This is a genomic window from Rouxiella sp. T17 (assembly GCF_036663475.1).
Taxonomy (GTDB): Bacteria; Pseudomonadota; Gammaproteobacteria; order Enterobacterales; family Enterobacteriaceae; genus Rouxiella.
In genome coordinates this window covers 230,687-287,619 of sequence record NZ_JAWUEA010000028.1, presented here as the reverse complement: position 1 = coordinate 287,619, position 56,933 = coordinate 230,687, and the positions used below count along the sequence as shown (strand labels likewise).

At 51.3% G+C, this 56,933-nt stretch carries 45 protein-coding genes and 1 pseudogene (1 of these 46 cut by a window edge); 25 read left to right on the top strand and 21 right to left on the bottom strand.

Annotated elements, in window-relative coordinates:
- Positions 1-468 precede the first annotated feature (468 nt).
- The 12 genes from gabT (at position 469) to SC206_RS10255 (ending at position 17,308) form a co-directional block, all read left to right on the top strand.
- Positions 469-1,788, top strand: coding sequence for a 4-aminobutyrate--2-oxoglutarate transaminase (gene gabT, locus SC206_RS10310; RefSeq protein ID WP_332736817.1), 1,320 nt, complete (start codon positions 469-471; stop codon positions 1,786-1,788).
- A gap of 200 nt (positions 1,789-1,988) precedes the next feature.
- Positions 1,989-2,495, top strand: coding sequence for an Lrp/AsnC family transcriptional regulator (locus SC206_RS10305; protein ID WP_332736816.1), 507 nt, complete (start codon positions 1,989-1,991; stop codon positions 2,493-2,495).
- 314 nt (positions 2,496-2,809) lie between these two features.
- Positions 2,810-3,502, top strand: a complete 693-nt coding sequence (locus tag SC206_RS10300; protein WP_332736847.1) for a gamma-glutamylcyclotransferase — start codon at positions 2,810-2,812, stop codon at positions 3,500-3,502.
- Between the two features lie 180 nt (positions 3,503-3,682).
- Complete coding sequence (locus SC206_RS10295; RefSeq protein ID WP_332736814.1) at positions 3,683-5,929, top strand: TonB-dependent receptor; 2,247 nt, start codon at positions 3,683-3,685, stop codon at positions 5,927-5,929.
- Between the two features lie 351 nt (positions 5,930-6,280).
- A complete protein-coding gene (locus SC206_RS10290; RefSeq protein ID WP_332736812.1) occupies positions 6,281-8,002 on the top strand; it encodes a hypothetical protein in 1,722 nt (573 codons plus the stop codon).
- A gap of 81 nt (positions 8,003-8,083) precedes the next feature.
- Positions 8,084-9,181 carry a hypothetical protein gene (locus tag SC206_RS10285; protein WP_332736810.1) on the top strand — a complete coding sequence of 366 codons (1,098 nt, stop codon included), beginning with the start codon at positions 8,084-8,086 and terminating at the stop codon, positions 9,179-9,181.
- A gap of 89 nt (positions 9,182-9,270) precedes the next feature.
- Positions 9,271-11,973, top strand: a complete 2,703-nt coding sequence (locus SC206_RS10280; protein WP_332736807.1) for an SET domain-containing protein — start codon at positions 9,271-9,273, stop codon at positions 11,971-11,973.
- A 236-nt stretch (positions 11,974-12,209) separates the two neighbouring features.
- Positions 12,210-13,778, top strand: a complete 1,569-nt coding sequence (locus tag SC206_RS10275) for an ABC transporter substrate-binding protein (RefSeq protein ID WP_332736805.1) — start codon at positions 12,210-12,212, stop codon at positions 13,776-13,778.
- Positions 13,778-14,830 carry an ABC transporter permease gene (locus tag SC206_RS10270; RefSeq protein WP_332736803.1) on the top strand — a complete coding sequence of 351 codons (1,053 nt, stop codon included), beginning with the start codon at positions 13,778-13,780 and terminating at the stop codon, positions 14,828-14,830. The genes SC206_RS10275 and SC206_RS10270 overlap by 1 nt, the downstream gene beginning before the upstream one ends.
- Positions 14,831-14,836: 6 nt before the next feature.
- On the top strand, positions 14,837-15,703 hold the full coding sequence (locus SC206_RS10265) for an ABC transporter permease (RefSeq protein ID WP_332736801.1): 867 nt from the start codon (positions 14,837-14,839) through the stop codon (positions 15,701-15,703).
- The gene (locus tag SC206_RS10260) at positions 15,663-16,631 is read left to right on the top strand and encodes an ABC transporter ATP-binding protein (protein WP_442976062.1); all 969 of its coding nucleotides are present in this window, start codon (positions 15,663-15,665) and stop codon (positions 16,629-16,631) included. Before SC206_RS10265 ends, SC206_RS10260 begins: the two co-directional genes overlap by 41 nt.
- Entirely contained in the window at positions 16,628-17,308 is a 681-nt protein-coding gene (locus SC206_RS10255) for an ABC transporter ATP-binding protein (RefSeq protein ID WP_332736797.1), read from the top strand. Before SC206_RS10260 ends, SC206_RS10255 begins: the two co-directional genes overlap by 4 nt.
- Positions 17,309-17,379: 71 nt before the next feature.
- Here the strand turns inward: SC206_RS10255 and SC206_RS10250 are convergent, their stop codons facing one another.
- From SC206_RS10250 to SC206_RS10200, 11 genes are all read right to left on the bottom strand, one after another.
- Entirely contained in the window at positions 17,380-18,108 is a 729-nt protein-coding gene (locus SC206_RS10250) for a retron system putative HNH endonuclease (RefSeq protein ID WP_332736795.1), read from the bottom strand.
- A gap of 10 nt (positions 18,109-18,118) precedes the next feature.
- Positions 18,119-19,483, bottom strand: a complete 1,365-nt coding sequence (locus tag SC206_RS10245; protein WP_332736793.1) for an AAA family ATPase — start codon at positions 19,481-19,483, stop codon at positions 18,119-18,121.
- Between the two features lie 244 nt (positions 19,484-19,727).
- The gene (gene iolG, locus SC206_RS10240; protein ID WP_332736791.1) at positions 19,728-20,723 is read right to left on the bottom strand and encodes an inositol 2-dehydrogenase; all 996 of its coding nucleotides are present in this window, start codon (positions 20,721-20,723) and stop codon (positions 19,728-19,730) included.
- A 684-nt stretch (positions 20,724-21,407) separates the two neighbouring features.
- Positions 21,408-22,766: a cytochrome c gene (locus SC206_RS10235; RefSeq protein WP_332736789.1), complete on the bottom strand. Its 1,359-nt coding sequence runs from the start codon at positions 22,764-22,766 to the stop codon at positions 21,408-21,410.
- Between the two features lie 54 nt (positions 22,767-22,820).
- Positions 22,821-24,425, bottom strand: coding sequence for a GMC family oxidoreductase (locus SC206_RS10230; RefSeq protein WP_332736787.1), 1,605 nt, complete (start codon positions 24,423-24,425; stop codon positions 22,821-22,823).
- Positions 24,418-24,957, bottom strand: a complete 540-nt coding sequence (locus tag SC206_RS10225) for a sugar dehydrogenase complex small subunit (RefSeq protein ID WP_332736784.1) — start codon at positions 24,955-24,957, stop codon at positions 24,418-24,420. The genes SC206_RS10230 and SC206_RS10225 overlap by 8 nt, the downstream gene beginning before the upstream one ends.
- 521 nt (positions 24,958-25,478) lie before the next feature.
- On the bottom strand, positions 25,479-26,606 hold the full coding sequence (locus SC206_RS10220; RefSeq protein WP_332736782.1) for a M20 family metallopeptidase: 1,128 nt from the start codon (positions 26,604-26,606) through the stop codon (positions 25,479-25,481).
- Between the two features lie 127 nt (positions 26,607-26,733).
- Positions 26,734-27,819: a phosphotriesterase family protein gene (locus SC206_RS10215; protein WP_332736780.1), complete on the bottom strand. Its 1,086-nt coding sequence runs from the start codon at positions 27,817-27,819 to the stop codon at positions 26,734-26,736.
- 4 nt (positions 27,820-27,823) lie between these two features.
- Positions 27,824-28,822: an ABC transporter permease gene (locus SC206_RS10210; RefSeq protein WP_332736845.1), complete on the bottom strand. Its 999-nt coding sequence runs from the start codon at positions 28,820-28,822 to the stop codon at positions 27,824-27,826.
- Positions 28,823-28,850: 28 nt separating this feature from the next.
- Positions 28,851-29,606 (bottom strand): ATP-binding cassette domain-containing protein, encoded by a 756-nt coding sequence (locus tag SC206_RS10205; protein WP_332736843.1) that lies wholly within the window; start codon positions 29,604-29,606, stop codon positions 28,851-28,853.
- Positions 29,607-30,074: 468 nt separating this feature from the next.
- Positions 30,075-31,100 carry a LacI family DNA-binding transcriptional regulator gene (locus SC206_RS10200; protein ID WP_332736778.1) on the bottom strand — a complete coding sequence of 342 codons (1,026 nt, stop codon included), beginning with the start codon at positions 31,098-31,100 and terminating at the stop codon, positions 30,075-30,077.
- A gap of 400 nt (positions 31,101-31,500) precedes the next feature.
- Between SC206_RS10200 and SC206_RS10195 the strand changes: the two genes are divergently transcribed.
- Positions 31,501-32,484 (top strand): ABC transporter substrate-binding protein, encoded by a 984-nt coding sequence (locus SC206_RS10195; protein ID WP_442976061.1) that lies wholly within the window; start codon positions 31,501-31,503, stop codon positions 32,482-32,484.
- Between the two features lie 59 nt (positions 32,485-32,543).
- Here the strand turns inward: SC206_RS10195 and SC206_RS10190 are convergent, their stop codons facing one another.
- Positions 32,544-33,446, bottom strand: a complete 903-nt coding sequence (locus tag SC206_RS10190; protein ID WP_332736776.1) for a ribokinase — start codon at positions 33,444-33,446, stop codon at positions 32,544-32,546.
- Between the two features lie 27 nt (positions 33,447-33,473).
- Here SC206_RS10190 and SC206_RS10185 point away from each other — a divergent pair, with 27 nt between their 5' ends.
- Together SC206_RS10185 and SC206_RS10180 are read left to right on the top strand one after the other, a co-directional pair.
- Positions 33,474-34,316 carry a BtpA/SgcQ family protein gene (locus tag SC206_RS10185; RefSeq protein WP_332736774.1) on the top strand — a complete coding sequence of 281 codons (843 nt, stop codon included), beginning with the start codon at positions 33,474-33,476 and terminating at the stop codon, positions 34,314-34,316.
- Between the two features lie 2 nt (positions 34,317-34,318).
- Positions 34,319-35,002: a TenA family protein gene (locus SC206_RS10180; RefSeq protein ID WP_332736772.1), complete on the top strand. Its 684-nt coding sequence runs from the start codon at positions 34,319-34,321 to the stop codon at positions 35,000-35,002.
- A 103-nt stretch (positions 35,003-35,105) separates the two neighbouring features.
- On the opposite strand, the gene SC206_RS10175 is transcribed toward SC206_RS10180, so the two are convergent.
- From SC206_RS10175 to SC206_RS10150, 6 genes are all read right to left on the bottom strand, one after another.
- Complete coding sequence (locus SC206_RS10175) at positions 35,106-36,644, bottom strand: serine hydrolase domain-containing protein (RefSeq protein WP_332736770.1); 1,539 nt, start codon at positions 36,642-36,644, stop codon at positions 35,106-35,108.
- Positions 36,645-36,718: 74 nt separating this feature from the next.
- A complete protein-coding gene (locus tag SC206_RS10170; protein ID WP_332736768.1) occupies positions 36,719-37,465 on the bottom strand; it encodes an ABC transporter ATP-binding protein in 747 nt (248 codons plus the stop codon).
- Entirely contained in the window at positions 37,462-38,292 is an 831-nt protein-coding gene (locus SC206_RS10165; RefSeq protein ID WP_332736766.1) for an ABC transporter ATP-binding protein, read from the bottom strand. Before SC206_RS10165 ends, SC206_RS10170 begins: the two co-directional genes overlap by 4 nt.
- Positions 38,292-39,206, bottom strand: coding sequence for an ABC transporter permease (locus SC206_RS10160; RefSeq protein WP_332736764.1), 915 nt, complete (start codon positions 39,204-39,206; stop codon positions 38,292-38,294). Before SC206_RS10160 ends, SC206_RS10165 begins: the two co-directional genes overlap by 1 nt.
- On the bottom strand, positions 39,203-40,216 hold the full coding sequence (locus SC206_RS10155) for an ABC transporter permease (RefSeq protein WP_332736762.1): 1,014 nt from the start codon (positions 40,214-40,216) through the stop codon (positions 39,203-39,205). The genes SC206_RS10160 and SC206_RS10155 overlap by 4 nt, the downstream gene beginning before the upstream one ends.
- Entirely contained in the window at positions 40,213-41,808 is a 1,596-nt protein-coding gene (locus SC206_RS10150; RefSeq protein ID WP_332736759.1) for an ABC transporter substrate-binding protein, read from the bottom strand. The genes SC206_RS10155 and SC206_RS10150 overlap by 4 nt, the downstream gene beginning before the upstream one ends.
- 280 nt (positions 41,809-42,088) lie before the next feature.
- On the opposite strand from SC206_RS10150, the gene SC206_RS10145 reads away from it, so the two are divergent.
- The 3 genes from SC206_RS10145 to SC206_RS10135 all read left to right on the top strand — a co-directional run bounded on the left by SC206_RS10145 (position 42,089) and on the right by SC206_RS10135 (position 45,117).
- Positions 42,089-43,213 (top strand): dipeptidase, encoded by a 1,125-nt coding sequence (locus tag SC206_RS10145; protein ID WP_332736757.1) that lies wholly within the window; start codon positions 42,089-42,091, stop codon positions 43,211-43,213.
- Positions 43,214-43,829: 616 nt separating this feature from the next.
- Positions 43,830-44,204, top strand: a complete 375-nt coding sequence (locus SC206_RS10140) for a VOC family protein (protein ID WP_332736755.1) — start codon at positions 43,830-43,832, stop codon at positions 44,202-44,204.
- 670 nt (positions 44,205-44,874) lie between these two features.
- Positions 44,875-45,117 (top strand): type II toxin-antitoxin system ParD family antitoxin, encoded by a 243-nt coding sequence (locus SC206_RS10135; RefSeq protein ID WP_332736753.1) that lies wholly within the window; start codon positions 44,875-44,877, stop codon positions 45,115-45,117.
- 668 nt (positions 45,118-45,785) lie between these two features.
- Here SC206_RS10135 and hutG read toward each other — a convergent pair.
- Genes hutG through hutC form a run of 3 tightly spaced genes read right to left on the bottom strand, consistent with a single transcriptional unit; the run spans position 45,786 to position 48,642 of the window.
- A complete protein-coding gene (hutG, locus tag SC206_RS10130; RefSeq protein WP_332736751.1) occupies positions 45,786-46,586 on the bottom strand; it encodes an N-formylglutamate deformylase in 801 nt (266 codons plus the stop codon).
- Positions 46,583-47,833: an imidazolonepropionase gene (hutI, locus tag SC206_RS10125; protein ID WP_332736749.1), complete on the bottom strand. Its 1,251-nt coding sequence runs from the start codon at positions 47,831-47,833 to the stop codon at positions 46,583-46,585. Before hutI ends, hutG begins: the two co-directional genes overlap by 4 nt.
- 8 nt (positions 47,834-47,841) lie before the next feature.
- Positions 47,842-48,642, bottom strand: a complete 801-nt coding sequence (hutC, locus tag SC206_RS10120; protein ID WP_332736747.1) for a histidine utilization repressor — start codon at positions 48,640-48,642, stop codon at positions 47,842-47,844.
- A gap of 177 nt (positions 48,643-48,819) precedes the next feature.
- On the opposite strand from hutC, the gene SC206_RS10115 reads away from it, so the two are divergent.
- From SC206_RS10115 to hutU, 7 genes and pseudogenes are all read left to right on the top strand, one after another.
- The gene (locus SC206_RS10115) at positions 48,820-50,187 is read left to right on the top strand and encodes a formimidoylglutamate deiminase (RefSeq protein ID WP_332736745.1); all 1,368 of its coding nucleotides are present in this window, start codon (positions 48,820-48,822) and stop codon (positions 50,185-50,187) included.
- Positions 50,188-50,195: 8 nt separating this feature from the next.
- The gene (locus tag SC206_RS10110; RefSeq protein ID WP_332736743.1) at positions 50,196-50,822 is read left to right on the top strand and encodes a HutD/Ves family protein; all 627 of its coding nucleotides are present in this window, start codon (positions 50,196-50,198) and stop codon (positions 50,820-50,822) included.
- 280 nt (positions 50,823-51,102) lie between these two features.
- A complete protein-coding gene (locus tag SC206_RS10105; protein WP_332736741.1) occupies positions 51,103-52,113 on the top strand; it encodes an ABC transporter substrate-binding protein in 1,011 nt (336 codons plus the stop codon).
- 122 nt (positions 52,114-52,235) lie between these two features.
- Positions 52,236-53,007, top strand: a pseudogene (locus SC206_RS10100) (ABC transporter permease).
- Positions 53,004-53,804, top strand: a complete 801-nt coding sequence (locus SC206_RS10095) for an ABC transporter ATP-binding protein (RefSeq protein WP_332736739.1) — start codon at positions 53,004-53,006, stop codon at positions 53,802-53,804. Before SC206_RS10100 ends, SC206_RS10095 begins: the two are co-directional and overlap by 4 nt.
- Before the next feature lie 101 nt (positions 53,805-53,905).
- Entirely contained in the window at positions 53,906-55,453 is a 1,548-nt protein-coding gene (gene hutH / locus SC206_RS10090; protein WP_332736737.1) for a histidine ammonia-lyase, read from the top strand.
- Positions 55,454-55,475: 22 nt separating this feature from the next.
- On the top strand, positions 55,476-56,933 hold the 5' portion of the coding sequence (gene hutU, locus SC206_RS10085; RefSeq protein WP_332736735.1) for a urocanate hydratase. 228 nt of this gene lie beyond the right edge of the window; the window shows 1,458 of its 1,686 coding nt (coding positions 1-1,458); the start codon lies at positions 55,476-55,478; the stop codon falls past the right edge of the window.

Sequence of the window (56,933 nt, the reverse complement as noted above, 5' to 3'; positions counted from 1 at the left end):
ATGAGCCCGGTGGAATACCGGGTTCATAGTGAAAAGTTGTAATAAAAACAGGTGTCCAAGTTTTGGGGTTCAGTGCAGACTGCGCCTCTTTGGGCGGTCTGCGCCGCCGCGCAGTAAGCGAAGCGCATGAACTTGAATTTGAATTTAAGGAAATTGCCTTAGATTCTAAATCTAAACCCGACTGCGCCTCTTAGGGCGGTCTGCGCCGCCGCGCAGTAAGCGAAGCGAATGCAGTTGAACTTGAACTTGAACTTGAACTTGAACTTGAACTTGAATTTAAAAAAACTAGATTTTGAATTTAAAACTTAATTGCCATTAGATTTTGAATCTAAAAAATTCCTGCGTTCCAAACGCCCAAAACCGCATGATATTTTTTTCAAACCCCCATTACGGCACGAAATAAATCCGGCTATTGAGATACTAATTCAAATTCTGATAGCGCCCGAATTAACCGGATGAGGTAATGCCATGCACAACGTTTTGAATACACAATTTGCTAATGACGATGATACCGACTGGCTCGCACTGCGTGAACAACACATTCCGCGCGGTATTGTCACTGCCCACAATGAATTGGTTATTACCAAAGCCAAAGGCTCGGAAGTGTGGAGCAGTGAAGGGCGTCGCTACCTCGATTTCGTCGGCGGCATCGGCGTATTAAACGTCGGTCACAACCATCCAGAAGTAGTGAAAGCCGTTCAGGCACAGCTCGAAAACGTCTCCCATGCCTGCTTCCAGGTCGTTGCTTACCCTCCGTATATCGAATTAGCCAAACGCCTGAATAAAGTCGTAGGTAAAGGCGAACATTATAAATCCGTGCTGTTTACCTCCGGCGCGGAAGCCGTAGAAAATGCGGTTAAAATTGCTCGCTCATATACCAAACGCTCGGGTGTGATCGTATTTGACGGCGCATTCCATGGCCGTACTTTATTAGGCTGTGCATTAACCGGCATGAGCCAGCCTTATAAGCAAAACTTCGGGCCTTTCCCGGGCGATATATACCGCATTCCGTATCCAAATGCCTTCCACGGAATAACGCCGGAAGATTCATTAAAAGCATTGGAGACGCTATTTGCTACCCAAACGCTGCCGGATCGCGTTGCGGCGATTCTGATTGAACCCGTGCAGGGCGACGGCGGTTTCTTACCTGCGCCAAAAGCCTTTATGCAGGCATTGCGCGATTTGACGACTCGTCACGGCATTTTACTGGTCTGCGATGAAGTGCAAACCGGCTTTGGTCGTACTGGCAAAATGTTTGGTTTCCAGCATTCAGATATCACACCAGACCTGATTACCGTGGCGAAAAGCCTCGGCGGCGGTCTGCCAATTTCGGGCGTAGTGGGTAAAGCTGAAATCATGGATTCCCCAACGCCGGGCGGTCTGGGCGGCACCTATGGCGGTAATGCGCTGGCCTGTGCAGCGGCTCTGGCCGTGCTTGACGTGCTGGAAAACGAGCGTTTGCTCGAGCGTTCGGTGAAACTGGGTCAGCAGCTTGAGGCGCATCTGCGTCAGTTGGCTGAGAAGTATGCCTGTATCGGCGAAGTGCGTGGCGTAGGCTTTATGCAAGCCGTCGAGATTGTTGATTATGACACCGGCAAACCTGATGCAGCCCTGACCGAAAAAATTCTGCACAGCGCCTGCGATGCTGGCCTGTTATTGATTAAATGCGGACTGTATCGCAATACCATTCGTTTCCTGGCGCCGCTGGTGACTACCGACGCGCAGCTGGAAGAGGCGATGCACATATTTGATATCGCGCTGGCGCGTGGAACAGGCCGTCTGGATTAAATTTTATCCAGTTATTTCAATGGGTTTTGTAACAATTAAATCTTAGGCACTCTCTGCGTCTGGCACTGGTGTTTATAGGTAATATCGTGATATACCGTAGTGTACTATTCACGGATTATATGTAAATTCAGGGTCGAATCAGGCGCAGAGAACTGCTGCTCTTTATTCCGGGTCGACGCTCAAGAAGAGAGTGAGGTGCTATGAACGGCTTTTTAAAACTTGATCGCATCGACATCAATATACTGGTTCAACTGCAGAAAGATGGGCGCATCAGCAATGTCAATCTGGCGGACGCGGTCGGTCTGTCGCCAAGCCCGTGTTTGCAACGGGTAAAACGTCTTGAAAGCGCGGGATATATCACGGGCTACGAGGCGCACGTCAACCTGCCGAAAATTACCGATTCCGTGACGGTATTTACCGAGGTCACCCTGCAAGGGCATCGTCGAGAGGAGTTTTCGAAATTTGAAAACTGTATCCGCGAGTACGACGAACTGATTGAATGCCACCTAATTACCGGCGGTTATGACTATTTACTGCGTTTTATTACCCGCAGCATCGAGCATTATCAGGAAGTTATTGAATCTTTACTCGATAAGAATATTGGTATCGATAAGTATTTTAGCTATATCGTCATTAAATCCCCGATTATTAAAAGCAGCGTGCCATTACGTACGTTGCTGACCCAGCAGATGCAAAACATCAATTAATCAGCATCCTACTCTCAGGACTTTCGACTTTTATTTCGCGTCGAAAGTCTCTATTTCCGTGCGATGACGCTTTTTTGACACTTTTTTGCTTTATTTTCGTTTTGTGATCCATCTCTATACTTGATTGCGGCGTAATAAACGCATAAGGTTTGTCCTATCGGCCTGTTTATTCTGTGGGCTTAATCAAATTCCGTCATTAACTAATAAGATAATTCGATAACGTCTGTTTTGATAATGAAAGTTGATGATGACCGTGGCGAGGGAGAAAACGCTTACAAAGTTATGGCTAGGTTATTAGGGGGAGGTAGTGAATGGTGTTAACACGAGATTTTCTGCGTAACGCAGACTGCAAAACAGCATTCGGCAGCATTGACGAAACCATGCTTTTGTCCTCGGAACAACGCCTGGCCTCGCTCGACTGTACGTTGGCGAAAAGACCGGATAAAAGCCCCGTGTGGATTTTTGGCTACGGCTCGTTGATGTGGAACCCTATCTTTGAGTCGGAAGAAGCCTGTCCGGCCACGCTAAACGGCTACCATCGCGCTTTCTGTTTACGGTTGATTGCCGGACGAGGCACTCAGGCGCAACCCGGCCGCATGCTGGCATTGAAAGAGGGCGGGAGAACTACCGGCCTGGCATTTAGACTGCCCGAAGAGAAGCTGCGCGAAGACCTCGAACTATTATGGAAACGCGAGATGCTGACGGGTTGCTACAATCCGACCTGGTGTGACCTCGAACTTTCCGATGGCCGCACGGTGACTGCGCTGGTGTTTATCATGAATCCGCTGCATCCGCTGTTTGAAGCCGATACCAGTTATAAAGTGATTGCACCGCTGATTGCCAAAGCTTCCGGCCCCTTGGGCACCAACGCGCAGTATCTGTTTTCGCTGGAAGAAGAGCTGAAAAACTACGGCATGCGCGATGACTGCATGAGCGAGCTGGTTAATCAGGTTCGTTTCCTGTTGGGTATCACCCCGAATCCAGCGCCCGATATTCTGCTCTCGTAAACGTCGCTTTCTCCAATAAAAGCCTAACTCTTATGTGTTAGGCTTTTTTTTTTGCAATTCGCGGGAACTTTTACAATAAACCCTCATATCTCACGAATCCTAAGGTTGCAATCTCCTTTTCCCTGCGCATAATGTGAACCGTTTTAATAACTATTATCATTATCATTTTCAGGGAAACTTATGCACGCGCAAAAACAGGCTATCAGAGCGATCAAATCGCCACGTAAGCTGTTGTCCGTTTCAATTTCTACCGCCTTAACCTTGTTCAGCCTGCCTTTGCTGGCCGCGACGCCGCAAACCGCGACCCCCGTCAGCAGCACCAAGGCGAACAATGGCGATACCATTACCGTGACGGCAGCGCCCGACAAGTTTAGCGCTGGCGGGGATGAGTTGGTTCCAGCCTACCTCGACGGCGGCTTTGCCAACGGCGGTCGTTTAGGTTTCCTTGGCGAGCAGAGCGCCCTAAATACTCCTTTCAGCGTGGTGAGTTACACCGCCAAACTGATGCAGGACCAGCAAAGCCGCACGCTGGCGGACGTGTTGAGTAATGACTCCTCCGTGCAGAGCGGCTACGGCTACGGCAACTATGCCCAAACCTTTGTGATTCGCGGCTTCTCGCTCGACGGTGAAGATGTCTCTTACGGCGGCCTTTACGGCATTATGCCGCGTCAAATCGTGCCTGTTGAGTTGGCGGAGCGCGTTGAATTACTTAAGGGTTCCAGCGCCTTCCTGAACGGCGTGCCTCCGGGCGGAACAGGCGTGGGCGGCACGGTAAATATCGAGCCAAAACATGCCACCGACGCGCCAATTAATCATCTGTCGGTCGACTACGGCGCGAAATCTCAGGTCGGTGGCGCTGTCGATCTTGGCCGTCGCTTTGGTGACAACAATCAGTTTGGCGTGCGCGTCAACATGGTGCACCGCGAAGGTGACACGGCTATCGACAATGAGAAAAAGCGTCTGACCATGGGATCGATTGGGCTTGATTACCGTGGCGATCGCCTGCGCACCTCGCTTGACATGGGCGTGACCAAGCAGACCATTCACGGCGGGCGTCCGGTGGTCTATCTTGGCAGCGCGACGGAGATTCCTTCCGCGCCAAAAGCCAGCAGCAACTACGGTCAAAAGTGGGCTTACACGGACATGACCAACGAATTCGCGCTGATGAAAGCCGAATACGATCTGAGCGACAGCTGGACCGTTTACGGCGCGCTGGGCGGCAATCACGACCACGAAGATGGCATCTACAGTTCGCCAACGCTGACCGATAACGACGGCGACACCACCGCGAGTCGCATGACCGTGCCTTACCGCGCCGACAGCTTCTCGGGGCAAACCGGCATTCGCGGCAAGTTCGACACCGGCTTCGTCAGCCATAGCGTTAATCTTGGCGTCAGCTCGCTCTATCGCAAAACCCGCAGCGCCTACACCCTTAGCGGCAGCTCGATTACCAGCAATATCTATGACCCAGTTTCCGTCGACGCTCAGCCGGGCACGCTCTACACCGGTGGCAGTCTGTCGGGCCCGGGCGTGACCAACCGCACGCGTTCTGAAGGCGTGATGCTTTCCGATACGCTGTCTGTTCTCGACGATCGCCTACAGCTGATCGCCGGTTTACGCCGTCAAAATGTGATGGTGATGAACTACGATTACACGGGCGCGGTCAGCTCCAGCTTTGACCAAACCAAGGTCACGCCAGCGTTTGGTTTAGTGGTCAAGCCTTGGGAGCACGTCTCCTTCTATGCGAATCATATTGAAGCGCTGCAGCCGGGTGAAACCTCCTCAACGACCTATAACGACGGGGTGGTAACCAACGGCGGACAGGTTTCCGGCGTCGAAACCTCGAAGCAGAATGAAGTAGGCGTTAAAGCCGACTTTGGCCGCGTGATGACCTCACTGGCGTTCTTCGAAATTAAAAAGCCGGTGGGGATGTACACCAATAACGGCGACAGCACTTACACCTACGGCAACTATGGCGAAGTGCGCAATCGCGGCGTCGAGCTGAACATGTTTGGCGAACCGGTATTGGGCGTGCGCATCAACGGCAGCGCGACCTTTATGGACCCTGAAACCACCAAAACGCAGGGTGGGGCGTACGACGGCAATGACGCCGTGGGCGTGCCGCGCTATCAGTGGGTGGTTGGCGGCGAATGGGACCTGCCCGGCCTGAGTAATGTCACCGCGACGGGTAAAGTGATACGCACCGGTTCGCAGTATGCCAATGAAGAAAATACCCTGAAAGTGGATGCCTGGACGCGTCTCGACCTCGGTCTACGTTACACCATGCCGTTGAAAGACAGCACGCTGACGTGGCGCGCGACCATGGAAAACGTCACTAACGAGAAATATTGGGCTTCGGCGACGGGCGGTTACCTGACGCAGGGCGATCCGCGTGAGTTCACACTCTCGGCGAGCTACGATTTCTAAACCTGTTAACTATATTCGCCTGCGGGAACGCTTCCGCAGGCTTTTAATTAAATTTTTATAACTTATCGACTCTTAACCTAGTATTTTTAACATCTCAACGAGAAGTTTTTACCTCACAGACTTTATTTAAAATAATGGGCTTACCATAATATGCTCGCCATTAACCTGCGCAATATCTCTATTTTCCACTATTAATAACGCCCCCTCCTAATTATTAATATTCGCTCAAAACAGGCTTTTGACCCCTGTCGTTATAACGCCATTATATAAAAAGATGCTAAATTCCTGCTTCGATAAAAAGTCACTTAAATAAGTAGCAGTGATTAAAGGTGTTTTTTATATAAGGAGATAATGATGAGCGATATGTCTGTGCTTCCGGCCATGAGTCCGCGCCCTATAAATTTGGATCAAAATTCAAGCCACGTCGTTTCGAGTTCAACCTCTGAAGCGGGCGGACTGAGAGATAACATCTTGTCGGTGGGGTCAAGCGCTATCAGGCCGTACTTGAAAGGTGCCGTAACGCCATCTAAAACGTGGAGCAGGCTAAACTTAGGCGTTAAAATTCAACTGGACGCCATTATCGAACATTACGACTGTAAAAAAAATGTCTCATTGACCGCACAAGTCTGGAATGAGAAAAAGAGTTTTTTTGACAGTTTTGGAATTACTCTACCGGCTATGTGTCACCGTACGGGGATAAATTATAAAGCCCTATGGCAAGCGGTCGATAATTTAAGAAGGGATAGTTTGATGAAGGACACAGCGCTTAATCACAGGCAGAAAGCGCTGCTTGAACAGATCTTACCCTGTAATGGGGAACGCCTGGGCCCTGCGGTGGCAGCCGAGTTATGGCAAAAAAATTCAATCCAACTTCTACTGGCAGGAATATCACGCACGATGTTTGCTTTTCACTGCTCTTTAAATGCAAACGCATTAAAATCGGCGATTTGGCGTTATGAAAAAAGTTCTCATATCTCTCCCTCAATATTAAATAATCAGAGAGTGCTCGAAAGACTAATAACGCTTAGAGATGGTAGAAATATCGCTGATAGCAAGGCCGGTTTGGCATTAACCGCGGCGGGTAAAGAAACCACGTTGACCCGTTATACCGATATTATTACGCATCGCCAGCAACACGCGGCCAGCAAAGCAATACAGCAGCAAGAGTTATTGAGTCGCATTGTTGATGTCAAAGCCTATCCTGATAAAAAAATTGCAGCAAGCAGCAGCTGGTTAGCGAATAAGGCGTTGTTCAAAGAGGCAGGGATTTCACGTCATATGCTGGCAAAGCACTGCAAGATAAGCAGAAGTAATATCGACAAATTAATCAGAACAAAAATACAGGCCAGTAGCGATATTCCTGCCGGTCAGCAAGAGATTATTAGATTAGTAATGAATAAAACGCGCTGTCATGGAGTCATCTCTAAAGCCGTTGCAGCCTATATCAACAGTGAAGATCTGATGGTCAGACATAAAATAAGGCCCTTCGCGTTTGCCAGAATTGCTAACGTCAATATCGATGCTTTTTATTACGTCTATTACGAAAAGCTTCGAGCCGAAGAACAACCTTCTCCTAACCAAAAAATAGCCTTGCAGCAGATAATGGGAAGGCATAAGTGCAGCTCTGATGAACGCTATTTGTCCTTTATTTTTATAAAGCATAAAGAGGAACTGCTCGCAGAAAAAATTACTCAAGCCATGTTTGCCAACTTTAATAATCTACCCCTGGCTAAATTGAAAAACGCGCTGTTTGATTTGAGAAATAATACCAAAGAGCCGTTAACCCAGATGATCACACCTAAGCCAACCTTATCACAAAAACTCTATCCTAATAGCCGCAGGGATGCTTGGGAAAAATTAGATTCGGCAGCAAAAAAGATGCTGGAAAAGTTAATCGGTCGAGAGGAGTGTGTCGGTAATGCCAGGAAATCGGCTATGTTATGGCATCAGAAAAAAGAATTTTTGCAAACAAAAGGTATCGACCACTTGGCTTTTTCATACCGCTGTCAGGTACAACATAGAAATTTTATAAAAAGTGTGAATAGACCTTTCTCTCAACTTATTAGCTCATAGTTAAAAGTTCATGGTTAAAGTTCCATAGTTAATATTTTATATAGTTAATAAAAGCGCTTAGGATAAATATATAAGGAGATAATGGTGAGCGATATGTGTACGTGTAGTCGCGAAATTCTACAACAAGGTCCTCGAGCCAATTTGAGTCATAGGGTAAGTCAAAATACGGTAACATCTACAAGCCAGTCAGGTACATTGATAAATAATATCACTGCCGTAAAATCAACCTATATTACATACCCCGGTTTTTCAAGAAGAACGCCTCAGCATGCTTGGTCAATTTTGAATGAGCAATCAAAACATCAGGTTGATGAAATCATCGAGCGCTATCGCTGTAAAAATAATCTAAATAACGCTGCACAAGTTTGGGATGAAAAACACAATACTTTAAGCGCGTTGGGCATCACGCCCCCCATGTTTGCCTATCGCGCGGAAGTCACAAACCATAGTTTTTGGCGAGCGGTCACTAATATTGAAATAGAGCGGGATGTTCAAAATGTCAGTTTGAGCAATCGGCAGACGACCCTGCTTGAAAAAATCATTCCGCGTAGCGCTTTCGCCATTCCGCATCTTGAGGCTGCAAAAATATGGCAAATCAATGCCAATAATTTATTGCTTGAGGGAATCTCTCGCCAAATGTTTGCCAACCGCTGCGGGATAAAATTCGATTGTTTTAGAACGGCTAATTGGCAGTGTGAAAAGTTCGAGCCAACGCCTATAAATCTCTTAAAAAGCCAGCGGCTGGTTGAGAAAAAAATCAACTTAGACAATATGGTTTTAAAGCGTAAAAAAATGGGGGGCAACTGGCGGATTAAAGAGTATCAGCGTCGAAACTATGATCAAGCGGTAACAGTATTGTTGGCGAGTAAAACTCCAACTATTGCAGTTTGTCAGGATAACGCACCTCCCAAAACCTATCAGCAAGAAGTTACCTATAGTGAATGCAAAGAAGCATGGGAGAGTACCAATCCTTATAACCAATCCATTACTGAACACCTGATTAACCAACAGAAGTGCCTAAAAAATACGAGATTATCTGCGCGGGTGTGGGTGCTATATAGTGAAAATCTGCAAGCTCAGGGGATAAATGACAAAGCATTTTCTTATAAATGTGGCGTGCCTTATTTACATTTTACCCGTGTAGTAAATAACCTGCTTACTTTGGCCTCCTTACCTTAAATACAAATAGGCTTAAAATTTGCAGGATTATTTACAGTAAAGAGAAGTAGAGGTAAGTTTATTTTTTTCTGGTTTAAAAGGATTGAGTAATGAGTGATATGTCCGTGTTTACTTTTGTTGATAATTCAGTTGTGTCTGCGTCTGTGTCTTCAACTTCTTTAGTGTCTACTCCCAGTCATTTACGCCGTACAGTCGGAAAAAAAATTAAGGCAGTTAAATCAAGTACGGTGAAGCCATTGTTTTATGCCTATCAAAAAAATCAGCACGCTGCCTGGGAGGCATTGGGTGAACGAAGGAAAAATAAGCTGGATGCCATTATAAAAACACAGAACTGTATGAAGGGGGCAAAGTATGCCGCTGAAGTTTGGTGTAATAATTATTGGAATCTTGAAGCAGCAGGGGTCACCTTACCCATTTTATCTTATCGTACGGGGATATATCTCAAAACTCTCCAGCAGGCGGTGCTTAATCGTAAAGAAGAGATTAAGGTCATGGACACGCCTTATACGGCGTCGCAAATTGCCCTGCTTGATAAGATTGTCCCTAAAGGAGCGATATCCATTGAACAGGGCGCTAAGCTTTGGCATGAAAATTTTGTCGCTTTAACATTGGAAGGCATTACAAGAAACGCTTTTGGTTATCGCTGTCGCATCAATTTCAGCTCGTTAAGGACAGCAGTCTATCATTATGAAAGAGCGCAACAGAATATAAAAAAATCAGTAGATCCTATTATGTTGATGCAAAAAATAATTCTGCACGATAGCTGCTTAAATGATGAAAGAAATACGTCCGCTGCCTGGGTATTTAATAAGGCCATTTTGACCAATAACAACGTTTCACTAGAGATGTTTGCTCAGCAATGCAGGGTAAATTTACAGCCGGTGATAGAGAAAGTCGCTTATCTGGAAAAAGAAGCGAGAACCCTTAACGAACAGCATCAACATATGATGAACAGTGTCGTCAATGTTAAAATGTCTAACATTGATAAAGAAGAGGCCGGAAAATTATGGTTGGCCAATGAGGATAAATTTAGAAAAATAGGTTTAACGCGAGGGATTTTTGCCCAGCATTGCAAGATGAGTAAATCAAATCTGGATAGGGGCATCGTACAAGAAAAACAAAAGCGAGTGCCTCTCTCACTCTCGCAACTCAAAATAGTCACTCAGATCATACAAAAAACGCGTTGTCATGGGAATATTAATAAAACGGTAACGGCATATATTACGCATCAAGATATTTTGGACCAAAACCAAATCTCGGCTTCCACCTTTGCCCATAAAAGCAATGTAGGGTTGAATGTCTTTCACGATCGTTACGCTTACCAATCCAAAGCACACATCAAACTTACAGAACGTCAGAGCTTGATATTGTCTCAAATGCCTGATGTTTTATTGGCTCATAATGATGTGCGAGTTTTAGCGAAGTTATATCTCTCTAATAAAGAGTTACTTTCAAAAGAGAATATCACTCAAGCCATCTTCGCCAAATATCATGATATCAAATATTTGAGTCTGAAAGCCTGGGTCCATAAACTGAAGAAAAGAGAATTGAGCTTACCTTTAGCGCTAGCTCAGCCACGAGCAATAGATAACTTATTACATACTGGTGAGCCAGATATTAAAAAAGAAGCGGCTGCGCTTAATTGGGGCATTCCAGTGCTAACGCTTGATGCCGAGGGTGTGCTCGTTGATGAAAGTATCAGTAATGTTCCTCGTCTTGCCGACGCCGTACAAATCAATAACAGTTTGCCGCTTATCCGTGCGCCCAACGTGCCAGATGTTAGCCTGACTCTACAGGCCTTGGGCATGCAAACAATTGATGACTTGAAAGGGCTAAAAATAAACAATTGGGGTGGTCTACATGAAGTGTTTAATCAACAAACCTTAGCTGAAAGAAATGCACTCAAGAAAAAACTGCTAGATGAAATTCGCGAACAGATTATAAATGAAACTATGCAGGCTGAGCGGATGAGTAAGCTGATGGTGAGCAAAGGTTCGCATTATCAATCAACTGGGAGCGAAGAAATTATTGATTTGGGGCAAGGCGTCATGAATCCTGGGTCGACTCCGGTGCCTGTTCACACAGTGTTAGGAATTTATGGCGGGGAGTTATATGACTCAACAGCGTCTCAAACCCGTATTAAAAAAATAGGTAGCTTGAATAGCTTAGCTTACAGCTGGGGTGCGCAAAATGATAAGTTCGATGTCGATTCATTTCTCAGCGGAAATATTCTACGCAACATCAATACCGGTAATCTACCTAATAAGCCCTGGATGGCTGAGAATAATGTTGCAGCCGTGCAGATTAACGGCCGGCTTATCGCCTACGTGACGCGACGAGATATTGCGCCTAATGAAGAGTATTTTGTCGATTATGGCGAACAATATAATCCTGCCGATGCTTTTGACACCGCTAGACGTGAAGAGCGAGTGCTAAAACTGTATCAGGATAATAGAGCGCAGCTGGCACTCATGTCTATCACCTTGGCTCATCTTAATAATCATTACAGCGTCAACCTTCAAGAAAAATCGCCTGCCCCTTTAACTAAACAAAAAGGTAAATTGAACCGGTTATCTCTTGCTGCACAACGCTGGCTCGACACGCATCCGCTTGAAGATATCACGATGAAACAGGAGGCAGTGGAAGCTGATACGCCAGCAGTTTCAACTAATTTTATTGATACTCTATTGCCGGACGTGCCAGGTTTTAAGGTAACGCCGGCCTATATTGCACAACATATGTTTGATAAATCGAAACGTTCCCCTGAACGCCCGCCAAGGTTCAACGTATAGCTTACAGTTTGCAGGTTAACAGTAAGGTCGTAGAGGGTTTTAACGTTAGCTTTAGTGTAAGGTTATTGCCCTTTTATTGAAAACTCCCGTCCGTTTCGCACAACTTATAACCATTCAAAACCCTTTATGCAAAAAATGCATAACTAAAGTGCCCAAATGACTTTATTGTCTCTCCAAAACTACCCTACACTCCTAAAATCATTAGCAACTTCGCTATGTTATATGAGCGTCAATAAATGAAAAAGATACTTCCTTCTATGCTTTTTGCAGCCATTGCTGCATCTTTTGGAGCGCAGTCAGCGACGCCAGCCAACACTTTGGTTATCGCACAATCTCTTGACGATGCCTCAAGCTTTGACCCCGCGCAGGGCTTCGAGCTGACTACCGTTCAGGCGTTTAACAACGTTTATCAACGACTTGTCCAGTCTGATCCAACGAATCCTATCGATTTGAAACCTGCGTTGGCGACCTCGTGGCAGGCCGGTGCCGATGGCAAAAGTATGACCTTTGCGCTGAATCCAAAGGCCACGTTTGCCAGCGGTAATCCGTTAACCGCCGACGACGTGATTTTCTCACTGGGTCGCGTGGTAAAACTTAATCTTGAACCTTCCTTTATTTTGACCCAGTTGGGTTGGGATACTAAAAACGTCGACAGCTTCCTGACCAAAGTCGACGATCAGCACGTTAAAGTTAGCTGGACCGAAAATGTCAGCCCGACCTTCGTATTGAGCCTACTCTCTGCGCCGGTCTCGTCGATTGTCGACTCCAAGCTGGTTACCCAAAATGCCAAGGGCGACGACCTCGGCCACCAGTGGTTGAGCGACCACTCGGCAGGCAGCGGTCCGTACAAAATCCGCACTTATGTTCCGCATCAGGTGCTGATTTTACAGGCCAACCCGAGCTCGCCAGAAGGCGCGCCAAAACTGCCAACCGTGTTAATTAAAAACGTGCCGGATGCCGCCGCACGTCGTTTGCTGATTGAGCAGGGCGACGCCGATATGGCGCGTAATCTGGGTGCCGACCAAATGGCCGGACTCGAAGGCAAGGCGGGCGTTAAGCCGCTGGCCGTGCCTTATGCCTCACTTTATTTCCTTTATTTCAATGCCAAAGCGTCGGCAGCGTTGGGTAATCCGGCATTTTGGGAAGCGTCGCGCTACCTGTTTGACTACGACCACATTGCTAAAGATTTGCTGAAAGGGCAGTTCCAGGTGCATCAGGCCTTCTTGCCGGACGGCTATCTCGGCGCATTGAAAGACACGCCTTACAAATATGATCCGGCCAAGGCGAAGGCGATTCTGGAGAAAGCAGGGCTGAAAAACGTCAGCTTTACTATCGCCGTCAACAACCAGCCGCCGTATCTGGACATCGCGCAGGCGCTGCAAGCCAGCTTCGCGCAGGGCGGCGTGACCGTCAAACTGGAGCCGGGCGTCAGTTCGCAAACCTCGCTGAAAGTGAAATCGCATAACTTCGACGCGACGCTCTCTTCATGGGGTCCTGACTATTTCGATCCGAATACCAACGCGGCGGCTTTCGCCTATAATCCTGAAAACGGCAGCAACACGCTGGCGTGGCGCGCAAACTGGAGCATTCCAGAGTTGAGCAAGCAAACGCTGGCGGCGACGGCAGAAAATGACAAAGCCAAGCGCGTTGAAGATTACCGTCAGTTGCAGCTCGCCGTGCAAAAAAGTTCGCCGTTCGTGATTGGTCTGCAAGCTCGCAGCCTGATTGCCGTGCGCGACAATATCAAAGGCTACGTGCAGGGCATTAACCCTGACATGGTGTTTTACAGCAAGGTCACCAAGTAATGATGCAAAGTACTTCCTCTGTCGGCCTGGTCCGGCAGGGTTGGCGTTGGTCAGGCCGCCTATTGGGCGGCCTTGTTTCTTTAATGCTGACTCTGCTCGGGCTGCTGGCCTTTACCTTCGCGCTTTCCCATCTCGCGCCGATCGACCCGACCCTGCAAATCGCCGGTGACCACGCCAGCGAGGCGACCTACGCGCAGGTGCGTAAGGATCTCGGGCTGGATAAGCCGATGCCAGTGCAGTTCTGGCATTATCTGCAACATCTCGCTCACGGCGACATGGGCATGTCCAGCATTACGGGTCAGCCGGTCGCCAGTGACCTGATGCACACATTCCCTGCGACGGTAGAACTCGCCACCTGCGCGATAATTCTCGGCGCGATTTTAGGCATTACGCTGGCGCTGTTGTCGGTGTACAAGCCCGGCAGCTGGCTGGATAACGTCGTGCGGCTGGTGTCGCTGCTGGGTTATTCGGTGCCGATTTTCTGGCTCAGCCTGCTGGGCCTGCTGCTGTTTTACGCCGTGCTGCACTGGGCGGGCGGGCCGGGCAGGTTAGATGACGTCTACCTTTATACGCTCGAGCCGCGCACCGGTTTTGTGCTGATCGATACTTGGCTCTCCGGCGATCGCGAGATGTTTTTCAACGCGATTCGCCATATGTGGCTGCCGGTAACCGTGCTGGGGCTGCTGTCGATGGCCGGCATTACTCGCCTGCTGCGCGCTTCAATGCTCGGTGAAATCAATAAAGAGTATGTGATTTTGGCCCGATCCAAAGGGGCCGGACGCGCACGTGTGTTGCTGTGCCACGTATTTCCGAACGTGCTGGGTACGCTGATTACCGTCTTGTCACTCTCTTACGCCAGCCTGCTCGAAGGCGCGGTGCTGACCGAAACCGTGTTTGCCTGGCCGGGGGTGGGGCGCTATCTGACCACCGCGCTGTTTGCCTCCGATACGCCCGCCATTCTTGGCTCGACGCTGTTGATTGGCACCTGTTTCGTCTTGCTCAACGCGTTGGCCGATGCGCTGACTTATCTTCTCGATCCGCGGACTCGGTAAGCCTTTATGACACAACTTATTCCTGAACAACCTGCGCAGGCGCGCGTGCTGCTCGGCAAAGGGCCGCGCCGACTGACCACCTTGTCGATCGGCACGGCGCTGGCGATTTTGCTGCTGGCCGCTGCACTCTTTGCGCCTTGGCTCGCGCCTTTCGACCCGAACCTGCAACATATCGAAATTCGCCTGTTGCCGCCTTCTGGTGAACACTGGCTCGGCACCGACGGTTTTGGCCGCGACCTGCTGTCGCGCGTGATTTACGGTGCGCGACCGACGCTGCTGCTGGTGTCGCTGATTCTGCTGCTAACCATTCCGTTTGGCCTGTTAATCGGCATTAGCGCGGGTTATCTCGGCGGCTGGGTGGAGCGAATTTTGATGCGTTTCACCGACATCGTGCTCTCGTTGCCAAGTCTGGTGATGGCGCTGGCGCTGGTGGCCATTATGGGACCCGGCCTGATGAACGGCGCGCTCGCGCTCGCCTTTACCAGCTGGCCGCCGTTTGCTCGTCAGGCGCGCGCCGAAACGCTGGCACTGCGCCGTAGCGATTATCTCGCCGCCGCAAGAATGCAGGGCATCGGCGGTTTTCGCCTGATGTTCGGCCATATTTTGCCACTCTGTTTGCCAAGCGCGGTGGTGCGCGCGGCGCTGAGCCTCGGCGGGATAATTCTCTCCTCCGCCGGTTTGGGGTTCCTCGGCATGGGCATTCAACCGCCGACCGCCGAATGGGGCTCGATGGTTGCTGAAGGCAGCAAAGTGATTTTCGACCAATGGTGGGTTGCGGCTGCACCGGGCGGCGCGATTCTGTTTGCCAGTCTGGCATTTAACCTGCTGGGCGATGGCCTGCGCGACAAAATGGACACCCGCAATGGCCGCTAAACCTTTTGATTCTTCAAATTCATCAAACTCAGTAAATGCTTCAAATTCTGACACGGCTGTTAATGCCGCCGCTGGAAACGGTAATTTGCTGATTGCCAAAGAGTTGAGCGTTTACGTGCCGGGCCCGCAGCCGGTTGAACTGGTTAAATCGATCTCTTTCAGTGTCGGACAGCAGCGGGTAGCGCTGGTGGGTGAGTCGGGATCGGGCAAGTCGATGACGGCGCGCGCGCTGATGGGTCTGCTGCCGCATCCGTGCGTGATGCAGGCGAGTCAGCTGACGCTCGGCGATCAGGATTTAACCCATCTCAACGAGCGCGAGTGGAACACGCTGCGCGGCAATCGTATTGCGATGGTGATGCAAGACCCAAAACACGCACTGAATCCGGCGCAGCCTATCGCTAAACAGGTCGAAGAGCCGCTGCGCCTGCACGGGCGATTTAGCCGCAGCGAACTTAAAGAGCAGCGCCTCGACATGCTAAACGCCGTCGGTTTGCCAAACCCTGCTCAGTTGGGCAAGCTCTATCCGCATCAACTTTCAGGTGGCATGGGCCAGCGCGTGATGTTGGCGATTGCGCTGATTAATCATCCGCAGTGGCTGATTGCCGATGAACCGACCTCGGCGCTGGATTATGAAATGCGCGAGCAGGTATTGAAACTGATTGAAAGATTAGTCGATGAACGCAACATGGGGCTGATTCTCATTAGTCATGATTTACAACAGGTTGCGGAGTACACCGAGCAGGTTATGGTGATGTATAAGGGTCAAATTGTTGACCGTTTAGCCTCGAATCAGCTGGCGCACGCGACCCATCCTTATACTCACACGCTATGGTCGTGCCGTCCGAGTCTCGCCACGCGCGGGGAAGTTTTACCGGTTCTTGACAGAGAATTGCTGGCGCGTTTGAGTGCAGAAGGAGAGCAGTCATGACAGGCGAAATCATTGCCCAGCTGCACCAGCTGAGCGTCTCGCATCGACAAGGTTATGACCTGCGTACCGTGGTGCATGACGTTGATTTAACGATAAAGCAGGGCGAATGCTTTGGATTGGTTGGCCCGTCCGGCTGTGGGAAATCCTCGCTGCTGTGGGTGCTGGCCGGACTTAATACCCAATGGCACGGCGATATGACGATTTTGGGTCATCGCCTCTCGCCCGGCAAACCCTTTACCGGCCTGCTGCGCCGCGAAGTGCAAATGGTGTTTCAGGACCCGTACGCCTCGCTGCACCCGAAGCATCGCCTGCTGCGCACGCTGAGTGAGCCGCTTAAACTGTTGAAAGAGCAGGATATCGAGCAAAAAGTCGCCGAAGGTTTTCGGCAGGTAGGCTTGGACCCTGCGCTAATGCAGCGCTATCCGCACCAGCTTTCCGGCGGTCAGCGACAGCGCGTCGCCATTGTCAGGGCGCTGCTGCTCAAGCCAAAACTGTTGCTGCTTGACGAACCCACCTCGGCGCTGGATATGTCGGTACAGGCAGAAATCCTCAACCTCTTGAACGAGCTAAAAGCGCAGGGGGAGTTAACCATGATCCTGGTCAGCCACGACGCCGATGTCATCGACCACATGTGTGACCGCCATGTGACCATGGCAAAAGGCTTTGTTTTGAGCTGAGTAAGTCATATACAATCGCCCTCTGTGCAATATGATGCAGAGGGCGTCTATTAATCAATAGCCTAGAAATATCAAAGGCAGTTAGGACAATTAAGAGCAATAACTGCTTCACCTAAACGCCCAAAACATTGTCTGGCAGCTGAATGAAATGGTCTTAATTTTACCCGCGTTGTTTCACATAACTCACATTCCGCTAATATAGCTAATGCATTTTCGTCGTCAATTAAGTTATCAATTTCTATATTTAACTCTTCAATCCACTGTTTTCTTTTATTGCAAAGGTAGGCAGCATTTAAATTTAACAACTTTATTGTGTAATCCGCCTTCACTCTTTCAACTTGAGTCAGATGCATTGCAGGTTCGACAAAGCCATTGCTTAAATAGTTAAAGAACGTCCGGCAATCTGGATTTAAAGGCGAAATAAAAAATAGGGGGTTGTATTTATTTCCTTTAAAATGACCGCCGAACTGATCGTTAATCGCAAACTTTTGTAGATCGTTACTGTCCATCACAGACAAAACAAGGTTTTGATAATCAAAAGTTCGAGCCGGATAGGAACTTTTAGGGGCAATATGTTCAACGTGCGCGCCTTTGCTATTATGTTCAGCAGCAAAAACACCAATGCTAACTTCAGTATAAGCACACAAATCACTTTGCTCATAAAGAAGCTGCGTATGCGTTTCTTTTGAATCAAACCTTGACCAACGTCGTATTGCCTCCAAGGCAGTTAATGGTGCACCTCTTTCTTGTGCCAATGTAAGAGATAAATTTACATGAGTTTTCTTGTCTATAAATCTCATTGTATATTTCTCATCCTAAACGCCTTTTTCTGGCAATGGCGCGATCTGAACGTCTGATGTCCTCGTGTTCTGGCCCTAAAATTGACAAAAGTTTGTCACGTAAATTTTGGGCTTCTGGCGAGTCGAAGAGTCCGCGGTCGATCATAAGCATATACTTTTCGAATAACTCGACCTGCGGCAAGGGAGGACGGGGTGAAACTTTCATTACTCTTTCGAGCAAATCATTACTTGCTTCTGCCAAGGTCTCACCTACTGGAAGGGTGCCTGTTCCGATACCTTGTTGATGAGTTATCAGGCGTATTTGATGCCTCTTGACGGTACTTAACACTTGCGGACTGTGTGTTGTCACAATAAATTGCAAATTAGGAAATCCCCGTGAAAGCTGGGTTAAAATCATTTGCTGCCATTCTGGATGCAGGTGCATATCCACTTCGTCAATCAAGACTATTCCCGGCGTTTTGGTCACGGCATTTTTTAAAAAATGAGGATTGAGTAGAATTGCACGATAGGCAATGTCCGCAACCATGCCAATTGTATTACGCAAGCCATCGCTTAATGAGCTGACAGGGTGATCACCATATTCAGAATGGGTGACTACCACTGCTTGATGAATTGCACTATAACGGACATTTTTCCATCCGGTACTCTCGAGAATTATATCTACCGCCTTACGGATACTTTCGATCCAATTAGACCGTGGCGTTTCAGATATCGGATTCTCCAGTTCTTTTTGACTTAGTTGGAATTCAAATTCAGAGAGTGTTTGCTTGCGAAGCCATGTACTGAAAGCTGTATAACTTGAAGATGGATCGAGGCAGTCGGAATAGCCATATAATCGGCTGTCAGCTTTATTTTGGGAATGTGCAAATCCACTTAGTCGTTTTTGTCCCCAAAGTCGCCCGGTTCCATAATAGGCTATTAATGGCAACGTCACTTTTTGACCCTGTTGAACGGCAGTTTGAAGTTCGCTAGCAAGGTTTTTAAGTTCTTTGACCAGCGTGGTCCGGCCTTTAAGTGTATTTCTTTGCCGGCTCCATTTTTTAAAAGACAACTGATCGTCAGGGAACGCTATGACATTAATTGAAACAGGAAGTTGCTGTTCCATTTGATAACCACCATAGGAAGCATTTTGCTCTGGCTGTGAATTCCACTCGGTCGTTATCTTCGCTAAACGAATATCGCCATCTATTATACCTTTATCAATACCGGGACCAAATCCTCCAACAAATTGACCCAGTGCAATAGCCAAGCTATCTAACAGGGTTGTTTTACCTTGACCATTTACTCCGACCAATACTGTTAAATCTGACTCAAAGCTACACTCAAAGCTTTTAAATAGACGAAAATTGGTCAAAGTAATATGTTGGATTTTCATTGATTTCCCTTACATAAATTTCTGGCTACAGGGTATCACTAGCATGTGCAGAATGCCTATAGAGAACCCGGTATTCATTATGTGAGCCATGAGTAAGGTAAAGGTGAAGGGGGACTTACTTTTGTAGAAAAGTTTATTCTTTGTAAGAAAGGGATAAACCCGTTAAGGAATGTGCAGTATTGAAGAAAAAGACCTCGAGATGAGGTCCTTTGTTATGACTGATTAATTTTGGCCATTGTGGAAGTTAAAGCGAAACGCTTACCACTTTCTTGGTTTTATAAGATTCAATCGCGGCTTCGGCTAATAGCAGCGCTTTTAAGCCATCGTCAGCGGTGATCGGCACCGGTTTATTTGCTTTAACGGCGGCAATAAATGCAGCCCATTGGGCGCTGAAGGCTTCAGAATAGCGATCACGCGTAGCGTACGGCGATTTTTGCGCCTGCGTGCCGCACTCTTCCGAACTCTTGACCAATGACGTCGCTGGCAAATTATCAACCTGCAAACTGCCGCGTTGCCCGTGTGCTTCGATGCGTTGATCAAAGCCGTAGCCTGAACGACGACTGTTGTTAATCACCACAATTTTGCCCGAGGCCGTTTGCAGCGTGACCACGATGACGTCGAGGTCGCCGCCTTGCGCAATTTCCGGATTTACCAGCGCCGCGCCTATAGTGGAAACTGAAACGGGTTCTTCCTGTAAAAGAAAGCGCGCCATATCAAAATCATGAATCGTCATGTCGCGGAAGATACCGCCCGATCCCGGGAAGCTCTCTTTTGGCGGCGGGGAAGGGTCGCGCGAGTTTATTTGCAGGTGTTCCAGCGAGCCGATTTCACCGGCGGCCAGCGCCTGCTGCAACGCAGAATGATCGGGGTCAAAACGGCGGTTGAAACCAATCATAAAAGGCACGCCGCTTTCATTAATCGTTTTGACGCAGGCTTTGACGCGCGCAATGTCGAGATCGATAGGCTTTTCGCAGAAAATCGCCTTGCCCGTACGCGCGGCCTGTTCGACAAAGTCTGCGTGAGTATCGTTCGGCGTCGCGATCAGCACCACGTCAACCTCGGGATGATTAATCGCCTCTTCTACTGACAGCACGTTGGCGCGGTATTTCTCGGCCAGCTTTTTGGCGCTTTCCGTCGTGTGGCTAGAAACAGAAAACAGTACCGAATCCGGATTATCATCAATATGTTTTGCATGAACTTTGGCAATCCTGCCTGCCCCTAAAAGCGCAACTTTTAACATAGCGTCCCTCACTGGTTTATTTTTTGATCTATTTTCGGTCGACTTTTTTGCGGGTAACCGCTTTTGCTTGCAGCAGTTGTTACTCATAACCGTAACCTAACAATATAGATGGTTTATTTCAATATCGCCTAGTAATGAAATATTTGGTTTCTTTTTAGTTCGAAAGGGCGGCTACGGAGATGAAGTATTGTTTCAAAAGGGTGCGAAAGGGCATTAATAGTGCAAAAGGGCATTGATAGTGCAAAAAGTAGGAGGCGCGAATTTAGGTGAAAAGATAAGCGAAAAGATAAGCTCTTGAAAAGAAAAGGGTAGGAAAGTTGTGAAAAATTGGCATGTAAGCTGCATCATTCATTTCACCGACCTTAACGGCTCGGTAAAATTTTTGAAAGGCGTCCGTTAGCGTTCATCTTCGAGACAGGCTCACTTATGAGCTCACTCTGAGCGCTAACAGGACGCTTTTTTTTGGTTTTTTGCTCCGAATTTTACCAGCAACTTCTCATTTTGTAATCGGCAAAATCATCGGCGGTGACCCTTTTTTGTACAGTAGACTAATAACCCACACCTCGCGCATTATTGCCCATTATTGGCATTCGACTCATCAGGTTTACGCAATAAAAAAACCGCCCGACTTTATGAACTCAAATCATAAAGCGAGCGGCTTAGGCGTTGATTTCTTAAAACAGTTTACTTCTGCGTGCCGTCTTCAATCTTCGGCGGATAGCTGCGATCTTCGCCGTCACGCACTTTTTTCACCTGTTTGGCAGTGACAGTAGCGCCAGCCGGATTACCAAATTGCGTGCTGACGTAGTTGGCAATCTGCGCAACCTGTTCGTCGTTAAGCTGGTTGGCGAACGACGGCATCATCACTTCACCCTGATCCATATGACGCTGCACGCCAGTCAGAATCACAGCCACCAGATTGCGACTGTCCGCCGCGCCGGTGCTGGTGTGGTTATATAAGGAAGGATAGGCGTGGAAACCCTTGCCGATCCCCTGACCTGACGCGCCGTGACAGGCCGCACAGTTACTGTTGAACAGCGCAGAGGCCGATTTATCAAAGGCGACGGCATTGGCGCGATCAGGGAACACGTCACTCGCCGGTTTGCCCCACTGGTCGCGCGGTTTGGTCTGATCTTTATCCGCTACCGGCGGAACCGAACGCACATAGGTCGCGATAGCATTGAGATCCGCATCGGTAAGATGTTGAAGACTATGCTCGATAGCTTCGGCCATCGCGCCAGACGCAGAGGCTTTGCCCGCCACAAAACCGGTTTTCAGGTAGGTGACCAACTCCTGCTGCGACCAGTTACCGATACCGGCATTTTTGTCGGAGGTGATGTTAAACGCCTTCCACGAGCCGAGATCGCCACCGCCGAGAGTTTTGCCGTTGTCCATGCCCATCGTCAAGGTACGCGGGGTGTGGCAGGTGCCGCAGTGCTCCATCGCATCCACTAAATAACGGCCACGGTTCCAGTCATCACTCTTGGACGGATCGCTTTTCAGCTCGCCCTTATCGAAGTTAAACCATTTCCAGAACGTCATGCCCCAGCGCTGATTAAACGGGAAGGAGAGGTCAGTTTTCGCCGGTGCTTCATGCACGCCCGGTAAAGACATTAAATAGGCTTTAATCGCCAGCACGTCGTCGCGTTTCATTTTGGTAAATGAGTCGTAAGGCATGGCCGGATAAAGCTGCTGTCCGTCTTTGCCCACGCCGTCACGCACCGCGCGAACGAACTCGTCGTCGCTCCAGCTACCAATCCCAAACTGTTTGTCGGATGAAATATTGGTGCCGTAAATCACCCCAAACGGTGAAGCCAGCGGATAACCGCCACCAAATTCTGCATTTTTGGCCGCGCCCGGTGCCGTGTGGCAGGCGGTACAGTCGGCGGCGGTCGCTAAATACGCGCCGCGTTCTAAATACGCGCCGCGTTCTAAATACGCGCCGCGTTTAATTAGCGCGGCCGAATCTGCGGTGGAGTCGGCAAAGGCGCTGGTGGCGAAAACCAGCGGCAACAGGGCAGCCAGCAAATGTTTATTGTTCATTTCCACATCCTCGTACGGCCCCCGATTGCGGGCAGCCGTCTTTCCTCAGAAGAATCAGGCCAGGCTTTTCAGCACCGTATCTGCCATGCGAAGCGCCAGCGCCGTACCGGTTAATGTCGAGTTAACGGTAGAAGCGGAAGGCATGATGCCGGTACCGGCGATAAACAGATTCGGGTGATCGTGGGTGCGACAGTCGCCGTCGACCACGGAATCTTTCGGATCGCTGCCCATAATCATGGTGCCGGTGATGTGCTGGTTGTTGTTGTAAACGCCACGTTTACTGAACACCACCTCGGTTCCGCCCATGCTTTCGGCGATTTTCTGGAAATCGAGCATCGACTGGTCGTAACCTTTATGCACGTAATCCGGGAACTGGTAATAGACTTCCAGACGCGGAATGCCCCATTCATCTTTCTCGGTTTTGCTCGGCACCACGCGGTTTTCCGGCTCTGGCAGCATCTCCAGCAGGCAGTTCATCAGCACGTAACGCTCGGCCTGATACGCCAGCTTTTCGTTTAGCGCCTTGCCGTAATAACCCTGTTTGACCAGACGTTCGGTAAGCGTGCGCACCGGTGAGGTGTTGGCCAAATCTACGCGCAGCGCCGAACGTTCGGAGCGGAAAGCGCCGTCACGCAGGTTGTTGATACTGCCCGGACGCATTGGCCCGCGACCGAACCACACCGGCTCATCGGCCAGAAACTCAACGGCGGTTCCTGGGTGATCCATCAGGTTACGACCCACCATGCCGGAGCTGTTGGCAATACCGTTTGGATATTTGTCGCTGGTGGAAATCAGCAGCAGTTTTGGACTTTCCAACCCGTTGGCAGTCAGAACGAAACGTTTACCCGTGACTTTGTGAGTCTGTTTTTCAGAGTCGAGATAATGAACGGCAACGATATTGCCGCTGTCGTCGGCCTCGATTTTGTAAACCACGGCGTTGGCGATAACCCGCACGCCCGCTTCTACGGCTTTGCGTGCAGAAATGCCGCCGTGATATTGCGCGTCAATCGGGCAAACCGGCATGCAGTTATTGTTGCCACAGCAGGCAGGGCGGCCGTCGTAAGGAATACTGTTACGCGCCTGTGGACCGATTCCTACGACGTAACCCAGCGGAGCAACGCGCTCTTTAATACGCTCGAAACCGTAAGAGAGCGGAATGCCCGGCAGCGGATACGGCTCGGATCGCGGCGAACCGAGGTCATCATCACCGGACACGCCCATCTGGATTTCGGCTTCGGTGTAATACGGTTCCAGCTCTTCATAGCTGATAGGCCAATCGCGACCCACGCCGTATAACGTTTTGATTTTCATGTCATTGGGCAGTAGACGAAACGCCTGGCCGGCCCAGTGCCACGTAGTGCCGCCCACGCCACGCAAGTACTGCGCGGCATAGATATCCGGCCCTTTTTGAATCAGGTAATGGTTATCTTTTGGCTGAAACTTTGGCTGCGGCGCCCACGGTTTTGGCGGATACGGCTCGGTAAAGTCACCTTTTAACGGCGATTGGCGGAACAGTTCCACGGCCTCATCACGCTTGATAAAAGGACCCGATTCCAGCATCAACACGGAGACTCCGGCCTTGGCCATTTTTTCAGCCGCCAGTGAACCCGCAATACCGGCACCAATGACGATTACGTCTGCGTTTAATGAATCAGCCATGGGTCTTTACCTCGCTGTCAGGCTTGTGGATCCAGAAATTAGGTTCGCCAACGGCATAGCTCGGCGGTAAAACGCTCTCTTTCACGAGTTCATAGCTCACAATATTTTCAAAACCAATACAGACCTGACTGCCCGGCTGACCGACCACGCCGAGATACCATCCGTTCACAAGCTGTTGATAAAGCAGACCCAAGGCTTCAGGCTGCTGCGCTAACAGTTGGTGTAACGGCTCGCCGATTATTCCTGGATGGGCATTAATCAGCGTGGTCAACGCGTCGAGCCGGGCATCGAGTTCGGCGTGATGCAGCCAGCCGTAAAGCGCCTGACCCAGATGTGGCTCAAGGTTTTCCATCGCGGTGAGCGTTTTGGAAAGCTGCATGAAATTGTCTGGCATGGTGATCGCCGACGCCAACGGCGGTGCGGCCTGCGCGACGTTGCCGAGCAGATTGCCTCCAAGCAGCTGACTGCCAAATCCGGCCGCAAGGATGCCCGCAGTTCCGAATACCATTCGGCGGCGTGAGAGATTGATCATGGTGGTCTTCCGTAAAATCAGTCGGTAAAAACAGTCCGTTTAAGCCGGGCCCCTGTAAAACGCTTGTCAAAACTTTCAAAACTTTCAAAACTTCAAAACTTCAAAACTTTCATAACTTCAAAAACTGCCAAGGCTTTCAAATTGCTCATCTAGCTCAATGAGCATTGAATCAATAGGTTCGAATAACTCAAATGTGACCGAGATATTTTTAAATGTTTCGCGGATGTTAATGCACTTCCTTTCGTAAGTGAATAAAGCGTTTAGTAAGTAAAGTAACCAGTTAGCTGACTTAATACTCATTTTTAGTTAAAAATGGCCTGCAAAGCCCCGCCATTGCTGGGGTTAAGCTATTTGTGCTATTGCGAACCTTTTGATACATTTTTTGTTGGAAAAAACTAAAAGTGTGAGCTAAAGCACACTGTTTTTGGGGGGATTTTAGAGGGGAGAGCAATAAAAAAGGGAAGCCTTTGCTTCCCCTTAGTTTACTTGAGCGGCCTGATTTAGATTCATGAAATGATTGCTTACGCGTTGGCTGCCAAAATCATCGCGCCATAAATTTCTACGCTTTCAACCAGCTTCTGTACTTCACAATATTCATCCGTTTGATGCGCCATCGCAGGCTCGCCCGGTCCAAGAATAATGCATGGCGGATGGTGCAGCGCCTTGAGCAACAAAGCCGCGTCGGTGAAGTAGGGCACAATGCGGGGCGTGATAGCTTCAGCGTGATAAGGCTGGCACAGCGTGAGCGTTTGCTGGATCCACGGATTTACCGAATCCGTTAACACCGCCGGCAAATCCACCAGCGTGGAGATCGTGACAGCGTCACTTAAATGCTGTTGCAAACGCCTGGTGATCTCTCGGTGATGCAACGTCGGATCGGTGCGCATATCGACATCAAAACTGGCGCTGTCTGGGACAGAATTGATGTTTAAACCGCCACGCATCGCGCCCACGTTAAGAGTTGGTTTCTTCATTAGCGGGTGCGGCGGGCCTAATTCAAACAGGCGAATTTTGCCAATCGCGTCGGCAGCAAGATAAATCGCGTTTATGCCCAACTCGGGCATCGCGCCGTGCGCGGTTTTACCCTGCGTTTCGCAGCGCACCCACAGCGCGCCTTTATGACCTATCACGGGATAATTGCTGGTAGCTTCGCCCACAATCACCGCGCTCGGGATGGGTAGAGTAATTGAATCATCTTCAATTAACGCTCGGGCGCCGTCACAGCCCGTCTCTTCGCCACCGGTCAGCAGCAAAACGATGCCGTGGCCCGCCGCAATCGCCTCGCGCTGGTTGATACAGGCGACAATAAACGCCGCGACCGCCGCTTTCATATCGCTGCTGCCTCGGCCAAACAGTTTTCCGTCAACGATGTCATGACCGAAAGCGTCTCGCTGCCACGGCGCATTGCCGAGCGGCACGGTGTCGAGATGGCCGGAAAACGCCAGCGGTTTACCCGCTTTTGCGCCGGGCAAGCGCGCAATCAGGTTCATTCGCTGTTCGCCAAAGGGATGTTCGGTCACCTCGAACCCCAGCGCTTTTAGGTAATCGCCGAGCCACAGCAGACAGTCACGCTCATTGCCCGGCGGATTAATCGTATTAAAAGACAACAGTTTTTGCGCCAGCGTGACGACATCAGTGTCTACATTCATCCGTTTTCCTTTTCTCTCTGTGCGGATTAGTTGTTTATTATTTGATTAAACGATCGTCAGTAGATTTCCCTGGTGTTGGATAATCTTGTCATTCAAATGAAACAGAAAACGAAAAATAGAATAGAGATTAAAGTTTGCCAAATACCCGCTGTGGGTTAGCAATCAGCAACTGTTCGAGCTGCTCGCTGGTTACGCCGTGGCGACGCAAACGCGGCACGAAATGTTTGAGAATATAGCCGTAGCCGTGGCCGCCAAAGCGGGTCAGCATGGTTTTTAGAAATACGTCCTGTGAGAGTAAAACCTGCTTGATAAAACCGTCGTCGATCAGCTCGCGAATGGCGCGGGCGTTATCTTCGTCCGACGGCGATTGCGCGCTCTCATCGGCATAAAAGTAGCTCATACCTATCATGTCATATTCAAGAAACGCACCCCGTTCGGCCAGCGTGCGCTGATAATTTTTATCGGCAAAGCTCGGATTCATATGACAAAGCACCGTGTGCCCGAGATCCGCCCCTTCTTCGGCGAGAATATCCAACACCTTGTGGCCTAGCCGTTCCCAGCCCGGCAGATGCACCTCGATAGGCACGCCCGTCGCGGCATTGGCACGTCCGGCGGCGCGTAGCGATTTCTCCTCACTGGCGGTAAAGGCGCTGGAGACGCCAATCTCGCCAATTAATCCTGCAATAACCTCAGGTTTGTCATCGAAACCGCCGACGTCATAAATAATCTGATCGGTCAGCGTTTCCAAAGAATGGGTTTTTACATACGCGGGATGTGACGGCTCAAGATAAAATCCCGTGCCCATAATGATGTTCAAACCCGTTAAACGCGAGATGCGCTGCAAGGCTTTCGGGTCGCGACCAATGCCGATATTGGTCGGATCCACCACGCTTTGGCCGCCTTGCGCCTTAAATTTCAACAACTCTTCGATGGCTAAATCGACGTCAAACAGCTGGCAATTATCGCGGCTGGCGAGGGGATTTAAGGAGAGTTCGCCCAGGTTTTCAATCTTGACCGGCATCTCGGCAATATGACGTTCGCTACAGCAGCAGGGTGGCACCCATTTTCCGGACGCGTCCAGCAAAATATGTTCGTGCATCAACGTCACGCCAAGCTCGCTGACGGGCATCGGCCCGAGCACGGTGGTGACATAACCGCTGTTCACGCCTAAAGGAAACGGCTCGGGATGTCGAAAAAGTGAACCTGATTTCATGGCGCTATCCTTTGCTGGTGCGAACGGGGTTGAAAATGCGAGTATTCAGCCAAATTGCCAGCAGAATAATCAGGCCGGTGGCGATTTGGGTATAAAACGGCGAGAGGTGCGAAAGAATCAGGCCGTTTTGAATGACGGCGATCGACAGCGCGCCAAGCAGGGTGCCGATGATAGTGCCGAAGCCGCCAAATAAGCTGGTACTGCCCAATACTACGGCTGCAATGACTTGTAATTCAAAGCCTTCGCCCTGATTCGATGAACCGCTGCCGAGACGCGCGGTGATGATCATTCCCGCCAGCGCGGCCGCCATGCCACTCAGCATGTACACCCACAGCGTCATGGAACGGGTATTCACGCCCGCGCGGCGCACGCCTTCTTTGTTCGCGCCAATCGCGGTAACGTAGCGACCAAAACGGGTGTGATTCAGCAACACGTGGCCGACAATCAGCGCCACCACACCAATAATGGCGGGCAAGGGCAGGCCAAATACCCACGCGCGGCCAAGCCAGACGAAATCACTGTCTGCCGGTATCGGAATTGAATAGCCCTGAGTCAATAACAGCGCCACGCCACGAATCACCGCCAGCGTGGCGAGGGTAACGATAAACGCCGGAATGCCTTCATAAGCGATGAAATAGCCGTTTATGGCGCCAATAAATGCGCCCATTGCCAGACCCGCTACCAGCACCACCGGCCACGGCCAGCCCCAGCTGTTTAACGCGATAGCCGACAACGCGCCGACCAACGCCAGCGTTGATCCTACGGATAAATCGATGCCGCCCGTGGTGATAACCAGCGTCATCGCCGCCGCGACAATCAATAGCGGTGCACTCTGGCGTAAGATATTCAGCCAGTTGAAGCGGGACATAAAATCGTCAGTAGCGAAGGTAAAAGCCACGCAACAGAAAATAAAAAACACCGCGATGCTCACCACGCCGGAGTGGTTGTGCAGTATTCGGCGTGACAGAGAATGCTTGATCATTCTTGGACTGGACATATTCACCATGCTCATGCAATTTCCTCCGAAGGACTCAGTGATGAACAGTTTCACGAGCCGAATGTGCGTCGAACTTTTGGCCGACAATCAGATTGACGATGTCAGAGAGGCTGGTGTCGGCGATATTTCTTTCGGCCACGTTGGTGCCCTCATACATAACCATAATGCGATCGCAGACTAGGAACAGATCCTGCAAACGGTGGGTGATGAGGATCACGCTGACGCCGCGCGCGCTGACTCGACGGATAAGCTCGAGCACGGCTTCGACTTCGGCCACCGCCAGCGCGGCGGTCGGCTCGTCCATAATCAGCACCTTAGGCTCAAATGCGGCGGCGCGGGCAATGGCGATAGCCTGTCGCTGGCCGCCGGAAAGATTTCGCACCAATAAACGGGTGTCAGGAATGGAAATTCCCAGACCCTTGAGCATTTCGTGAGCCTCTTGGTGCATCTTTTTTTCGTCGAGGAAAGGGATGCCGAGCAGGTGTTTTTGCGGTTCGCGACCCATAAAAAGATTGCCCGCCACGTTGACGGTATCGCATAGCGACAGGTCTTGATAAACCATTTCGATGTGGCAGCGGCGAGCATCGGCCGGATTGCTGAAGCCAACCTCTTCGCCGTCGACGCGCAAGGTGCCGCTGGTAGGGACGACGGCACCGGCCAAAATCTTGGTTAACGTTGATTTACCCGCGCCGTTATCGCCCACTAAACCCAGCACTTCACCGGGGGCCAATGAGAGATTAACGCCGCGAAGAGAGCGGATTGAACCGTAGGTTTTGGTGATATCGATCATCTCCACCCTTGGCGGGCCTGACAGGTCTCTGGACATAAATCTGCTCCATCACAAAGGGGCGGCGGAGGGCAGAATGCGTGCTTATCATTCTGCTGTTCAGAAAGCCGTTACTGTCATTACCGATTTCTCTTTCCTTGTAAACCGGTTTACCCAAATGACAAATTAACGGCGAATCTGATCTCCGGCTCACCCATAAATACGGCTAAAAGTGAGTGTGGATAGTTGAGTCGCCGAAAGGAGTGTAGCAGTAAGCGTGCCAGTTTCTGTGAGCGAGGAAACAAAACTGAAAACTTATAGAAAACGGATGAAGAATAAAAGCCATACTTAACAATTGGTTAGTAATTTTTATATGCAGTAGTAGAAAATGCATTTCTTCCTGTTTCGGAAAAATGACAAAGCCCTAGGAGATTTTGAGTGGGTGAATTTTCGCCCTAAAAAAGAGCAGTTGCTCAATGTCAGGGCAAAAATTTAGCCTTTTACCGGCGGCGTGGCGACAGAGTCGCGGGCAATCCATTCGACGGGAATACGCGTGAGCGGGGCCACGTTGTCATCGTCATCGTTAAATAGTTTGATCAGTTTTTCCACCGCCGTGCGGCCTAATTCGCGGGCTGACTGTTTGATGGTCGAGAGTCTTGGGGTGATTAAATCGGAGTAGATGGCGTCATCAAAGCCAACCAGCGAGAGCGCCTGCGGCACGGCCAAACCTCGCGCGCGAACGCCGTCGAGCAGGCCAAGCGCCAGATAATCACTGGCGGCGAAAATAGCGGTGGGAGGCGTAGGCAGGGCAAGCAGGTGATCCAGCGCCTGACGGCCAAATGTGCGGTCGTAATTGCCATAAAGCACATAGGAATCAGTATATTGCAGGCCGCTATTCTCCAGCGCCTGCTGATAGCCCTGATGCCTTTCCCGCACGCTCATTAGCTTTGCGGGCCCGCCCACAAAGGCAATTTGCCGATGCCCGGCCGCAATCAATGCCTGCGTAGCCAGCTCGCCGCCGTGAACATTATCGGAAAATACTCTGGGCATATTGCAGCCGGGCACGTCTTCATCAATCAGCACGACGTGACGTTGCCCTTTAAGCTCAAGACAGAGCTGGCCGTTATCGGGGCGATTGGTGGCAAACAGCAGGCCATCAACCTGACGCGTGTCGAGCCAGCGAATAAATTGGCACTCTTTCTCGAGATTATTACGCGTGACGCACAGTACCAGGCTGTATTTATGCGCCGACGCGGCCTCTTCGGCTGCATCGGCCAATTCGGCGAAAAACGGGTTTGAAATATCGGGTAATACTAATCCGATCGTCTCGCTGCCGCCCATACTTAAGCGGCGAGCCAAGCTATTGGCGCGGTAACCCAAGGTATTTATGGCATCTTCAATGCGTTGAACGGTCTGCTGGGGCAAAGTTATGCTGTTATTGAGATATCGTGACACGGTCGCTTTCGACAGTCCGGCCATGTTGGCGACGTCTGATAATACCACCCGTTTTTGAGCCATAATTAATCCCTGCTATCTCGGCGAAAAGGCGGCAAAAATGCGCCCGATACGCACTAATCCTAAGTGATAGACAGCATATTACAAATCTGCTGATTTTGTCAGAACTGCTTATTGGAAATGAATAAGCAGTAAGTGTTATTTATTATTGAAAATATTACTGATAAAAAATCCCCTTGACTTTTTTTTCGCCAAGTTCAATTGTTATCGGCAATTACCCGCAGCAACGTGTTATCGAAAACGCTTCGTTTGGAACGTCGCTTTTCGCGTTAATCACTACTCTTTTCTGATGTTGAGTCGCCAACAGTCATTCGATCGAACCTCGCCGGGAGCTGTGCGTGCCGCATCCTCTCAGGCTGTCGATTGATATTTATCGTTGTCTTTGTCGACTCTTAAGGATTTGATTATGTTGATTAATGCCGGTAAGAAAAATATTGCTTCGCAAATGGCTCGTTTCTCCCGAACTGCACTCGCTGCGGTGACTCTCACTCTCTTATTCTCAGGCGCGGCTGCCGCAGCCGAAACGCCTACCTACGCTATGGTGCAAATAAACCAGCAGGCGCTGTTCTTTAATCAGATGAATAAGGGTGCAGCCGACGAGGCAAAAAAATCCGGTGTGAAACTGGTAATTTATAACGCCAACAATAATCCGGTGTCGCAAAATGACGCGATAGAAAACTATATTCAACAGGGCGTTAAAGGGATCATGGTCGACGCCATTGACGTCAACGGTATTCTTCCGGCTATTGCCGAGGCGGCAGCCAAAAACATCCCGGTTATTGCTATCGATGCGGTATTACCGGCTTCCGGTAAACATAAAGCGCAGGTGGGCGTCGACAATATTAAAGGCGGCGAGATCTTGGGTAATTACTTCACTGATTACGTCAAAAAAAGCATGGGCGATAAAGCCAAGGTCGGCATCGTTGGCGCACTGAACTCGGCAATACAAAACGATCGGCAGAAAGGCTTTGAAAATACCCTCAAAGGCCACGCGGGTATCAGCGTAGTCGGCGTGGTCGATGGACAGAATATTCAGGATAACGCCCTGACCGCCGCCGAAAACCTGATTACCGGCAACCCGAGTATGACCGCAATTTATGCCACCGGTGAACCCGCGTTATTAGGCGCTATTGCCGCCGTCGAAAATCAGGGCCGCCAAAAGGATATTAAAGTCTTTGGTTGGGACCTGACCTCTAAAGCCATTTCCGGCATCGATCAGGGCTATGTCACCGCCGTGTTGCAACAGGACCCGTTGAATATGGGTGTTGAAGCGGTCAAGGCGATGAATAAGGTCGTTGCGGGTCAATCGATCGAGAAAAATATCAATGTACCCGCTACGGTCGTGACCAAAGCGAATGTCGACAAATACCGCGCAGAGTTTAAATAACCCCGCGCCGTAACTGTTGATAATGACTGACTTGCTTAGCTGATTGCTTAGTTGATTGCCTAGTGGCTTGCAAGCAGGGCGGCAAGTTCGAAAGAAGTAGGAAAGGCGCTCAAGGTGCCGGTTCGGCTAATAGTGATGGCCGAAGCGGCTGCCGCGCCTTGTAAATCTCTCAGCAATAGGGGTAATTGGCGTTTGAGGGCTGAGGCAAGCATAACGGCGAGAAAGGTGTCGCCCGCGCCAGTGGTATCAACCACGTTGACCGGCGCGGCGGCAATCCGCTGTTGGCCTTCGCCATCTTGTAATAACGCGCCTTCTGCGCCGAGAGTGATAATGAGTTGTTTTATGCCGTTATTGAGCAAACGAGTGGCAGCGGCACTGATATCGTCTTCGCCGCTTAACAGCTGGGCTTCAAGTTGGTTAACCACCAGAATATCCACCAGCGGCAGCAATGTTTTAAATTCGGGGTTGAACGGCGAAGGATTAAATACTGTAGTGAGCTTTTTTGCTTTGGCTAGAGTGAATATTTCTCTGGTTTTTTCGGCAGAGAAGTTTCCCTGTTGCAGTACAACATCTTGCGGCGAAGAAATTTCCATCGCCTGATGAACATCGCTCACCAATAATGCCTCTGCGGCGGTGGTGGTGGTTATTATCGCATTGTCACCGTCGTCGCAGTTAAATATCAGCGAGCTATCGGTTCGGCAAGAGTAATATTTATCTGGCAGCAGGGTTATCGGCTCTTTTTTTAATTGTTCTTGACACCATTGCCCTTGAGCATCATTGCCGAGCGCGGTGATGAAAACGGTGGGAATTCCACAGCGGGAAAGAATAATCGCCTGATTGGCGCCTTTTCCACCGAGATCTTGATGCAGTTTAACACCATGAATTGACGCACCTTTTGCGGGTAATTCAGTAATCATAAAGGTTTCGTCAACGCCAGTGTTGCCGACAACGAAGACTTGCATACTATATTCCTTGAGGAGAAAGAGGTCATGGCTTCTATATCAGCAGAAAAAATCAGCGCAATACAAGAGATATTTTCGAGAAAGAAAGCAATTATTGGCGTGGTGCACTGTGAGCCATTTCCAGGCTCGCCGAATTATCGCGGTAAATCAATTAACCAAATCATGGACATTGCGCTTAGCGATGCCGAAGCTTATTTGTCAGGCGGCGTTCATGGGTTAATTGTCGAAAATCACGGTGATATTCCTTTTTCGAAACCTGAAGATATCGGTTATGAAACGGCAGCTTTTATGTCAGTGATTACCGATAGAATCAAAAAAGAGTTTGGCTGCCCGTTAGGTATTAACGTATTAGCCAATGCGGCTATTCCAGCTTTAGCTACGGCGCTGGCGGGTGGCGCAGATTTTGTGCGTGTTAATCAGTGGGCCAACGCCTATATTGCGAATGAAGGATTTATTGAAGGCGCGGCGGCAAAGGCACTGCGCTATCGCTCGTTATTACGCGCCGAGCATATTAAGGTATTTGCTGACAGCCACGTCAAGCACGGTAGCCACGCCATTGTGGCCGACAGAACTATTACCGAGTTGACGCGCGACGTCGACTTCTTTCAGGCGGATGCCGTCATAGCGACCGGCCAGCGCACGGGTGATACCGCCACGCTCGACGAAATCGATGAAATTGGCGCGGCAACTTCACTGCCTTTATTAGTCGGCTCTGGCGTCACCCCGGAGAATATCTGTGAAATTCTTCAGCACACGCAGGGCGTTATCGTGGCCAGCACGCTGAAATATGGCGGCGTATGGTGGAATCAGGTCGAGCCGGAGCGGGTAAAACACTTTATGTCGGTCGCTAGAGCAGAGCTTGAGGAGTGAGTATGACGTCTACTAAGAGCACAGACATCAAAAATATCGAGCCTCAGACAAGCTTTACCGATCGTTTATTAGCCGACAATCAGGACGTCTGGCAGGCGATGCAGCAGCATCGGTTTGTTATAGATATCGAGCAGGGCAAACTTCCAGAACAGGTATTTAATCAGTATCTGGTCTTTGAAGGTGACTTTGTGGCTACGGCGATTGAAATATTTTCCTATGCCGTCATCAAAGCGCCCAATATAACCCACCGGCGCTGGCTGATTGGCGTATTAGACGCGCTGGCAAACGAACAGATCGCCTATTTCGAACGCGTGATGCAAAAACGCAACGTGGCAGCGGATAACTATTTACACGGCGCGCCGGAGGTTTATCGATTTAGCCAGGGCATGCTGCGGGTGGCCGAAACGGGCAGTTACGCCGAGATTATCACCCTGATGTTTGGCGCGGAATGGATGTATTATCACTGGTGCAGCCGGGTCAGTCGCGCAAATATAGAAGATAAAGATGTTAAAGAGTGGGTGGTTATGCACGCTGAAGAGACGTTTATTAATCAGGCCAGCTGGTTAAAAGCCGAATTAGATTCTATTGCCGCCACGTTAAGCGCAGCCGAGCAGACACGCCTTTCCGGAATATATGCGCAGGTCTTGCAGTGGGAGATTGATTTTCACAGCGCGGCCTATCTTTAATATGCAAAAATAACGCCCAAATAAAAAGCCTTCCCGTTTCTAATCATCATTTAGTCATGATCGAAACAGGGAAGGCTTGAAAGCTAATAAGTGCTGGAAGCGACTACCAGCTAATCCGACATTCGTCGCGGCGGAAGCTTAATACGCGGCTGCGGTTAGAAATCAGCTGCACGTTGTAGCCCTGAAAATAGAGGCAGAACGCTTTTTCCCACGGCCCGTCGGGCATTTTCACCAGCAATCGACCCTGACCAATCGAGGTCAGCGTGCCGCTTGCGCGCAACGGACCCACACCCATCTTCAGCTTGTCGCCTTCAATATCAAACGCGGCTTTTGACTGCGGATGGAACCAGCGGCCCTGAATTAATTCAAGACAATCATGCGCTTCTGTCGGGGTGAAATAACGTTTGGCTAACCCAATTTCGCCTTCGATGGCGTCACCATTCATCTGTAAACGCATAGGTAAATGCGCCGAAAGGGAAATCGCGCTGCCATCTTCGCCCTGATACAGATTTTCGCTGGCGCCTAAATAACTCGCCACGCCATCTTTTACCGACAGCCAATAAGGCTCGGCCTGACTGGTATAAAGACCGTCTTTCAACGCCGTGCTTCTGGCGGGTAAGGGGGTGTCGAGCAGGGCAGACATCACGTTTAACAGCGCGGTATAAGAGGCGGTATCTTCGCGATTCGATACCAGCGCCGCGCCGACATTTAAGGTCGGATGCAGCAGGAAATACGTTTTATAACCCGCGTGCGAGCCGCCGTGGCCCACTAACTGATGCTCGCCCAGAGTGGAATGGGTGATGCCCAAACCGTAGGCGGTTGGCGTGCCGTCAAGCAGGGCGCGCGACTGGCTGAGCGCCGAAAGCACGCCCGCGCCCGGCCCGCTGTTTTTCAGCAGGCTTTGCAACCAGCGCGTGAGAGAACGCAAGCTGCCCGTCACGCTGCCCGATGCGGAAAGATGCAGGCCGGCGCTGGAGGTTTTCCAGCCATCTTCGGCCTTCCAATAGCCGGGCACCAGATTTGGCACAATATCAAACCAGCCTTCCGGCGCGCGAAACGCGATGTCCAGCGGGGTAGAAATATGTTGCTGAATCAGGTCGTCGAAACGAATACCTTTGCGTTTCAGAATGGTTTCCACCAAACGATAGCCAGTATTTGAATACGAAATTTCGGTGCCGGCGGCAAAGTTCAGGCTGCCATCGGTGGCGAGAAAGTCTATCAGCGCGTCGGGCTCGGTGACGTTATAAACCGAAATGCCCAGCAGCGATAAGGTCTCGCGCACGTCGGGCAAGCCGCCGGTCATGTCCAGCGCCTGACCTATCGTGACGTCAGACATCGGCGCTTGCAGCTCGGGCAGATATTTGCCGAGCGTATCGTCGATTGAGAGCCCGGCGTTGCTGCGCAGTAAAGCCAAGGTTGCGAAAATGTGCTTGGTCACCGAGGCGTAACGCACCACGTTGTCGAGGCTAAACGGCTCGCCGGTGGTCAAATTTGCCAGACCGCCGCACGCTTCACCACGCAGAGAGTCGCCATCAAACAGGGCAATGGCGCCACCGGGTTGGCCCGGGTGATTCCATCCGTCGGTCACTTTTTTCGCCGCTTCCAATGCCGCTTGCCAATTCATAGAACCTGAGGAATTCATTCCTGTCTCCATTATCCTGTGCCCCTTTTATTGAAAAAAAACGCGAGGGGCGTCGGCTAAAATCAAATGTTGCCCTAGTCGATTTCCGGCTCTTCGAGATCCAGACTGAGTTTGCGGAGCTCGGCAGTGTGCGGATGCGTTACGCGTCCGGCCCGTAAATCGTTCGCACTCACCAGCTCGACCATTTGACCACCAATCATTACTCCGATTCTGGTGCAAAGATGCGTTACCACGGCTAAATTGTGGGTCACCATCACATAGGTTAATTTCTTTTCTTCACGAATATCGCTGAGCAGGTTGAGGATTTCTGCCTGCACCGACACGTCCAGCGCCGAGGTCGGCTCGTCGAGCAATAAAACGTCGGGTTCGGAAATTAATGCACGGGCAATCGCCACGCGCTGACGCTGGCCGCCGGAAAGCTGATGCGGAAAACGAAAACGCACGCTTTGCGGCAGCGCCACTTCATTCAAGGCATCGGCGATGCGTTTCTCAATGTTCAGAAAACCGTGAACTTCCAGCGGTTCGGCAAGAATGCGATCGATAGTCTGGCGCGGATGCAGCGAGCCGTACGGGTCTTGAAACACCATCTGAACGCGACGATAAAAACGCTTGGGCCGTTTCGGTAACTGAGGTTCGCCGCCGATCATCATCGACCCGGACCACGACTCGTTAAGTCCGGCGAGGGCGCGTAAAATGGTCGATTTCCCCGATCCGCTTTCGCCCACAATGCCAAAGCTCTCGCCATTATTGACGGTAAAACTGACGCCTTTCACCACTTCGGTCTCTCCGAAGGCGATACGCAGCTGGTCTAAATTAATCATGATGTTTTCCACGCCTCGTCGCGCACCAGAATTGGCAGCCTTTCGCGCGGATGAGTCAGCGAAGGCAGGCATTCCAGCAGGCCACGGGTATAAGGATGTTGCGCGTGGCGCAGGTCGCCCGCCTGTAACGTTTCGACGATGCGCCCCGCGTACATTACCGCCACGCGGTCACAGAATCGCGACACCAGCGGCAGGTCGTGGCTGATAAGAATCAGCCCCATGCCACGGCTCGACACCAGATCGTCGAGCAGGCGCAGAATTTCGGCCTGCACCGTGGCGTCCAGCGCGCTGGTGGGCTCATCGGCAATCATCAGTTCCGGGTCCGGCGCCAGCATCATCGCAATCATCACGCGCTGGCCCATGCCGCCCGACACTTCATGAGCGTAACGTTCGGCAACCTTGTGCGGGTCACGAATACGCACCTGATCCAGCAGGTCAATCGCCGCTGCCATCGCCTGTTTTTTGCTGCCGCCCTTGTGCGTCTGCCAGGCTTCGGCAACCTGTTTGCCAATCGTCATCACCGGATTCAGCGAGTATTTTGGGTCCTGCAAGATAAAGCCGACGCGCTTGCCGCGAATCTGCCGCATCTGCTTTTCACTGGCGTTGCGCAGGTCAATGCCGTCGAAAGAGAGGGTATCGGCGCGACATTTTGCACTCGACGGCAGCAGGTTCATCAGGCAGCGCGCGGTCAGCGATTTGCCCGATCCGCTCTCGCCTACAATGCCCAGCTTCTCTTTGCCGAGCGTTAAAGAAACGCCGCGCACCGCGTCAAAGCTGCCGCTGCGGGTTTCAAAAGTAATGTGCAGATTTTTGATATCAACCAGCATTAGCGTTCCTTGGGATCGAGGACGTCGCGTAAACCGTCGCCGAGAAAGTTAAAGGCCAGTGAAGTCACGAAGATGGCGATCGCGGGGATTAACGGCACCCACCATTCGCTAAACAGGAAGCGGCGGGCGGTGGCAATCATCGCGCCCCATTCCGGTGACGGCGGCTGCGCGCCCATCCCGAGAAAGCCCAGACTCGCGGCGGTAATAATAATCGAGCTCATGTCCAGCGTAACGCGCACCACCAGACTCGGCACGCACAGCGGCATGATGTGGCGCAGCACGATGCGTGCAGAGGTTGCGCCGGTTAAACGACAGGCGGCAATATAGTCCGTGCCGCGCACCTGCATGGTTTCGGCGCGCGCCAGTCGGGCATAAGGCGGCCAGGCGGTGAGGGCGATCGCCAGAATCGCGCTTTCGATGCCCGGTTTCAGCGCCGCCACAAAGGCGAGGGCCAGAATCAGACGCGGGAAAGCCAGAAACACGTCGGTGATACGCATTAAAATACGGTCAACGATGCCGCCCGCGTAGCCTGCGACGCAGCCGATCAGCAGACCGAGCGGGGCGACGATCGCCACTACGACAATCACCATGCCGAGCGTAATGCGTCCGCCATAAAGAATGCGGCTGAAGGTGTCGCGGCCCAGCTCATCGGTGCCGAGCAGGTGCAGCGCAGAAGGTTTGGCGAGGCGGTTTGCCAAATCCTGATCGCCCGGATGATAGTGCGTCAACAGCGGCGCGCAGAGTGATATCGCCAGCACCAGCAGCACGGTAATCAGGCCAATCAGCGCCAGCGGATTGGAACGCAGCCCCAGCCAGATACGGTAGCGACGGCCCCAAACGGCCTGAGTGCGATTCTTCGGAGTTTCGTCGAGCAGCCAGGCTCGAGTCCCCGGTCGTGAAGAGAGTTGGCTCATTTTACGCGAGGATCCAGTAAACGATAGAGAAGGTCGGCCAGCAGATTAAGCAGCACGTAAATCGCGCCAATCAGCAAGGTGGAACCGATGACCGGATTCATGTCCGCGTTCATCAGCGAGACAGTCAGATATTGTCCTAATCCGGGCCATGAGAAGACGTTTTCGGTCACGACAGCGCCTTCGAGCAGGCCCGCATAGGTCAGCGCCAAGACGGTAATCAGCTGCACGCCGACCGTCGGAAACGCGTGTTTCCAGATAACGCGACTCGCCGACAGCCCTTTGGCGCGCGCGGTTATCACATATTCGCCGCCCAACGCGTTGAGCATAAAGGTGCGGGTCATGCGCGTGATGTAAGCCATACTGAAATACGCCAGAATCAATACCGGCTGCACCATGTGAGCCAGCGCATCCCAGAACGCGCCCATGTCACCGGCCAGCAGCGAGTCGACGGTCAGTAGTCCCGTGACCTGCGGGATCATATCCTGATAAATGATGTCCTGACGTCCCGGCCCCGGCGCAATGCCCAGTGCCGAATAGAAAATCAGCAGGCTCAGCAACGCCAGCACGAATACCGGCAGCGAGTGACCGGCCAGACAGACCACGCGAATCGTCTGATCAATCCAGCTGCCTTGACGCGTTGCGGCCCACACGCCGAGCGGAATACCGATAATCGCCGCAATAATAATGGCGGCGGTCGCCAGCTCGAGCGTGGCGGGGAAATAGCGCGCAATATCAGTGGTGACGGCGTTGGAGGTCAGCGCAGAGCGACCGAGATCGCCATGCGCCAGCTGATTGAGATAGTGGAGAAACTGCATCCAGAGGGGCTGATCCAGCCCCATTTCGTGACGTACACGTTCGACAACCGACTCGGGGGCATTATCGCCCACCGCCGCCAGTACCGGGTCGGTCGGCATCACTCTCCCGATAAAGAAAGTGATAACCGACAGGCCAAACAAAGTAAGACAAACGCTGATGCAGGTACTCAGAAAACTGTTGAGTCTCTTGCTCACGCTTTAACAACCTTCTCGTAAGGGCTGGTGCTCATTACAGATAACACCACGCCGGTGATGTCATGGCGGCAGGCCGCGGTCAGCGTCGGCTGGAACATGATCATAAACGGACTGGTTTCCATATGCTGAGTCTGCAACTGCTCGTAAAGCTTGATACGCGTCGCGGGATCTGGCTCGTGCAGCGCCTTGGCGGCGAGGTCGGAAATCGACTTGTCCTGCCAGCTGCAACGCCATGCCAACGTGCGGCTTTTGGCTTTATCGCTGTTGTCCGGATTGCTGCAGAACGCTTCGGCGTTGGAGTTCGGGTCAAAATAGTCGGCACCCCATTGGGTAATCGCCAGCTGCTGTTGACGCGCGCGCATCTTGGTCAATACCTGACGGCTTTCGGCGGCCAACAGGGTGACTTTGATACCAATTTCGGCCAGATTCGACTGAATCGCCTGCGCAATATCGGTAGAAGGCGAGGCGGAGTAGTGATCCAGCGTGATGTCGAATCCGTTCGGGAAACCGGCTTCGGCCAGCAACGCCTTGGCTTTTGCCACGTCGCGCTTGTACATAATGGTGTTCACCGCCGCCGGGAAACCTTCCGGCAGGAAGCTCTGGTGAATTTTATGCGTCAACGGGATGATATTTTTCTGAATCCCTTCATAGTCGATAGCCCATTTAATGGCTTGCCACACCTGCGGTTTTGACAGGTTAGGATTCGCGACGTTGGCAGAAACCATCAGCGTGCCCGCGATGCCTTTTTGCACCAGCGTAAAGTTTTTATCATCTTTCAGCGGACGCAGCTGCTCGGTGGTCAGGTTGCGGGCAATATCGATGTCGCCTTTTTGCAGCATCAGCAGCTGCGCGGACGGGTCGATGATATGGCGCATAATCACGCGCTCAATCTTGCCGGCGTGCGGATTGTTTTTATTGCTTTCCAGAATCACCGTTTCGCTGACCTTCCAGCTGCGCAGTTTGAAAGCACCTGAACCGGCGCTGTTGGTTTTCAGCCACGCGTTACCTAAATCGTCGCCTTTCTGATTCGCCAGACAGGCGGACTTCTGCACGATGGAACCAACGTTGGCCGACAGGCAGTAAAGCAGGAAGGATTCAGAGGCCGGCTCAGCGGTTTTGATCACCAGCGTTTCTTTATCCGGCGCGCTGATAAACTGCTCGACGTTGTCTTTGGTATAACCAAACTGGTTGATGATATACGCCGGGCTCTTGTCGAGCTTCACCGCGCGCTGCAAAGAGAAAGCGGCATCTTCGGCGGTAAGCGGGGTGCCGTCGGCGAATTTGGCCTTTGGGTCCATCTTGAAAGTAAAGGTCTTTTTGTCTTCGGAGGTGCTCCAGGTCAGCGCCAAATCACCTTCAATTTCGTCAGGCGAAGTGATTTTTGGTTTTACTAACTGCTGATACATATTGCCGGTGACTTCGCTACCGACCGATTCGAAAGATTCGTGCGGGTCAAGGCTGGTAATGATATCCAGTTGGATAGCCATAACCAAAATGGATTTAGGCGTGGCGGCGAACACGTTATTAAAGTTCAAATAAGACAAAACAGGGATTGCCGAAAAGCCGGTGATAAAACTACGCCTTGATACCATGATAACTCCCATTGTGTTGATTTTTATGATTAATTAAAGAATTCAATTGTCGATTTTATCTATCTTACCCTTGACTTGTCCGACGCCCTTTGTCACTAATGAAGCACTCGGCGTTGCCTTGTGACGCGCATCTCCAGAACAGAAAATCATCACTTACCATCACAAAAAAATGTAATGTGAAATCATGTTCCGCGCTGGTGCAGCTCGACGTGCTGTTGCACCTGTAAAGCGCGGCAAATCATAATTTCTCGTCATGTATAACCAAGGGTAGAGCTTTTTTATGAATAGCAAAGTCAGCGAATCAGTGAATCCTGTGCCGGTTTTTGACGGCCATAATGATGTTTTAATGCAACTTTGGTTAAATCATCATCAAAATCCGGAGCAAGCATTTCTCGAAGGTCCTGCCTGCGGTCAAATGGACCTGCCGCGCTGTCGTGAAGCAGGTTTTGCAGGCGGACTGTTTGCGGCCTACGTGCCTTCACCGGAATTTTCCGACTTACCTGAAGAAGCAAGTATCGTGCCGCATTCGGGCATCGATACCCGTTTCCTCGTTGAAGGTATTAAAAAACATCCAGATTTTTATCCTACCCCTGACATTAATTCTGCGCGCGACGTCACAATTGGCATGATGGCCTTTCTGTTACGTATCGAAAAAGCCTCAAACGGTTCGGTAAAAATCTGCCGCACTGCACAGGAAATTCGTGAATCAATTCAGAATCAGGCATTAGCTGTAGTTATGCATATTGAAGGCGCCGAGGCGATTGACCCCGACCTTTACCTGCTCGACGTGCTGTATCAGATGGGCCTGCGCTCAATTGGCCCCGTGTGGAGTCGACCAAACATTTTTGGCCACGGTGTGCCGTTTAAATATCCGTCTTCCCCAGACCTCGGCCCAGGTTTGACCGAATTAGGCATCAAGCTGGTGAAAGCGTGTAATCAGAAACGCATCATGGTCGATTTATCGCATCTTGATGAAAAAGGTTTCTGGCAGGTGGCGAAACACAGCGACGCGCCGCTGGTGGCGAGCCACTCCAATGCACACGCGTTGAGCGCGCAATCAAGAAATCTAACCGACAAGCAGCTGGCCGCTATTAAAGAGAGCGACGGATTTGTCGGCGTCAATTTTGGCATGTCATTCCTGCGTGAAGATGGTCAGAAATCCCCGGAAGGCACGGTGCTAGAGATGGTGCGCCACGTCGATTATCTGGTTGAAAAGCTTGGTGAAGATCACGTCGGATTTGGCTCGGATTTTGACGGCGTAACATTGACGCCAGACATGGTGGATGTTCGCGGATTACGCAAGCTTGAAGCGGCGCTTCGTTCAGCTGGATATAACCAGCAGGTGCTGGAGAAGATTTGTTATAAGAATTGGATTGGGGTATTGGGAAAAACATGGGGGGAGTGACCGTTGAAAAACGGGTTGTTTTTTAGATTTGGAAATCTAAAGGCAAACTTTTTTGGGTCAAAAGCTTTTTAGTCAACGGATTTTGACTTTGAATCTTTTTTTTAGGTCAAGTTCAAGGTCAAGTTCAAGGTTAAAAGCATGCGCTTCGCTTACTGCGCGGCGGCGCAGACCGCCCAAAGAGGCGCAGTCGCTCGCCCCTTTGGAATCCCAAGCTTTTTTTCCACAGCTGTAACTTGAGGACTACAAAGTTACATCTTTCCAGTGACCACCGCGCGTGGCGTAGGTCGCGCGGCTTCGCCATTCCTTCATTACGGATTTGAGCCAAACACGTCTCAAATCACTCCACTCAGCGCCGCCCTGATCCCGCCAATCACAGAATCTACGGCAAGGGCGGAAACTTTTAGGCGGTCAAGGGCCGATCGCTCACCCCCTTAAAGCAAGGGCGGATCTCTTGGGCGGTCAAGGGCCGTTTCTTCAACGTAAAAAAGGCTTTCTTTAAATAAAATCCTTCCATTGAAATTAGTGTTTTTTAAATTAAAGCCATAGACGTTTTGAATTTACCTGTGTTAAAACAATACGCTAAGAGTTGTTATATTAATCGATAAGGATATTTTTAATGTTTAGTCACGTTTGTGTAGGTTCTGACGATTTAGAGGTTTCGAAGAAATTTTACGATGCTTTGTTTGAAGTTATTGGCACGAGCGAGCAGGGCATTGATGCGCTTGGTCGTCCTTTTTACACTAAAGATAATCAGCGTTTCATTATCACCAAACCTATCAACGGCGCTCCGGCATCTCCTGCAAATGGCGGCACTATCGGCTTTTATTTGCCATCGGTTGAAGGCGTACACCTATGGCACCAAAATGGAATCGAAAACGGCGGCACCTCCGCTGAAACACCTCCGCACACAAGAGAAACCGACGGAAAATGTGTCGCCTATCTCAGAGACCCCGTAGGCAACAAACTCTGCGCCTTCTTCGCCACCCGTTAAATAAAGAGAAATTTCCTTGAAAATACGGTCCTTGACCGCCTAAAAGAATCCGCCCTTGTTTTAAGGTTGAAATTGGTTGAGCGATCGGCCCTTGACCGCCCAAGAGATTCCGCCCTTGTTTTAAGGTTGAAATTGGTTGAGCGATCGGCCCTTGACCGCCTAAGAGATTCCGCCCTTGCTCTAGGGGGCTGTAATTGGCGGCTTCAGGGCGGCGCGGAACGGAGTGAAGAAGACGTTTTTGGCTTCTGAGCGAAGTGACGGAAGCGCGGAGCGCCGCGACCTACGCCACACACGGAGGCTTCTGGAAAGATCTCCCTTTCAAGTCCTCATGTTGCAGCTGTGGAAAAAAAGCTTGGGATTCCAAAGGGGCGAGCGACTGCGCCTCTTTGGGCGGTCTGCGCCGCCGCGCAGTAAGCGCAGCGCATGAACTTGATTTTGAATTTAAGAAATTGCTTTAGATTCCAAATCTAAAACCGACTGCGTCTCTTTGGGCGGTCTGCGCCGCCGCGCAGTAAGCGAAGCGCATGCCGTTGACCTAAAAAGCTTTTGCCCCTGAAGGCTTTCGCCCTAAAAAGTTTGCCTTCAGATTTCCAAATCTAAGTAAAGATTGACTTTGAAAGCTCAGATCTTATGCTGTGTTATCTATTAACACAAACATCAAGAGGCATGTATGCCCCGAACCACGAGTGTTACCCTCGGCGATCAACTTTATGCTTTTATCGGCAAAATGATAGAAAGCGGGCGTTATGGTTCCACAAGCGAGGTGATGCGATCGGCTTTGCGGTTGCTTGAAGAGAAAGAGATCCACGCAGAAACTCTGCGTCAAGCAATAGAAGCTGGCGAGAATAGCGGAGAGAGTTCCTTGACGTTGCGAGACATTGCGGAGCAAAAAAAGCGCGATCATAATGTATAAACTCTCGAATCTCGCAGCAGAGGATTTCGGCAATATCTACGAATACACCCTACAAAACTTTGGCGTCACGCAGGCTGTGAACCCCCTCATCCACATGACAGATCCCTAACTTTCTAACCTTTTATTAGTTACAACATACTTATTATATTTTTAACAACCAGCACGGTGTCTACTTCACCAAAGCCTAGCAGCCAAAAAAAGGGCTAAACGAGAACAAAATGAATTTTACAGAAAAGGTTGAGCGATCGGCCCTTGACCGCTGAGAGGTATTTACCCTTGTTTTAGGGCTGAAATTGGTTGAGCGATCGGCCTTGACCGCCGAAAAGTTTCCGCTTTTGTAGTAGATGCTGTAATTGGCGGCTTCAGGGCGGCGCGGAGCGGAGTGAAGAAGACGTTTTGGCTTCTGAGGGAAGTGACGGAAGCGCGGAGCGCCGCGACCCACGCCACACACGGAGGCTTCTGAAACGATCTCCCTTTGTAGTCCTCACGTTGCACCTGTGGAAGAAAAACGCGGGAGTGCAGAGGGTGCTCGTTAAAGCACCTTCTGCCTGGTCTGGGCCAGCGCCCAGTAAGCGAAGCGCATGCAGTTGAACTTAAACCTGAATTTGAATTTAAAGATTTAGATCTAAAGAAAATTGCCTTTAGATTCCAAATCTAAAATCTAAATCTTAGATCTCCCTCCCAAACTGTAGTATCCCCGCCAGCAACGGCTTGATCACCCCTTGCAATTGCTCAGCCTTATCAACGATATAAGGATAAGGCTCGATCTCATCCATATAATTACACTGCGCCAATTCAAGCTGTACGGCGTGAACATGATTCTCAGGCTGTCCATAGGCGCGAGTGATATATCCGCCCTTAAAACGACCATTGAGGATATAAGAGAAGCTGCTTTGCGACGCGCAAACACGCTCAACTACATCACTCAAACCCTGCGCGCAGCTCAGGCCGCCATTTGTGCCGATGTTTAAATCTGGCAAACGACCGTCGAAGAGGCGGGGGATAAAAGAGGCGATAGAATGGGCGTCAAAAAGCAGCGCATAGCCAAATTCAGCTTTAATACGCGCCAATTCTGCCTGGATTTTTTGATGATAAGGCTGCCAGATTTCAGCGAGATAGGTTTGTCGCTGCGCGTCGCTCGGATGTTGACCTTCTTTAAATGTTGGACGGCCATCGAACAGCGTGTCGGGGAATAATCCCGTGGTGGCGGTTGCGTAAAGCGGCTTGTCATCGGCGGGGCGATTGAGGTCAATCACAAAGCGCGAATAGTTGCCGACGATAATGCTAGCGCCAAGCGCCTTGGCAAAATCGTATAACGTTGGCAGATGCCAATCAGTATCAGAAAGGGGCAGCGCGGCGTCGGTTAATCCGCTGGCAACTTCTGGCGTTAATCGCGTTCCGGCATGGGGAATACTGATCAGCAGCGGCGCGTGGCCGGCAATAAACTCGAACGGATCGGCAATGCTCATAAACGAATTTCTCCTCGATAGACCACGGTGCAGGGCAGTTGGCCACCCAGCCAATAAACCAGTTCAGCTGGGCGTTTCACCGGCCAGTGTACAAAATCGGCGACTTTTTCAACTTCCAGCGTGCCGTGAGAATCCTGTAAGCCCAGCGCTTTTGCGCCGTGACAGGTAATGCCCGCCAGCGCTTCCTCGGGCGTCATGCGAAACAGCGTGCAGGCCATATTCAACATTAAACGCAGCGATAATGCGGGTGACGTCCCCGGATTAGCATCGCTCGCCAACGCCATCGGCACGCCGTAACGACGAAACAGTTCAACAGGCGGCACCTGGGTTTCTCGCAGCAGATAAAAAGCGCCGGGTAACAGCACGGCCACGGTGCCACTTTCGGCCATGGCCTGAACATCAGATTCAGTCGCAAATTCAAGGTGATCGGCAGAAAGCGCGTGATGCCGCGCCGCCAGCGTGCTGCCATGCAGCGAAGATAGCTGCTCGGCGTGCAGTTTTACCGGCAGGTTTAGCTCCTTCGCTTTGTTAAACACGCGTTCAACCTGTTGCGGCGAAAAGGCGAGGTGTTCGCAGAAGGCATCAACCGCATCGGCCAAACCTTCCGATGCCACCTGCGGCAGCAGGGTGTCGCAAATCATCGTGACATAATCGTCAGCATTGCCTTTAAATTCAGGCGGTACCGCGTGCGCCGCGAGGCAGGTCGCTAATACATCAACCTGCTGAGTGGCGCCAAGTTCACGGATAACCCGCAACATTTTCAGCTCGCTTTCCTGACTTAATCCGTAGCCCGACTTGATTTCAATACAGGTCACCCCTTCGGCCAGCAGAGTATGTAGCCGGGCTTGGGCCTGATCGAAAAGTTGTTGCTGAGTGGCGTTGCGGGTCGCATTGACGGTAGAGAGGATCCCGCCGCCCTGAGCCGCAATCTCGGCATAGCTGACGCCATTGAGGCGCTGCTCGAATTCGGCGCTTCTGTCGCCGCCAAAGACCAGATGAGTGTGGCAATCAATCAGGCCGGGCGTGACGATACCGCCGCCAAAATCCGTGCGTTTCGCGGACGAAAAGTCTGGACACTGCGCGCGCGGCCCGAGCCACAGGATGTTGCCATCTTTAACCGCGATTGCGCCATCTTCGATAATGTTGTACTGCCCGTCACGCAGAGTCACTAAATCTGCCCCGAACCACAGGCTGTCACAATAAAGCTCGCCCTCGTGAGGTGGCGGGGTATAAAGCGGTGTCGCCATAAAATCTCCTAACCGTGGCTGGTGAAGCGTCCGAATAGCTGGTAGCGCGAGCCCGGATAGAGCAGCCGCGCAGAGGTCACAACCTGATTGCCGCTCCAGGTGCGACGATGAATCAGCAGGCAAGGCTCGTGTTCGCCAAGCTGTAAATGCTGGCTTTGCTCGGCGCTGGCACTGACTGCCTCCACCCGATGTTCGCCCGACGTCAGCGGCGCGACCTGCATGAGATAGTCGTAAGGCAGACGATTATTGAACACGTGTTCGAGATAATCGGGCGCAGGTTGCGGATTCACGCAACGCTCTTCAATTTGCACCGGCAGATCATTTTCGTAATGCACAATTTGCGAATAAAACATCCGCTCGCCGCGTGCAATGCCGAGTTGTAACGCCTGTTCTGCATCGGCCTGTCGCGCTTCACAAACTAATATCCGACTGCTATGACGATGACCGCGATCGGCAATTTCATCAGCGATATTATGCACTTCAAGCATAGGCGTGTAGGCTTTTGCTTCTGCAACAAACGTGCCAACGCCCTGCATGCGAATAAGAAAACCTTCGCTGGTCAGCTCACGCAGTGCGCGATTGATGGTCATACGACTCACGCCAAGCTCGTTGACCAGCTCACTTTCAGACGGAACTCGCTGATGCGGCTGCCAAACGCCCGTGCGGATCTGCCCGATAATCGCCTGCTTAACCCGCTGATAAATCGGCGCTGGCGTATCGCTAATGGCTGCTGAAAGCTGTGAAAGTGTTTGTTGCGACACCGATTGCTGCGCAATATTTCCCTGCAAGCGCCCCTGTGAATCAGGCATGTTCTTCACCTCGGTTTTCATTAACGTACAGCCGTTTTTACGAGCTTTATTCAAAAATTTAATATCGGCAGTTTACAGCGCACGCCGCCGTATGTATATGTATAGACAAGCTGGTTAGAAAAATCGCCGTCTTCGATAAAAAATTCTAACCCTCATCTTTCATACAGGAACCTCGCCATGCCCGCCTATTTTGCTGCCCGCGCCCTATTGCCCGAGGGGTGGGCGCGTAACGTCCGCGTTGTGGTCGACAATCAAGGTTTTATCACTGAAGCCACGGCCAACGCTACTGTTGAGGGGGCCTACGTGCTAAATGGGCCCGTTGTGCCGGGTATGCCAAACCTGCATTCTCACGCTTTTCAGCGAGTTATGGCTGGTTTGGCCGAGGTGGCGGGTAACCCGCAGGACAGTTTTTGGACCTGGCGTGAGCTAATGTATCGCATGGTTGGCCGCTTAACGCCAGAGCAGATAGGCGTGATCGCCCGCCAGCTTTATATCGAAATGCTAAAAGGCGGTTATACCCAAATTGCTGAATTTCATTACCTTCATCACGATATTGACGGCAAACCTTATCGCGATGCGGGTGAAATGAGTGCGCGCTTGAGTCAGGCAGCGCAACAGGCAGGCATCGGTCTAACGCTGCTGCCCGTGCTCTATAGTTATGCCGGTTTTGGTGCGCAACCCCACCAGCATGGCCAGCGGCGATTTATTCAAAACGTCGACCAGTATCTCGAGCAACAGCAAATTATTGCCAAGCAAATTCAAGGGATTGCCACGCAAAATCAGGGCCTGTGCTTTCATTCGCTACGCGCCGTGTCGGCTGAGCAAATCCATCAGGTGCTGGCGGAAAGCGACAAAACGCTGCCCGTGCATCTGCATATTTCGGAACAGGTTAAAGAGGTTGATGACTGCGTGGCATGGAGCGGGCAACGGCCCATCGCCTGGCTGTTCGACAAGGTCGAGGTCGATGCGCGCTGGTGTTTGATTCACGCGACGCATCCCGATCAATCCGAATTACGCCAGCTCGCCGCGAGTGGCGCAGTTGCCGGCCTTTGCCCCACAACGGAAGCCAATCTTGGCGACGGAATTTTCCCGGGCGTTGATTATCTTGCACAGAATGGCCGCTGGGGCATGGGTTCTGATAGTCATGTTTCATTGAACGTAGTAGAGGAGTTGCGCTGGTTCGAGTACGGGCAGCGACTGCGCGATACGCGACGTAATCGTTTAACCACGACGGAGCAACCGTCTGTAGGCGATGTGCTTTATCAGCAGGCATTGACGGGGGGCGCACAGGCCTGTGGCGTGGCGATTGGCAAGCTTGCCGTGGGCTATCGCGCTGACTGGCTGGTGCTTGACCCTGAATGTCCGTATCTGTCCGCTGCGTCAGACGACCAGCTGCTAAATCGTTGGTTATTTGCGGGCAGCGCAGCACAAATTCAAGACGTGTGGGTGGCGGGAGAAGCTAAAATTATTGCAGGCCGTCATCCGCATCAGGCAGAAGCGGCGGCAGATTTTTTAGCCCTGTTAACGCTCCTTAATCAGGAGTAGGAGTCGCTATGCAACCTTTGGTCATCCCAGATTCGCTGAATTTTTTTGCTCTCGATACTCTGCCCGTTACGCCTTGGCGCAATGGCGGCGGTGAAACGCGAGAGATTATTTCGATGCCGCCGCAGAGCAGCAGTTTTGACTGGCGCGCCAGCATCGCCACTATCGCGCAAGACGGGCCATTTTCGGCTTTTCCGGGTATCGATCGCTCTATCACATTATTGACGGGCGAGGGCGTGCATCTTTTTACATCTAATGGATCAGCTACTGACGGATTAACGGCTGACGGAATTGATCATCAGTTAACCACGCCCGCCGCGCCGTTTGCTTTCTCGGGCGATACCGCGATAAACGCCAAGCTGACAGCAGGCACGACCACCGATTTCAATATCATGACCCGACGTGGAGTCTGTCGTTCGGTTGTTTCGGCCAAACGAGAGAGTTTTTATGCCCCCTTGTTGATGGGCGGGGTTTTGCTGGTGTTGAAAGGGGAATGGCTGTTACAGGGTGAAAATTTGTTAAGCGAAAATCAGGGCGTGGTTTGGGCAAACACCCAAGATGTGACGCTAGAACTGTTGCTTGAGGCTAAAAGCGCCGACAGTTTGCTGATTTGGGCCGCTATTTTGCCACTCTCTTAGTTTGACTTAGATGAGCTTGGCGGGCGCTGCGCCAAAATAGCGCGTGCGCTGCACTTATTTATCTCTGTTTTATCTTCGTGACATTGCTTTAGTGTGCTCTTAATCGCGAATTAGCCGCCGTGAAAAGCAGTGAAAAAGGCAAACAAACGCGTAGAGGCGGTTTCTAGATAACTGGCACAAACCTTGCGTAACTCTTGTTATCAGCTTGTATAGACAACAGCAGGCAAAACATTGCGGTGAACCAGCTTTATTAAACAACGTTTAATGGCAGGGGCGACAAATGAGCAAAATGTTTTTCCAGACCGGACGAAAAAAATCTTTTTCCTCTTATAAGTTGGCAATAAGCGCGGCGATTGCGTTAGGTATTACGGCATCGAGTGTTGCACAGGCGGCCGATACGCCGGTAGCGATCGGTATCTCCGGCTGGACGGGCTTTGCGCCTCTGACGTTGGCCGACAAAGCCGGCATTTTCAAGAAAAACGGTCTGGATGTCACCCTCAAGAAAGTCCCACAGCAGTCGCGCCATCTGGCTATTGCCTCCGGTGATTTGCAGTGCGCGGCTACCACAGTTGAGACCTATTTAACCTGGAATGCCGCGGGAGTTGCGGTTAAACAGATAGTCCAGCTCGATAAATCCTATGGTGCAGACGGCATCGCGGTGCGGCCCGGCATTAATAAAATTACCGATTTGAAAGGTAAAACCATCAGCGTCGACGCGCCGGGCACCTCTTCCTATTTCCTGCTTGCCTGGATGCTCGATAAAAACGGCATGAGTGTCAAAGACGTCAAACTGGCAACCCTCGGACCCGACGCCGCCGCGCACGCCTTCCTCGCGGGGCAAAATGATGCCGCCGTCAGTTACGAACCTTACCTTTCTTCTATTCGTCAAAGCCCAGACAAAGGCAAAATTCTGGCGACCACGCTGGATTATCCGATGGTGATGGACACCCTTGGCTGCACGCCTGATTTTCTTAACAAGAATCCAAAAGCCGCGCAGGCGCTGGTTAACAGCTACTTTGAAGCGCTGGCGATGATCAAGAGCGACCCTGATAAATCCAATGAAATCATGGGCGCGGCGGTGAAAGAGACCGGTAAGCAGTTTGCCGAAGAGGCGAGTTATCTTCGTTGGCAGGATTTAGAGCAAAACAAAAAATTCTTTGGCGGCGAGATAACGTCATTCAGTAAAGAGGCGGCGACGCTGCTGACGCAGATGAAGATCCTGCGTAAAACGCCCGATTACGACGCGCTTTTTGATCCACAGTTTGTGGCGAATGCCAGCGTGGCGAAATAAATGACGCGAGGAATCAAGCCGTGATGCAACACACCAAGGAAGTTTTAAAAGCCTCATCCGACGCGGCGCAGCGTTCTCCCGCGCCGCTGCCGGTAAGCAAAAAAGTGACGCATAACCCGCGAATGGTGCCGTTGCGCCCCGTTTCGGCGCGGCACCGTGGATTATTAGGCTTCCTGTTTTTTGTGCTGTTTTTCACGGTTTGGGCAGCCGTGACCTTTTCGGGCATGGTTTCGCCGACCTTTTTAGCGGACCCGGCCACCATGCTACAAGAAGGATGGCTGCTGTTTACCGAATTCAACTTTAGTACCGACATCGGCATGACGGTTATGCGCGTCGTCGGCGGCTTTGTATTGGCATCGGTTATCGCCGTGCCGCTGGGTATTTTGATGGGTTCTTACAAACTCATCGAAGCTTTTTTCGAGCCGTTCGTTTCATTTTGCCGCTATCTACCCGCCTCGGCGTTTGTGCCTTTATTAATCCTGTGGGCCGGCATTGGCGAAATGCAGAAAATATTGGTGATTTTCATTGGCTCCTTTTTCCAAATCACCCTGATGGTAGCGGTTACCGTCGGCGCGGCGCGATTTAGTCGAGGCCGCCTACACGCTGGGCGCCACTAATCGCTCCGTAGTGCGCCGGGTGATTATTCCCGGCGCCGCGCCTGAAATCGCCGAGCTGTTGCGGTTGGTATTGGGCTGGGCGTGGACTTACGTCATCGTCGCCGAACTGATTGGCTCATCGAGCGGCATCGGCCACATGATTGTCGACAGTCAGGCAATGCTGAATACCGGCCAGATGATCTTCGGCATTATCGTGATCGGCTGTATCGGGCTGCTGTCTGACTTTTTATTCAAGGCGATTAATCATCGACTGTTTGCCTGGAGCGCCTTTAAATGAGTCTTGTCAAAGCAAGCAGCGCCAAGCTGAATATTCGTCAGGTCGAACGAATTTTTACCGGCCCAAAAGGCGAGCAAACGCAGGCGCTTTTACCGGTCGATTATTCGGTTAATGAAAACGATTTTATTACTATTCTCGGCCCGTCGGGCTGTGGCAAGTCTACCTTGCTGCGGATTGTTGCCGGGCTCGATCAACCCACGCGTGGCGAAGTCTGGCTCGATGGCGAACGCGTCGAAGGCCCCGGTGCCGACCGAGGAATGGTATTTCAAAGTTACACGCTGTTTCCGTGGCTCAGCGTGCAGCAAAATATCTGTTTTGGCCTCGAAGAGCGGGGTGTGAGCAAGGCGGCGCAAAAAGAGCGCAGCGATTACTTCATTAATAAGGTTGGATTACGCGGCTTCGAGCATCATTTCCCGCGACAGCTTTCGGGTGGCATGCAGCAGCGCACGGCAATTGCCCGCGCTTTAGCCAATGACCCCAAAGTGTTGCTGATGGACGAACCCTTCGGCGCGCTGGACAACCAGACCCGCGTCATGATGCAGGAACTGCTGCTCTCAATTTGGGAATCATCGCGAAAAACGGTGCTGTTCGTGACCCACGATATCGACGAAGCGATTTTTATGGCCAATAAAGTCGCAATATTTTCCGCTCGACCGGGAAGAATTAAAAGCGAGATTGCGGTGGATTTCCCGCATCCGCGTAATTATCGACTCAAGACCTCCAGTGAATTCATGGAGTTAAAAGCGCGCGTGACCGAAGAGATCCGTGTCGAAACGCTGCAAAGTCAGGAACATTAACGGCGGGACAGACCGCAAACAGACTATCCCCGGAGACTTCCTATAAACGGTAAGTCTGCCGGGAATACCTTTACGTTCACTTGTATAGACAGGAATAGATTATGGCTTCTTCATCTGCTGAAATGACTATTTGCCATCTGCAACCGGGACAGGTTGATTTGGCAACGCTGCGCAAAATTTATCAGGGCAACGTGCGCCTTGAGCTGGCCGAAAGCGCTCGCGCGGGCATTATTGCCTCGCAGCAAACGGTGCAGAATATCGTTGAACAAGGGCGCGTGGTGTATGGCATCAATACCGGTTTTGGCAAGCTGGCCCAGACCATGATCCCCGCCGACCGATTAGCCGAACTCCAGCGCAATTTAGTGTTGTCGCACAGTGTGGGCATCGGCAAAGATTTACCCGATGACGTGGTGCGATTAGTGATGGCAACCAAAGTGTTGAGCCTGTCGCGCGGCCATTCCGGTATCCGCATTGAGGTGATCGACGCCCTGATTACGCTGTTCAATGCGGGCGTGATGCCCTGTATTCCCGAAAAAGGCTCGGTCGGTGCATCCGGCGATTTAGCGCCGTTGGCACATTTGTCTCTGATGCTGATTGGCGAGGGCGAGGTAACGATTCAATGTAAGCGAATGTCCGCAGTGGATGGGCTGGCAGCAGCAGGTTTACAGCCGTTTATTCTCGGGCCAAAAGAGGGGTTGGCGCTGCTTAACGGCACTCAGGTCTCAACATCGCTGGCGTTGCGCGGTCTGTTTGAAGGGGAGCGAGTCTTTGCCGCCGGACTTGTAGCCGGTGCGCTGTCGCTCGAAGCCATTAAAGGCTCGGTTAAACCACTAGATGCCCGAATCCACGAAGCGCGCGGTCAGGAAGGGCAAATTGCGGTTGCCGCCGCCGTCATGGCGTTGCTCGAAGGGAGTGACATTGTCACTTCTCACGCAAACTGTGGCCGCGTGCAAGACCCGTACTCTATACGCTGCGTACCGCAGGTGATGGGCGCTTGCCTCGACAATCTCAAACACTCGGCGCGTATCTTGCAAATCGAAGCCAATGCGGCGTCAGATAACCCGCTGGTATTTGAAAACGGCGACGTGATTTCCGGCGGTAACTTCCATGCTGAACCGGTAGCGTTTGCCGCCGACATTATTGCGCTTTCCGTGGCGGAAATTGGTGCGATTTCAGAGCGTCGTCTGGCATTACTGCTCGATACCGGCCTGTCAGGATTACCGGCGTTTCTAGTTAACGACGGCGGTGTAAATTCCGGCTTCATGATTGCACAGGTGACGGCCGCCGCGTTGGCCTCCGAGAATAAATCGTTGGCGCATCCGGGCAGCGTTGACAGCTTGCCGACCTCCGCGAATCAGGAAGACCACGTCTCGATGGCGACCTACGCCGCGCGTCGTTTAGGCGATATGTGCTTCAACACCGCCGTGGTGGTCGGCATTGAGGCGATGGCTGCCGTGCAAGGCATTGATTTCAATCGTCCCCTTAAAAGCTCGGCCATTATTGAAGGCGAAATCGCCGCCGTGCGCGAGAAGGTCGCCTTCCTTGAGAAAGATCGCCTGATGGCACCGGATGTCGAAAATATGCGCCTGTGGGCCAGCCGTGAAAACTGGCCTGCGCCAATTCAGGCTCTGCTGCCAAGCTTTAACTAATTTATTCATGAAGGAGTGAGAGATGAATTCACCACAGAAAACCGCCGTCGCCCGCGTGGTTCGCGCCCCGCATGGTACAGAGTTGAGCTGCGAAAACTGGCTGATCGAAGCCGCTTACCGCATGATTCAAAACAATCTTGACCCTGACGTGGCCGAACGTCCGGAAGATTTGGTGGTTTACGGCGGAATTGGCAAGGCGGCGCGAAACTGGCCGGCGTTTGAAGGCATCCTGCAAAGCCTGCGCACGTTGAAAGAAAATGAAACTTTGCTGGTGCAGTCCGGTAAGCCGGTAGGGGTTTTCCGTACCCACGTTGACGCGCCGCGCGTGCTTATTGCTAACTCGAATCTGGTGCCGCACTGGGCCAATTGGGATCATTTCCACGAGCTCGATAAAGCCGGTTTAATGATGTACGGCCAGATGACCGCCGGTTCGTGGATTTACATCGGCGCACAGGGCATTGTGCAAGGCACCTACGAAACCTTCGCCGAAGCGGGACGTCAACATTATGACAGCAATCTGCGCGGTAAATGGATTTTAACGGCCGGTTTAGGTGGCATGGGCGGAGCGCAGCCTTTGGCGGGCGTGCTGGCCGGAGCCTGCGTCTTGGCGATTGAATGCCAGGAATCGCGCATCGATTTCCGAATTCGTACTCGTTATCTCGATCACAAGGCTTATACCATCGACGAGGCGCTGACCATGATTGAGAAAGCCTGCGCTGAAAAACAGGCTATTTCTGTTGGCCTGTTGGGTAACGCCGCCGAAATTATGCCTGAGCTGGTAAAACGCGCGCAGCAGGGCGGATTACGCCCGGATATTGTCACCGATCAGACCTCCGCGCACGATCCGCTGAACGGTTATCTGCCGCAGGGTTGGAGTTTGGAACAGTGGCAGGCGGCCCGTACAGCCGACCCGCAGTCGGTGGTGAAAGCCGCACGCGCCTCGATGGCCGTGCATGTGCAGGCGATGCTCGATTTCCACGCGATGGGCATTCCAACCGTCGATTACGGCAATAATATTCGTCAGGTCGCCAAAGATGAGGGCGTGACCAATGCCTTTGATTTCCCGGGATTTGTGCCTGCCTATATTCGCCCGCTTTTCTGCGAAGGCAAAGGCCCATTCCGCTGGGTCGCACTCTCTGGCGACCCTGAAGATATCTATAAAACCGATGCTAAACTGAAAGAGCTTTTCCCCGATAACACTAATCTTATCAATTGGTTGGACATGGCGCGTGAACGCATCGCGTTTCAGGGATTACCTGCACGAATCTGTTGGCTAGGCTTGGGCGAGCGACATATTGCGGGCTTGGCGTTTAACGAAATGGTGCGCAAGGGGGAGTTAAAAGCGCCGGTGGTTATTGGTCGTGATCATCTTGATACGGGATCGGTAGCTTCGCCTAATCGCGAAACCGAAGCGATGAAAGATGGCTCGGACGCCGTTTCCGACTGGCCGCTGCTTAATGCTTTGTTAAATACTGCGGGC

What these genes read in the sequence shown, in the direction of transcription:
- hutG (WP_332736751.1), bottom strand. Translation starts at nt 46,586, where the DNA reads ATGAGCATTGCCGATCCGTTCGAGTTTATTGCCGGCCACGCGCCGCTG.
- SC206_RS10105 (WP_332736741.1), top strand. Translation starts at nt 51,103, where the DNA reads ATGAGCAAAATGTTTTTCCAGACCGGACGAAAAAAATCTTTTTCCTCT.
- SC206_RS10165 (WP_332736766.1), bottom strand. Translation starts at nt 38,292, where the DNA reads ATGCTGGTTGATATCAAAAATCTGCACATTACTTTTGAAACCCGCAGC.
- SC206_RS10135 (WP_332736753.1), top strand. Translation starts at nt 44,875, where the DNA reads ATGCCCCGAACCACGAGTGTTACCCTCGGCGATCAACTTTATGCTTTT.
- SC206_RS10275 (WP_332736805.1), top strand. Translation starts at nt 12,210, where the DNA reads ATGAAAAAGATACTTCCTTCTATGCTTTTTGCAGCCATTGCTGCATCT.
- SC206_RS10180 (WP_332736772.1), top strand. Translation starts at nt 34,319, where the DNA reads ATGACGTCTACTAAGAGCACAGACATCAAAAATATCGAGCCTCAGACA.
- SC206_RS10270 (WP_332736803.1), top strand. Translation starts at nt 13,778, where the DNA reads ATGATGCAAAGTACTTCCTCTGTCGGCCTGGTCCGGCAGGGTTGGCGT.
- SC206_RS10115 (WP_332736745.1), top strand. Translation starts at nt 48,820, where the DNA reads ATGCCCGCCTATTTTGCTGCCCGCGCCCTATTGCCCGAGGGGTGGGCG.
- hutI (WP_332736749.1), bottom strand. Translation starts at nt 47,833, where the DNA reads ATGGCGACACCGCTTTATACCCCGCCACCTCACGAGGGCGAGCTTTAT.
- SC206_RS10190 (WP_332736776.1), bottom strand. Translation starts at nt 33,446, where the DNA reads ATGCAAGTCTTCGTTGTCGGCAACACTGGCGTTGACGAAACCTTTATG.
- SC206_RS10295 (WP_332736814.1), top strand. Translation starts at nt 3,683, where the DNA reads ATGCACGCGCAAAAACAGGCTATCAGAGCGATCAAATCGCCACGTAAG.
- SC206_RS10305 (WP_332736816.1), top strand. Translation starts at nt 1,989, where the DNA reads ATGAACGGCTTTTTAAAACTTGATCGCATCGACATCAATATACTGGTT.
- hutC (WP_332736747.1), bottom strand. Translation starts at nt 48,642, where the DNA reads ATGCCTGATTCACAGGGGCGCTTGCAGGGAAATATTGCGCAGCAATCG.
- SC206_RS10260 (WP_442976062.1), top strand. Translation starts at nt 15,663, where the DNA reads ATGGCCTGCGCGACAAAATGGACACCCGCAATGGCCGCTAAACCTTTT.
- SC206_RS10175 (WP_332736770.1), bottom strand. Translation starts at nt 36,644, where the DNA reads ATGAATTCCTCAGGTTCTATGAATTGGCAAGCGGCATTGGAAGCGGCG.
- SC206_RS10150 (WP_332736759.1), bottom strand. Translation starts at nt 41,808, where the DNA reads ATGGTATCAAGGCGTAGTTTTATCACCGGCTTTTCGGCAATCCCTGTT.
- SC206_RS10230 (WP_332736787.1), bottom strand. Translation starts at nt 24,425, where the DNA reads ATGGCTGATTCATTAAACGCAGACGTAATCGTCATTGGTGCCGGTATT.
- SC206_RS10095 (WP_332736739.1), top strand. Translation starts at nt 53,004, where the DNA reads ATGAGTCTTGTCAAAGCAAGCAGCGCCAAGCTGAATATTCGTCAGGTC.
- SC206_RS10110 (WP_332736743.1), top strand. Translation starts at nt 50,196, where the DNA reads ATGCAACCTTTGGTCATCCCAGATTCGCTGAATTTTTTTGCTCTCGAT.
- SC206_RS10170 (WP_332736768.1), bottom strand. Translation starts at nt 37,465, where the DNA reads ATGATTAATTTAGACCAGCTGCGTATCGCCTTCGGAGAGACCGAAGTG.
- iolG (WP_332736791.1), bottom strand. Translation starts at nt 20,723, where the DNA reads ATGTTAAAAGTTGCGCTTTTAGGGGCAGGCAGGATTGCCAAAGTTCAT.
- SC206_RS10245 (WP_332736793.1), bottom strand. Translation starts at nt 19,483, where the DNA reads ATGAAAATCCAACATATTACTTTGACCAATTTTCGTCTATTTAAAAGC.
- SC206_RS10265 (WP_332736801.1), top strand. Translation starts at nt 14,837, where the DNA reads ATGACACAACTTATTCCTGAACAACCTGCGCAGGCGCGCGTGCTGCTC.
- SC206_RS10145 (WP_332736757.1), top strand. Translation starts at nt 42,089, where the DNA reads ATGAATAGCAAAGTCAGCGAATCAGTGAATCCTGTGCCGGTTTTTGAC.
- SC206_RS10255 (WP_332736797.1), top strand. Translation starts at nt 16,628, where the DNA reads ATGACAGGCGAAATCATTGCCCAGCTGCACCAGCTGAGCGTCTCGCAT.
- SC206_RS10160 (WP_332736764.1), bottom strand. Translation starts at nt 39,206, where the DNA reads ATGAGCCAACTCTCTTCACGACCGGGGACTCGAGCCTGGCTGCTCGAC.
- SC206_RS10285 (WP_332736810.1), top strand. Translation starts at nt 8,084, where the DNA reads ATGGTGAGCGATATGTGTACGTGTAGTCGCGAAATTCTACAACAAGGT.
- SC206_RS10140 (WP_332736755.1), top strand. Translation starts at nt 43,830, where the DNA reads ATGTTTAGTCACGTTTGTGTAGGTTCTGACGATTTAGAGGTTTCGAAG.
- SC206_RS10215 (WP_332736780.1), bottom strand. Translation starts at nt 27,819, where the DNA reads ATGAAATCAGGTTCACTTTTTCGACATCCCGAGCCGTTTCCTTTAGGC.
- SC206_RS10290 (WP_332736812.1), top strand. Translation starts at nt 6,281, where the DNA reads ATGATGAGCGATATGTCTGTGCTTCCGGCCATGAGTCCGCGCCCTATA.
- SC206_RS10205 (WP_332736843.1), bottom strand. Translation starts at nt 29,606, where the DNA reads ATGATCGATATCACCAAAACCTACGGTTCAATCCGCTCTCTTCGCGGC.
- SC206_RS10250 (WP_332736795.1), bottom strand. Translation starts at nt 18,108, where the DNA reads ATGAGATTTATAGACAAGAAAACTCATGTAAATTTATCTCTTACATTG.
- SC206_RS10235 (WP_332736789.1), bottom strand. Translation starts at nt 22,766, where the DNA reads ATGAACAATAAACATTTGCTGGCTGCCCTGTTGCCGCTGGTTTTCGCC.
- SC206_RS10200 (WP_332736778.1), bottom strand. Translation starts at nt 31,100, where the DNA reads ATGGCTCAAAAACGGGTGGTATTATCAGACGTCGCCAACATGGCCGGA.
- SC206_RS10225 (WP_332736784.1), bottom strand. Translation starts at nt 24,957, where the DNA reads ATGATCAATCTCTCACGCCGCCGAATGGTATTCGGAACTGCGGGCATC.
- gabT (WP_332736817.1), top strand. Translation starts at nt 469, where the DNA reads ATGCACAACGTTTTGAATACACAATTTGCTAATGACGATGATACCGAC.
- SC206_RS10220 (WP_332736782.1), bottom strand. Translation starts at nt 26,606, where the DNA reads ATGAATGTAGACACTGATGTCGTCACGCTGGCGCAAAAACTGTTGTCT.
- SC206_RS10185 (WP_332736774.1), top strand. Translation starts at nt 33,474, where the DNA reads ATGGCTTCTATATCAGCAGAAAAAATCAGCGCAATACAAGAGATATTT.
- hutH (WP_332736737.1), top strand. Translation starts at nt 53,906, where the DNA reads ATGGCTTCTTCATCTGCTGAAATGACTATTTGCCATCTGCAACCGGGA.
- SC206_RS10280 (WP_332736807.1), top strand. Translation starts at nt 9,271, where the DNA reads ATGAGTGATATGTCCGTGTTTACTTTTGTTGATAATTCAGTTGTGTCT.